General features: G+C 68.4%; 50 protein-coding genes and 1 pseudogene (2 of these 51 running past the window's edge). 20 read left to right on the top strand and 31 right to left on the bottom strand.

From position 1 onward, the window contains the following. From OHB49_RS35995 to OHB49_RS36010, 4 genes are all read right to left on the bottom strand, one after another. Window positions 1–439, bottom strand: partial view of a LacI family DNA-binding transcriptional regulator gene (locus OHB49_RS35995; protein WP_329166750.1) — the 5' portion only. It extends 611 nt beyond the left edge of the window; the window shows 439 of its 1,050 coding nt (coding positions 1–439); it begins with the start codon at window positions 437–439; its stop codon lies beyond the left edge, outside the window. A gap of 81 nt (window positions 440–520) precedes the next feature. Next, a complete protein-coding gene (locus OHB49_RS36000; protein ID WP_329165065.1) occupies window positions 521–2,167 on the bottom strand; it encodes an extracellular solute-binding protein in 1,647 nt (548 codons plus the stop codon). Between the two features lie 56 nt (window positions 2,168–2,223). Next, a complete protein-coding gene (locus OHB49_RS36005) occupies window positions 2,224–3,141 on the bottom strand; it encodes a carbohydrate ABC transporter permease (protein ID WP_329165066.1) in 918 nt (305 codons plus the stop codon). Then, complete coding sequence (locus tag OHB49_RS36010) at window positions 3,138–3,992, bottom strand: ABC transporter permease (protein WP_329165067.1); 855 nt, start codon at window positions 3,990–3,992, stop codon at window positions 3,138–3,140. Before OHB49_RS36010 ends, OHB49_RS36005 begins: the two co-directional genes overlap by 4 nt. Window positions 3,993–4,321: 329 nt before the next feature. Here OHB49_RS36010 and OHB49_RS36015 point away from each other — a divergent pair, with 329 nt between their 5' ends. Both OHB49_RS36015 and OHB49_RS36020 read left to right on the top strand, forming a co-directional pair. Next, the gene (locus tag OHB49_RS36015) at window positions 4,322–5,293 is read left to right on the top strand and encodes a hydroxyacid dehydrogenase (RefSeq protein WP_443079685.1); all 972 of its coding nucleotides are present in this window, start codon (window positions 4,322–4,324) and stop codon (window positions 5,291–5,293) included. A gap of 624 nt (window positions 5,294–5,917) precedes the next feature. Continuing rightward, complete coding sequence (locus OHB49_RS36020; RefSeq protein WP_329165070.1) at window positions 5,918–8,152, top strand: penicillin acylase family protein; 2,235 nt, start codon at window positions 5,918–5,920, stop codon at window positions 8,150–8,152. Window positions 8,153–8,396: 244 nt separating this feature from the next. Here OHB49_RS36020 and OHB49_RS36025 read toward each other — a convergent pair whose 3' ends face one another. The 3 genes from OHB49_RS36025 to OHB49_RS36035 all read right to left on the bottom strand — a co-directional run bounded on the left by OHB49_RS36025 (window position 8,397) and on the right by OHB49_RS36035 (window position 13,649). Further along, a complete protein-coding gene (locus OHB49_RS36025; RefSeq protein ID WP_329165071.1) occupies window positions 8,397–9,359 on the bottom strand; it encodes an alpha/beta fold hydrolase in 963 nt (320 codons plus the stop codon). A 276-nt stretch (window positions 9,360–9,635) separates the two neighbouring features. Further along, the gene (locus tag OHB49_RS36030) at window positions 9,636–11,999 is read right to left on the bottom strand and encodes a GH92 family glycosyl hydrolase (RefSeq protein ID WP_329165072.1); all 2,364 of its coding nucleotides are present in this window, start codon (window positions 11,997–11,999) and stop codon (window positions 9,636–9,638) included. Window positions 12,000–12,428: 429 nt separating this feature from the next. Continuing rightward, window positions 12,429–13,649 (bottom strand): saccharopine dehydrogenase family protein, encoded by a 1,221-nt coding sequence (locus tag OHB49_RS36035; RefSeq protein ID WP_329165074.1) that lies wholly within the window; start codon window positions 13,647–13,649, stop codon window positions 12,429–12,431. 137 nt (window positions 13,650–13,786) lie between these two features. Between OHB49_RS36035 and OHB49_RS36040 the strand changes: the two genes are divergently transcribed. Then, window positions 13,787–14,500, top strand: a complete 714-nt coding sequence (locus OHB49_RS36040) for a TetR/AcrR family transcriptional regulator (protein ID WP_030979718.1) — start codon at window positions 13,787–13,789, stop codon at window positions 14,498–14,500. Window positions 14,501–14,666: 166 nt separating this feature from the next. On the opposite strand, the gene OHB49_RS36045 is transcribed toward OHB49_RS36040, so the two are convergent. After that, window positions 14,667–17,135, bottom strand: coding sequence for a SpoIIE family protein phosphatase (locus OHB49_RS36045; RefSeq protein ID WP_329165075.1), 2,469 nt, complete (start codon window positions 17,133–17,135; stop codon window positions 14,667–14,669). 645 nt (window positions 17,136–17,780) lie between these two features. On the opposite strand from OHB49_RS36045, the gene OHB49_RS36050 reads away from it, so the two are divergent. Next, window positions 17,781–18,503 carry a DUF4232 domain-containing protein gene (locus OHB49_RS36050; RefSeq protein ID WP_329165076.1) on the top strand — a complete coding sequence of 241 codons (723 nt, stop codon included), beginning with the start codon at window positions 17,781–17,783 and terminating at the stop codon, window positions 18,501–18,503. Window positions 18,504–18,541: 38 nt separating this feature from the next. Here the strand turns inward: OHB49_RS36050 and OHB49_RS45925 are convergent, their stop codons facing one another. Next, window positions 18,542–18,697, bottom strand: coding sequence for a hypothetical protein (locus tag OHB49_RS45925; protein WP_443079596.1), 156 nt, complete (start codon window positions 18,695–18,697; stop codon window positions 18,542–18,544). On the opposite strand from OHB49_RS45925, the gene OHB49_RS36055 reads away from it, so the two are divergent. The 3 genes from OHB49_RS36055 (at window position 18,696) to OHB49_RS36065 (ending at window position 20,564) form a co-directional block, all read left to right on the top strand. After that, on the top strand, window positions 18,696–19,160 hold the full coding sequence (locus tag OHB49_RS36055; protein ID WP_078853063.1) for a class F sortase: 465 nt from the start codon (window positions 18,696–18,698) through the stop codon (window positions 19,158–19,160). The two genes, OHB49_RS45925 and OHB49_RS36055, sit on opposite strands and share 2 nt — an antisense overlap. A 68-nt stretch (window positions 19,161–19,228) precedes the next feature. Next, window positions 19,229–19,714: an RNA polymerase sigma factor gene (locus OHB49_RS36060; protein ID WP_329166751.1), complete on the top strand. Its 486-nt coding sequence runs from the start codon at window positions 19,229–19,231 to the stop codon at window positions 19,712–19,714. Beyond that, the gene (locus tag OHB49_RS36065; protein WP_329165078.1) at window positions 19,698–20,564 is read left to right on the top strand and encodes a DUF4232 domain-containing protein; all 867 of its coding nucleotides are present in this window, start codon (window positions 19,698–19,700) and stop codon (window positions 20,562–20,564) included. The genes OHB49_RS36060 and OHB49_RS36065 overlap by 17 nt, the downstream gene beginning before the upstream one ends. A 225-nt stretch (window positions 20,565–20,789) precedes the next feature. On the opposite strand, the gene OHB49_RS36070 is transcribed toward OHB49_RS36065, so the two are convergent. Both OHB49_RS36070 and OHB49_RS36075 read right to left on the bottom strand, forming a co-directional pair. After that, entirely contained in the window at window positions 20,790–22,634 is a 1,845-nt protein-coding gene (locus OHB49_RS36070; RefSeq protein ID WP_329165079.1) for a serine/threonine-protein kinase, read from the bottom strand. A gap of 258 nt (window positions 22,635–22,892) precedes the next feature. Next, on the bottom strand, window positions 22,893–23,633 hold the full coding sequence (locus tag OHB49_RS36075; RefSeq protein ID WP_329165080.1) for a class I SAM-dependent DNA methyltransferase: 741 nt from the start codon (window positions 23,631–23,633) through the stop codon (window positions 22,893–22,895). Window positions 23,634–24,100: 467 nt separating this feature from the next. On the opposite strand from OHB49_RS36075, the gene OHB49_RS36080 reads away from it, so the two are divergent. Both OHB49_RS36080 and qcrB read left to right on the top strand, forming a co-directional pair. Then, window positions 24,101–24,376 (top strand): hypothetical protein, encoded by a 276-nt coding sequence (locus tag OHB49_RS36080; protein WP_030979706.1) that lies wholly within the window; start codon window positions 24,101–24,103, stop codon window positions 24,374–24,376. 264 nt (window positions 24,377–24,640) lie between these two features. Next, window positions 24,641–26,281 (top strand): cytochrome bc1 complex cytochrome b subunit, encoded by a 1,641-nt coding sequence (gene qcrB / locus OHB49_RS36085; RefSeq protein ID WP_329165082.1) that lies wholly within the window; start codon window positions 24,641–24,643, stop codon window positions 26,279–26,281. Window positions 26,282–26,290: 9 nt separating this feature from the next. On the opposite strand, the gene OHB49_RS36090 is transcribed toward qcrB, so the two are convergent. The 8 genes from OHB49_RS36090 to OHB49_RS36125 form a co-directional block, all read right to left on the bottom strand. Beyond that, window positions 26,291–26,680: a cytochrome c oxidase subunit 4 gene (locus OHB49_RS36090; protein WP_329165084.1), complete on the bottom strand. Its 390-nt coding sequence runs from the start codon at window positions 26,678–26,680 to the stop codon at window positions 26,291–26,293. Next, window positions 26,677–28,386 (bottom strand): aa3-type cytochrome oxidase subunit I, encoded by a 1,710-nt coding sequence (gene ctaD, locus OHB49_RS36095; protein WP_443079597.1) that lies wholly within the window; start codon window positions 28,384–28,386, stop codon window positions 26,677–26,679. The genes OHB49_RS36090 and ctaD overlap by 4 nt, the downstream gene beginning before the upstream one ends. 227 nt (window positions 28,387–28,613) lie before the next feature. Beyond that, a complete protein-coding gene (locus OHB49_RS36100; RefSeq protein ID WP_329165086.1) occupies window positions 28,614–30,107 on the bottom strand; it encodes a hypothetical protein in 1,494 nt (497 codons plus the stop codon). A 364-nt stretch (window positions 30,108–30,471) separates the two neighbouring features. Continuing rightward, window positions 30,472–31,851: a GH1 family beta-glucosidase gene (locus tag OHB49_RS36105; protein WP_329165087.1), complete on the bottom strand. Its 1,380-nt coding sequence runs from the start codon at window positions 31,849–31,851 to the stop codon at window positions 30,472–30,474. 8 nt (window positions 31,852–31,859) lie between these two features. Beyond that, complete coding sequence (locus OHB49_RS36110; protein ID WP_052190136.1) at window positions 31,860–32,717, bottom strand: carbohydrate ABC transporter permease; 858 nt, start codon at window positions 32,715–32,717, stop codon at window positions 31,860–31,862. 5 nt (window positions 32,718–32,722) lie between these two features. Beyond that, window positions 32,723–33,670 carry a carbohydrate ABC transporter permease gene (locus OHB49_RS36115; protein WP_030979694.1) on the bottom strand — a complete coding sequence of 316 codons (948 nt, stop codon included), beginning with the start codon at window positions 33,668–33,670 and terminating at the stop codon, window positions 32,723–32,725. A gap of 11 nt (window positions 33,671–33,681) precedes the next feature. Beyond that, window positions 33,682–34,935, bottom strand: a complete 1,254-nt coding sequence (locus tag OHB49_RS36120; RefSeq protein WP_329165088.1) for a sugar ABC transporter substrate-binding protein — start codon at window positions 34,933–34,935, stop codon at window positions 33,682–33,684. A gap of 149 nt (window positions 34,936–35,084) precedes the next feature. After that, window positions 35,085–35,243 carry a hypothetical protein gene (locus OHB49_RS36125; protein WP_329166837.1) on the bottom strand — a complete coding sequence of 53 codons (159 nt, stop codon included), beginning with the start codon at window positions 35,241–35,243 and terminating at the stop codon, window positions 35,085–35,087. Between the two features lie 269 nt (window positions 35,244–35,512). Here OHB49_RS36125 and OHB49_RS36130 point away from each other — a divergent pair, with 269 nt between their 5' ends. Together OHB49_RS36130 and yicI are read left to right on the top strand one after the other, a co-directional pair. After that, complete coding sequence (locus OHB49_RS36130; protein ID WP_329165090.1) at window positions 35,513–35,698, top strand: hypothetical protein; 186 nt, start codon at window positions 35,513–35,515, stop codon at window positions 35,696–35,698. 18 nt (window positions 35,699–35,716) lie between these two features. After that, window positions 35,717–37,972, top strand: coding sequence for an alpha-xylosidase (yicI, locus tag OHB49_RS36135; protein ID WP_329165092.1), 2,256 nt, complete (start codon window positions 35,717–35,719; stop codon window positions 37,970–37,972). 114 nt (window positions 37,973–38,086) lie between these two features. Here yicI and OHB49_RS36140 read toward each other — a convergent pair whose 3' ends face one another. Further along, window positions 38,087–38,878, bottom strand: a complete 792-nt coding sequence (locus tag OHB49_RS36140) for a hypothetical protein (protein WP_329165093.1) — start codon at window positions 38,876–38,878, stop codon at window positions 38,087–38,089. A gap of 235 nt (window positions 38,879–39,113) precedes the next feature. Here OHB49_RS36140 and OHB49_RS36145 point away from each other — a divergent pair, with 235 nt between their 5' ends. Both OHB49_RS36145 and OHB49_RS36150 read left to right on the top strand, forming a co-directional pair. After that, window positions 39,114–39,551, top strand: a complete 438-nt coding sequence (locus OHB49_RS36145; RefSeq protein WP_329165094.1) for a cytidine deaminase — start codon at window positions 39,114–39,116, stop codon at window positions 39,549–39,551. Between the two features lie 52 nt (window positions 39,552–39,603). After that, window positions 39,604–39,951 (top strand): MazG-like family protein, encoded by a 348-nt coding sequence (locus OHB49_RS36150; protein ID WP_030979686.1) that lies wholly within the window; start codon window positions 39,604–39,606, stop codon window positions 39,949–39,951. 126 nt (window positions 39,952–40,077) lie between these two features. On the opposite strand, the gene OHB49_RS36155 is transcribed toward OHB49_RS36150, so the two are convergent. Next, window positions 40,078–41,046, bottom strand: a complete 969-nt coding sequence (locus OHB49_RS36155; RefSeq protein WP_030979685.1) for an alpha/beta hydrolase — start codon at window positions 41,044–41,046, stop codon at window positions 40,078–40,080. A gap of 404 nt (window positions 41,047–41,450) precedes the next feature. Between OHB49_RS36155 and OHB49_RS36160 the strand changes: the two genes are divergently transcribed. Together OHB49_RS36160 and OHB49_RS36165 are read left to right on the top strand one after the other, a co-directional pair. Continuing rightward, window positions 41,451–41,924 (top strand): VOC family protein, encoded by a 474-nt coding sequence (locus OHB49_RS36160; protein WP_030979684.1) that lies wholly within the window; start codon window positions 41,451–41,453, stop codon window positions 41,922–41,924. A 179-nt stretch (window positions 41,925–42,103) separates the two neighbouring features. Further along, window positions 42,104–42,865: an SDR family oxidoreductase gene (locus OHB49_RS36165; protein WP_329165097.1), complete on the top strand. Its 762-nt coding sequence runs from the start codon at window positions 42,104–42,106 to the stop codon at window positions 42,863–42,865. Between the two features lie 37 nt (window positions 42,866–42,902). On the opposite strand, the gene OHB49_RS36170 is transcribed toward OHB49_RS36165, so the two are convergent. Together OHB49_RS36170 and OHB49_RS36175 are read right to left on the bottom strand one after the other, a co-directional pair. Beyond that, the gene (locus OHB49_RS36170; RefSeq protein WP_329165098.1) at window positions 42,903–43,622 is read right to left on the bottom strand and encodes an SDR family oxidoreductase; all 720 of its coding nucleotides are present in this window, start codon (window positions 43,620–43,622) and stop codon (window positions 42,903–42,905) included. Window positions 43,623–43,952: 330 nt separating this feature from the next. Further along, entirely contained in the window at window positions 43,953–44,861 is a 909-nt protein-coding gene (locus OHB49_RS36175) for an aminoglycoside phosphotransferase family protein (protein ID WP_329165099.1), read from the bottom strand. Window positions 44,862–45,245: 384 nt separating this feature from the next. On the opposite strand from OHB49_RS36175, the gene OHB49_RS36180 reads away from it, so the two are divergent. From OHB49_RS36180 to OHB49_RS36200, 5 genes and pseudogenes are all read left to right on the top strand, one after another. Beyond that, the gene (locus tag OHB49_RS36180; RefSeq protein WP_329165101.1) at window positions 45,246–45,638 is read left to right on the top strand and encodes a hypothetical protein; all 393 of its coding nucleotides are present in this window, start codon (window positions 45,246–45,248) and stop codon (window positions 45,636–45,638) included. Between the two features lie 283 nt (window positions 45,639–45,921). Further along, entirely contained in the window at window positions 45,922–46,356 is a 435-nt protein-coding gene (locus OHB49_RS36185) for an SsgA family sporulation/cell division regulator (protein WP_329165102.1), read from the top strand. A gap of 145 nt (window positions 46,357–46,501) precedes the next feature. Next, window positions 46,502–46,831, top strand: a complete 330-nt coding sequence (locus tag OHB49_RS36190; RefSeq protein ID WP_329165105.1) for an NIPSNAP family protein — start codon at window positions 46,502–46,504, stop codon at window positions 46,829–46,831. Window positions 46,832–47,334: 503 nt separating this feature from the next. Further along, on the top strand, window positions 47,335–47,925 hold the full coding sequence (locus OHB49_RS36195) for a TetR/AcrR family transcriptional regulator (RefSeq protein WP_329165106.1): 591 nt from the start codon (window positions 47,335–47,337) through the stop codon (window positions 47,923–47,925). Between the two features lie 70 nt (window positions 47,926–47,995). Then, window positions 47,996–48,290 (top strand): annotated as a pseudogene (locus tag OHB49_RS36200) (MMPL family transporter); the annotation flags it as partial. 162 nt (window positions 48,291–48,452) lie between these two features. On the opposite strand, the gene OHB49_RS36205 reads toward OHB49_RS36200, so the two are convergent. The 8 genes from OHB49_RS36205 to OHB49_RS36240 all read right to left on the bottom strand — a co-directional run. Beyond that, window positions 48,453–49,028, bottom strand: coding sequence for a TetR/AcrR family transcriptional regulator (locus tag OHB49_RS36205; protein ID WP_329165107.1), 576 nt, complete (start codon window positions 49,026–49,028; stop codon window positions 48,453–48,455). A gap of 308 nt (window positions 49,029–49,336) precedes the next feature. Then, a complete protein-coding gene (locus tag OHB49_RS36210; protein ID WP_329165108.1) occupies window positions 49,337–50,044 on the bottom strand; it encodes a hypothetical protein in 708 nt (235 codons plus the stop codon). Window positions 50,045–50,179: 135 nt separating this feature from the next. Continuing rightward, the gene (locus tag OHB49_RS36215; RefSeq protein ID WP_329165109.1) at window positions 50,180–50,602 is read right to left on the bottom strand and encodes an SsgA family sporulation/cell division regulator; all 423 of its coding nucleotides are present in this window, start codon (window positions 50,600–50,602) and stop codon (window positions 50,180–50,182) included. A gap of 518 nt (window positions 50,603–51,120) precedes the next feature. Then, window positions 51,121–51,402, bottom strand: a complete 282-nt coding sequence (locus tag OHB49_RS36220) for a hypothetical protein (RefSeq protein WP_329165110.1) — start codon at window positions 51,400–51,402, stop codon at window positions 51,121–51,123. Between the two features lie 422 nt (window positions 51,403–51,824). Next, entirely contained in the window at window positions 51,825–52,448 is a 624-nt protein-coding gene (locus OHB49_RS36225) for a malonic semialdehyde reductase (RefSeq protein ID WP_329165112.1), read from the bottom strand. Between the two features lie 148 nt (window positions 52,449–52,596). Further along, entirely contained in the window at window positions 52,597–54,615 is a 2,019-nt protein-coding gene (locus OHB49_RS36230; RefSeq protein ID WP_329165114.1) for an acetoacetate--CoA ligase, read from the bottom strand. After that, entirely contained in the window at window positions 54,612–56,246 is a 1,635-nt protein-coding gene (gene mhpA / locus OHB49_RS36235; protein ID WP_329165115.1) for a bifunctional 3-(3-hydroxy-phenyl)propionate/3-hydroxycinnamic acid hydroxylase MhpA, read from the bottom strand. Before mhpA ends, OHB49_RS36230 begins: the two co-directional genes overlap by 4 nt. Then, window positions 56,243–57,072 carry the 3' portion of a fumarylacetoacetate hydrolase family protein gene (locus tag OHB49_RS36240; protein WP_329165117.1) on the bottom strand. The gene runs 109 nt beyond the window's last position, so 830 of the gene's 939 nt are visible here — the last part of the coding sequence; the start codon falls outside the window, past its right edge; its stop codon occupies window positions 56,243–56,245. The genes mhpA and OHB49_RS36240 overlap by 4 nt, the downstream gene beginning before the upstream one ends.

Below are 57,072 nucleotides of genomic sequence, written 5' to 3' on the forward strand. Positions count from 1 at the left end.
CGGCGAGCGCCTGGGCGTACTGCGCCATCCGCGCCCGGTACTCCTCGTCCTCCGCGACCCCGCCGACCAGCACCACGGCCTCCGCCGCCTGCTCGCGCATCATCTGTACGACGGCGAGTTCGCGGGCCGGGTCGCCCCCGGTCGTGCACACCAGACAGAGGCGGTCGCGCTTGGCGCTCTCCTCCTCCACGCCCTGGGCGACCTTCGCATAGAACGGGCTGGTGACCTGGGAGATGAGGACGGCGACGGTCTTGCGACCGGTGCCGGCCAGAGCGCGGGCGTGCGGGTTGATCACGTAGTCGAGGTCCTTGACCGCACGCAGCACCTTCGTCCGGGCACCGGCCGAGGTCGCATGGGTGCCGGACAGGACCCGGGAGGCGGTCGCCACCGAGACCCCGGCACGCGCCGCCACATCACGGATGGTGACCCGTTCCCCCACCACTGCCCCCTCTTGTTGTTCGCCGCCCCGGGTGGCAGCACTCGCGGCTGCCACCCGGGACCATCTTGCCCTACCTGCTGGTCAGTGGGTCGACTCGAACTCCTTCACCAGTTCGTCGGATGCCTTGGCGCCGCCCTGGTTGCGCCACTTCTTGTAAATGGAGTCCCAGTCGGAGAGCTTGCTGCGGCCGGAGATGATGGCGGTGGTCCCGTCCTTGAGGAGCTGGTTGAGGGTCGCGTTGTGCTTGCTGAGGGTCTCCGAGACCAGGCCCGCACTGTCGTTGGGCTTCATCATCGGCATCACCTTCTGCTCCCAGGCGTGCACCCGCTTGGTGAGTTCGGCGTCGCCGGGCACGAACAGCACGGTGGGGGCGTCGCAGAGGTAGGCGAACGGCACATTGATCTTGTTCTCGACCAGGCCGAGCGAGGTCAGGATGGGACTGCCCGTCGCGTCGCGGGTGAAGTGGGTGCCCTCGACGCCGAAGTGCATCAGCTGGTACTCCTCGGAGCCGAATGGCGAGGCCAGCCAGTCCAGGACCCGCAGCAGCAGTTTGATGCGGTCCTTCGACGCCTTCTTGAGGTAGGTGCCACCGAAATAGCCGGTGTTCTGCTGGTAGTGGGTGGTCGCGCCGCTGACGGTGTACGGGGTGAGGACATCGAGTTCGTATGCGCCCTTGATGCCCTGCTGGGCCGGGAGCAGGGAGCCGGCGAAACCGTCCGCCATGGAGAGCAGGGTGCCGTTGTAGAAGAGGGTCTTGATGTCGACGGTGGAGGTGGAGGAGGCGTCCGGGTAGAACACCTTGTCGTTGTTCCTGGCGACCAGGTACTCCAGGGTCGCCTTGAACTCCTCGGTACCCCACATGTCGACGGCTTTGCCGTCCTTGATCTCCCAGTCGTTGGGGGCGCCGTGCCACATGGCGTGCGTCTTGTGCCCGTAGATGGTGGACATGGACGAGCCGAGCGCGAACTTCTTCGACGTCGAGGCCTCCTTCACCACGGCCGCGAAGTCCTCGGCGGACATCCCCGGCTTGTAGCCGGCCGCGTCGAAGGCGGTGCGGTTGATGAAGATGGCTTCGTTCGGCTTCGGGCGTTCGATGGGTACGCCGTAGAGCCGGCCCGCGATCCGGCCCAGGCCCTGCCAGGAGTAGGTGGGGATGTTGGCGAGGTTGGGGTACTCCTTGATCGCGTCGCCCGACAGGAAGTCGGTGAGATCGGCGCAGCGCGCCCGTACGAACTGTTCCTTGCTGGGCAGTACATGGCCGCCACCGACGTTGATGATGTCGGGCAGGTCGCCACCCGCGATGACGGTCGCCATCTTGGCGTCGAAGTCCGCGTCGGGCACGACGGTGAACTCGATCTCCACGCCGAGGGCTTCGTTCATCGCGGCCCAGTACTTGTTCTGCGAGGCGGGCTTGGGCGGAGTGCCGTAGGTGATCGTGATGACCTTGATCTTCTCGCCCTTGCCGGGCTTGTCGGCCACCGCCTTGACCAGCTTGTCGGGGTAGCGGGTGTACCCGGCCTGTACGCCGCTGGAGGACGGTGCGAGTTCGGGCGCGGGTACGGGGGCGGCGACGTAGGCGGGCCAGGGCGCCAGCTTCGTACCGGCGTTGCTGACCTGACGGTCCTTGGAGCTGGTGGAGCACGCGGTGAGTCCGGCGGGGGCGGCGATCGCGGCGCCACCGACGGCTATGGAGCGCAGCAGGGTGCGGCGCGAGAAGGAGGAGGACATGACGAGGTGGACCCTTCGAGTCGGCTCTGGGGCTGGGGTGTTGGAGAGGTGGGGGGTCAGCTCTTGATGGCGCCGGTGAGCACGCCTTTGGTGAAGTACTTCTGCAGGAAGGGGTAGACGATCAGGATGGGTACGGTCGCGATCACGAGCACTGCCATCTGCGTCGTCTGCGGCGCGGAGATCAGGCCCGCCTCGCTGGCCCCGGTGTCTGCGATCTGTGCGCCGCCGATGACATAGGTGCGCAGGACCTGCTGGAGCGGCCAGTGGTCGGAGTTCATGTAGATCGAGGCATGGAACCAGGCGTTCCAGTAGCTCACCGCATAGAAGAGGCCGACCACCGCGAGCGCGGCCTTGGACAGCGGCAGCACGATTCGCCACAGGGTCTGCCAGTCGCCCGCGCCGTCCAGGCGGGCGGCTTCGTACAGCTCTTCGGGGATCCCCTGGAAGAAGCCGCGCAGGACCACCAAATTGAAGACGTTGATGAGCACGGGGGCGATCAGTGCGGCGTAGTTGTCAAGCAGACCCATCCCCTTGACCAGGAGGAAGGCCGGGATCATGCCGGGCGGAAAGAGGAAGGTGAAGAGGATGAGTATCAGTGCCGGCTTGGCGCCGAAGACCTTGGGGCGGCTCAGTGCGTACGCGAGGAACGTCGTGCAGGCGAGCGAGAGGAGCGTCCCGAAAAGGGTGACGCCGACGCTCACCCCGAGCGCCTTGGTGACGATGCCGCCGTCGAGGATCTGCCGGTAGGCGCGGGTGGTCGGGTGCGAGGGCCAGAGTACCCAGCCTCCGTTGTCCACCACCTCCTGGTTGGAGGCGAGGCTGGTGGAGACGATCACCAGGAAGGGCATCAGGACCAGGACGAGCAGGACGGCGATGGCGACGGCCTTGCCCGCCTGGGTGACGGGCCCGGGCTTCTCCGCCCAGGCGGGACGGATGTGCCGGGCCGGGCGTGCGTGATGTGCTGCGGTGGTCACTTGTAGATCCCCTGCTCTCCGAGCCGGTGTGCGACCTTGTTGGCCGCGAAGACGAGGGCCGCGCCGACGACTCCCTTGAAGAGGCCTGCCGCGGCCGCGTAGCCGGTGTCGCCGCCGACCAGGCCCTGCCAGAAGACGAAGGTGTCGAGGATCTCCCCCGCGCCGGGTCCCACCGTGGACCGTTGCAGCAGCATCTGCTCGAAACCGACGGACAGTACGTCGCCGAGCCGCATGATCAGCAGCAGCACGATGACGGGCCTGATGGACGGCAGGGTGACGTGCCAGAAGCGGCGCCAGGGGCCGGCGCCGTCGATGGCGGCCGCTTCGTAACTCTGCTCGTCGACCTGCATCAGTGCGGCGAGGAAGATGATCGTGCCCCAGCCGGCGTCCTTCCAGACGACCTGGGCGACGACGAGCGGTTTGTATGCGTCGGGGTTGCCGATGATGTCGACCGCGTGCAGCCCGGCATCGCCCAGAACACTGTTCAACAGGCCCGTCGAACCGAGAACTTGCTGGAAGAGGGCGACGACGATGACCCAGGACAGGAAGTGCGGCAGGTAGACCACGGACTGCACGAAGCGGCGCAGCAGGTCCGAGGTGAGGCCGTGCAGCAGCAGGGCGATGGCCAGAGGTACGGGGAAGAAGAAGATCAGTTGGAGCAGGGCGATCGCCAGGGTGTTCCAGGTGGCGTGCCAGAAGTCCGGGTCACCGAACATCCGGTTGAAGTTCTCGACGCCGACCCAGGGGCTGGCCCACAGTCCGTCGAACGGCACGTACTCCTTGAACGCCACCGCGTTGCCGATGAAGGCGCCGTAGTGGAAGAGCAGGAAGTACGCCAGCCCAGGGAGCATCAGCAGCACGAGGGTCCGACTCGACTGGAAACGCTTCCACCACTGAATCTCTGAAGGTATGGGTGAGTTGGTGGGATACGCCCGCTCGATGGGTGGCTCAACCGCTCCGCCGCCGGTCCGATTCTCTGTCACCGTGGGCACGGCAACCCCTCCGTCGTGGGAACAAGGTGCGAGGAATCTAAAGCGGTTACATGAGGTGGTCAACCCATCGCGTCCTTAATCCTCTTGACCTCTTGCGAGAAATCGCTCTAACCTCCTGCACTGTTGTGGAACCGGTTACAGGAAGAGAGTGGGCATCCGTGGCCGACCGACCAACCACCGCGCTGGCCATGGGCCTTGATGTAGCCCGGGCGGTGTTCCCACCTGGGCTGCGTGAACGGCTTCGGCGCTGCGTCGATTTGGCGGACGAACCGCTGACCGGATCGCTCACCGGAACGGAGGCGGGCGCCGTCCTCGCCGATACCCAGCTCCTGATCACCGGCTGGGGCTGCCCGCCGCTCGCCGCGGACGTACTGGCCCTGGCGCCACGGCTGCAGGCGATCGTCCACTCAGCGGGATCCGTCAAGAGCCTGGTCACGGAGGCGGTGTGGGAGCGCGGTCTACTCGTCTCCTCGGCGGCGGACGCCAACGCGGGCCCCGTCGTGGACTACACCGTCGCCGTCATCACGCTCGCCTCGAAACGTGCCCTGTCCACCGCCGCGCGCTACGGCGAGGGTTGGCCTGCGTTCTCGGAGCGGGAGGGCGCGGACGGCCGGACGGTCGGCATCATCGGCGCCTCCCGTATCGGCCGTGGCGTGCTCGCCCGGCTCTCCGCTTCGGACAGCGACTACCAACTTCTGCTCACCGACCCGTACGTCACCGGGCGGGAGGCCGCATCCCTGGGAGCTGAGCTGGTCCCGCTCGACGAACTCTGCCGCCGTAGCTCGGTGGTGAGCATCCATGCCCCCCAACTCCCCGAAACACGCCATCTGATGGACGCGGCGATGCTGGCGCTCGTCCCGGACGGCGCTACTGTCGTCAACACGGCCCGCGGTAGCCTGCTCGACACCGACGCCCTGACCCGCGAGTGCGCCTCGGGCCGTCTGGACGCCTTCCTCGACGTCACCGACCCCGAGCCGCTCCCCGCCGGCCATCCTCTCCTCACGCTCCCCAACGTCCTGACCACCCCGCATCTTGCGGGTGCCCAGGGCAGCGAGGTGCGCCGCCTCGGCGTCTACGCCGTCGAGGAGGCGGAGCGCTTCGCCCGCGGGCAGCCCCTGCGCGGCGGCCTCGAGCGAGCCGACCTGACACGGCTCGCCTGAGGCCGCTCACCGGCGACGTGGAATGCGAGAGCGTTGGAGCGGAGGGGAGCGGAAGCGTGGGCCGCTGCGCCGGGGCGCCCGGAGTGCATGGGCGGCGTGGTCGCTACGTCCGCCGGTTCGGTCGATCGGACGAATCGGGATGATTCCAACCGTCAGGTGCGGCTGAGCTTCCCGGGCTGATCAAGATCGCTCACGGACCTCCTGCCGCCGATCACGCGACCCTCTTCGCCACGGACAGACCCACTCGCAACCGAGCTGACAAGTCGCAGCAGGCGAGGCTTCCGTGAGGACCACTCAGGAAGCCACCACAGTTCGAGGGAATCGACGCACCCTTGCTCCGCGATGGATGAAGGGATTCCGCTTGCGAAGGGGTGAGGCCTTGTCAGGGCTCCTCTCCCTGGGTAGGACTGTCCGCGTGGGTGATCACCGGAGCTCGCGTGTGGAGGGAGTTGGTCCGAGCGGCGTTGCAGCGGGAGGTCGCCGACACGCGATTCCGGGACCGGCTTGATGTGCCTGTCGATGCCGTGCCGGCCGGGCGGAGCGCCGCGGGTCCAGCGAGCGGACCCCCACCCACAAGATCACGTGAAGCTGCACGATCCCCCTTGAAGGAAGAAGGAGCCACTGATGAGCCATGCGCAGAACTCCGGGCTGAGCCGACGCCGCGTCCTGGGCGGAGCAGCCGGGCTGGCCGTTGCCGCGGCAGGGCTGCCGACCGGCACCGCGTTCGCGGCATCGGCGCCGACTCCGGCCGATGAGGCCCGCTGGCGCAGGCACGCTGCCCGGGTGACGATCACGCGGGACGACTGGGGCGTTCCGCACATCGTGGGCGAGACCGATGCCGACGCGGTGTTCGGGATGATGTACGCCCAGGCGGAGGACGACTTCAACCGGATCGAGCAGAACTACCTCGTCGCCCTGGGCCGTCTCGCCGAGGCCGAGGGCGAGAGCGCGATCTGGCAGGACCTGCGTCAGCGGCTGTTCCTCGACCCCGAGGCGCTGAAGAAGGAGTATGCGAAGTGCCCGGCATGGCTGCGCACGTTGATGCAGGCCTGGGCGGGCGGACTCAACTACTACCTCGCGACACATCCCGAGGTGCGTCCACGCGTGCTCGACCGGTTCGAGCCGTGGATGCCGTTGAGCTTCTCGGAGGGCAGCATCGGCGGCGACATCGAGTCGGTGCTGCTCACTCAGCTCGAAGCCTTCTACGGCGAGCGGGACGTCCCGATGACCGACGAGGAGCGCGGGCTGGTTCTGCGCGAACCCACGGGGTCGAACGGCATAGCCATCGCGCCGAGCCACACGCGGGACGGCCACGCACTGCTGCTGATCAACCCGCACACCAGCTTCTTCTTCCGTGCCGAGCAGCATGTGACGAGCGGTGAGGGGCTCAATGTCTACGGCGCTGCCACCTGGGGGCAGTTCTTCATCTACCAGGGCTTCAACGCGCACACCGGCTGGATGCACACGACGAGCGGCGTCGACAACATCGACGAGTTCGCCGAGGCGATCGTGACGAAAGCCGACGGATCCCGCTGCTACCGCTACGGCCGCGAACTGCGCCCCGTCACCACCAAGAAGATCACCTTGTCCTTCCGTACCGCGACGGGCGGGCAGCAGGAGCGCAGCTTCACCACGTTCGCCACACACCACGGCCCGATCGTGCGCGAGGCGGACGGCAGGTGGATCGCGTGCGCACTGATGAACAAGCCCGTCGAGGCGCTCAAGCAGAGCTTCCTGCGCACCACGACGCGGGACTACACGCAGTACCTGAAGGTCGCAGGACTGAAGGCGAACAGCTCGAACAACACACTCTTCGCGGACTCGAAGGGAGATGTCGCCTTCCTGATGCCGCAGTTCATGCCGGTGAGAGACGACCGGTTCGACCATCTCAAGCCCGTCGACGGCAGTGATCCGGCGACCGACTGGCGTGGACTGCACAGCCTGGACAGCATGCCGCAGGCTGTGAACCCGAAGAACGGCTGGGCGTTCAACACCAACAACTGGCCCTGGACCGCCGCCGGCGCGGACAGCCCCGACGCGGCCGACTATCCACGCTACTTCGACCGGGTCGGCGAGAACCCGCGCGGGCCGCAGGCGGTCCGGGTGCTGACCGCGCGCGACGACTTCACCCCGCAGGCACTGATCGAGGCCGCCTTCGATCCGTACCTCACCGCCTTCGCGCGGCTGGTGCCGGGGCTCGTCGCCGCCTGGGACCAACTGCCTGAACACAACGGGCAGAAGGCGAAGCTGACCGATCCGATCGGCCTGCTTCGCGACTGGGACCACCGGTGGGCCGCAGAGTCGACCGCGACGTCGGTGGCCGTGTTCTGGGGTGAGGACCTGTGGGCGCTCACGTCCCAGGCGGCGGCGGAAGCCGGGATGTCGGTATGGGACTACATGGCCGACCGCGCCACGGACGCGCAGCGGCTCGGGGCGCTCGAGACAGCGACACAGCGGCTGCGGCGGGACTTCGGCAACTGGAAGGTGCCGTGGGGGGAGATCAACCGCTACCAGCGCAACGACGGTGCGATCGTCCAGGAGTTCAGCGACGCCAAGCCGAGCATCCCCGTGCCCTTCACCTCGTCGCGATGGGGCTCCCTCGCCTCGTTCGGGGCCAAGGCCTATCCGGGAACGAAGCGTTACTACGGCACCAGCGGCAACAGTTTTGTGGCGGTGGTGGAGTTCGGGCCGCGACTGCGTGCCTGGGCGGTGACGGCGGGCGGGGTGAGCGGGCATCCCGACTCGCCGCACTTCGACGACCAGGCCGAACGCTACGCGAGCGGCGGCCTGCGGCCCGTCTACTTCTATCCCGGTGACCTCAAAGGCCATGTCGAGCGGAGGTACCGGCCCGGTAGGTGACCGGTCGCCCGGGAACGGGCGTGGTTGGGTGTGCGGTGGGCTCTGCGCAATCGGGGCTGCCTGGCATCACGGCGTTTCCCTGCACGGAGCCGTGCGGTTGTCCGCCTCAGGGGCCGTCTTCGGATGGCCCCTGAGGCGTGCAGACCGTGCTTGTAGCGGACCCCCGTCGTCAGTCCGGCAGCGGCAAAGACCCCGCCGCAGTTCTGGGCACGGCTGGCAGTTTGAGTGATCGGACAGGCCGGGCTCAGGAACTGGCCGTGAGGAACTCGATGAGCGCCGCGTTCACCTCGGCCGGGCGTTCCTGCTGTGTCCAGTGTCCGCAGCCCGCCAGCTTGAGTGGCTTGCGTCGCAGGCTGGGCATCAGGTCGGGGAGGCGCTCGATGAGTTCGGGCGTGCCGGGGAAGGCGGGAACAGGGTCGCGGTCGCCGTAGATGTACAGGGCGGGACGGGTGACGACCGAGCCTTGCCATGGAGCGGTCAGTTCCCAGTTGCGGTCGAGGTTGCGATACCAGTTGAGAGCCCCGGTGAAGCCCTTGGAGAAGCTCTCGGTGAGCGCGTCGAGATCGTCCTCGGTGAACCACTCCGGCAGTGCCTCGGGGTCCGGCATGTCCGCGAGCCAGCCCCGCTCGGGGTCGACCAGCGGCTGCTTGCCCGTGTCGGCGCCGGGAGCGTCACCGGAGGCCGAATAGAAGAATTTCCGCAACGCGGTGCGCGTGTCCTTCGCGAACTCGGCGTCGGCGACACCGGGACGGTTGAAGTAGTTCCAGTAGAAGCGGCCGCCGAACTTCTTGTCCATGGTGACCAGCGGAGGTTCCGTACCCCGGAAGGGGGGTGGCACGCTCAGGCCGGCCACCCCGAGGACCATGTCCGGTCGCAGCAGGGCGGTGTGCCAGGCGACCGGCGCGCCCCAGGCGTGCCCGACGACGTACGCCTTCTCCTCGCCCAGTGCCTGGATCAGACCGACGACGTCGCCGACCAGGTGGAGGATGCTGTACGCATCGACGGCGTCGGGACAGTCACTACGCCCGTATCCACGCTGGTCAGGAGCGACCACTCGGAAGCCGGCGTCGGCCAGGGGACCGAACTGGTGGTGCCAGGAGTGCCATGACTCCGGGAAGCCGTGCAGGAGCACCACCAGGGGGCCTGCGCCTTCCTCGGCGATGTGCAGTCGAACCCCGTTTGCGTCGACCATTCGATGCTCAACCATGTACATGAGCGTATACGTCATGACCTTTTGACAGCGTCTCCAGTGCTCGGCGGCGCCGGTCCTTGTTCTGCTCGGAGCTCGCCCCGCTCGTCTCGCCGTGAGCCGGCGCGGTGCCGTCGGGAGAGCGCATCATGGGCCATGCGGCAACCGTCAGGGCTGACGCGATGGAACACGTCGTCCTGGTCGGATGCGATGTTGGTGAAGAGGTGGAAAGCGCCATCCAAGGATTCCACCGGGGTGCGGCCCTCCTCGCGGGAGGGACCGCACCCCAAAACATCAGTCCTGGGCGGCCATGGCGGGCGGGGCGGCGTTGACACCCCAGCTCGTCGGCTTGTCGGAGAGCTTGATCCTGATCGTGCCGGAGCGGAGCAGGTCCTTGTGAGAGAGCCAGCTCTGGCGCAGCATGCCCTTGTTCGTGCCCACGGAGGACACGTACTGGAGCTTCGACGCGTTGGCGCCCGGGGCCTCGACGCTGATCTTGCGTCCGTGCTCAGGCCGGATCTCGACCTTCTCGAACATGGGCGCGGTCACTACGTAGTTGGCGGAGCCCGGCTGAGCCTCGAAGATGCCGGTCATGGCGAAGACGAGCAGCGACGAGGTGGCGCCGAGGTCGTCGTTGCCGGGCATGCCGTACACGTTGTCGGTGAAGAGCGTCCGCATCGCGCGCAGCACGGCTGAGGTCTTCCACGGTGCGCCGGTCCACGTGTACATCCACGGCGTGTGGAAGTCGGGTTCGTTGTTGGGGTTGAAGGCGAAGTTGTTGTGGTAGTCGTACGCGCCGGTCACCCATGACTCCGAAGCGGCCTTCGCAGGGTCGGTGAGCACGGTCGGCATGTCGAAGAACTTGTCGAGCCGCTGCTCGGCCTTCGCCCGGCCACCCATGAGCCCGAAGAGGGTCTGCGGGTCCTGCTGGGCGAGCCATTCGTACTGCCACGCGGTGCCCTCGTGGAACGCGCCGGCCTGGGCCGGGTCGGGGTCGCCCGCGACGGTGCCGTCCGCGTTCCTCGCGACCGGGAACCCTGAGAAGCCCTGCGACGTGACGTCGGGGTCCCAGAGCTTGGTGAAGTTGTCGCAGCGCGAGGCGAGCGTCGCGGCCTTGTCCTTGTAGCCGAGGCCGCCGGCCATCGTGGACAGAGCGCAGTCGGCGAGCGAGTACTCGAGCGTCGCCGAGCCTGCCTGGCGACTGTCGCCGTACTTGTAACCGGGCAGGTTCTGGTAGCCGACCCAGCCGTTCTCGACGTACGTCGGGTTGCCGTCACGCCCGCGGAAGATCGACTGGTCCGCGGGAACCTCATTGACGTTCTTCCAGAGCGCGTCGAAGAGCTGGCGCGAGGTGCGGTTGTCGAGCAGGCCGCGGTTGTAGATGTCGACGATCCACGGGGTGATGGGGTCACCGCTCATCACGTTGGTCTCGCCGTTGCCGAGTCCCCAGCGCGGCAGCCAGCCACCGTCCTGGTAGATGTGCAGCACGGACTTGGCCATGTCCGCCGCCTTGTCCGGGTGCAGCAGGGCCACCAGTTGGTTCTGCGAGCGGTAGGTGTCCCAGAGCGAGAACATCTGGTAGTACGTGGAATCCGCGCGGTGCACCTGATCGTCGAAGCCGCGGTAGCGGTTGTCGACATCGGACCCGATCGACGGGTGCAGCAGCGAGTGGTAGAGCGCGCTGTAGTACGTGCGCTGGTCGGCGGTGCTGCCGCCCGCCACGCGCATGCGGCTCAGCTCGTCCTGCCAGGCGTCGTGCGCGCCGGTGCGGGCCTTGTCGAACGACTTCGGCTGCTCGGCCTTGCGGTTGAGCCGCGCGCCGTCGACCGAGGTGTAGGAGAGGCCCACCGAGGTACCGACCTGGTCACCCTTTGCCGGGTCGAACGTCACCCAGGCGCCGGCGCGCTTGGCGCCGCGCGATGCTTCGCGGCGGTCCGGGGTGAGGGTGCCGTCGGTCCAGGTTCCGAAGTTCGAGAACTTCCGGTCGAACTTGGCGCTGAAGAATATTCGGTAGCGCTCCTTGCCGGTCTCCCCGCAGAAGTTGCCCCCCTGGACCCAGCCTTCCACGGTGTCGTTGCCGACCACCTCGACGTCGCCGGCGTAGGTGCTGCCGTTGCTCTCGCCGGCCTCGATGAGGACGTTCTGGGGGCCCGATCCGGCGGGGTAGGTGTAGCGGTGCTGGCCGGTCCGCTGCGTTGCGGTGAGCTCGGCCTGGATGCCGTTGTCGAACTTCACGCCGTAGTAGCCCGGCGCGCGGGTTTCGTTGTCATGACTGAACTTCGCACCGGACTGCGCCGGGTCGGACGACGTGACCGCACCGGTGGTCGGCATGAACCGGAAGTTGCCCATCGTCTGGCAGCCGACACCCGAGAGGTGCGTGTGGCTGAAGCCGAGGATGGTGTCCTGCTGGTAGTCGTAGGAAGCGTACTTGTTCAACTGCGTGTCAGGGCTCAGCTGCACCATGCCGAACGGGGCGGCGGCGCCCGGGAAGGTGGTCCCGTCACCGTTGTTGCCGATCGACGTGTCGACCAGTGTGGTGGGGTCATCGGCGAACTTCGGCCCCTGCTCCTTGGCGTTTGCGACGCCGGAGGTGGCGGAAGCCGTGGCCACAGTGGTGGCTATCAACAAGGCGGTGAACACGCGTTTCAACGCTCTCATCGCGATCCTCTCGTACGACAACGTTGTCAATCTCGAGCGTGACGATCTTTGCCCTTCCGGCACTGTTACGTCAATCCACTGTTGTCCACGGCTGGTTGGGCGTTCCGCCCGGGCCACGGCGCTCCAGCGGGCGCATTCCCCCTGGTACGAGCCGGTAGTCGTGGCATCCGCGACGGCGATTTTCACTGCTGCGGTCGTCGCGCTGACGCGGGTGAGGAGGCTGAGGGCCCGGCAGGCCCGTTGGGCTCGGCACCGTCGGAGGATGCCAGTCCCACGAGCCGTCGAAGCGCACCCTTGCAGGCGAGGAACTGCGGGTGCTCCTGGCCGACGCCGGCAGCTGGGAGCACCCCGGGAGCGGCGAGGGGATCGGCGGTCCGCCGCTCCCTCTCACCGGGAAGGAGGCCGGATCCCCCGGTGAGCCCGGCACGGTCACTGCTCCCGCATGCCCCACGGAGAGCCATACGCGCTGAGCAGGTCCAGGAAGGGGCGGGCGGGGAAGGCCTCCGGGCCGAGTACTCCCGAGCCGGTCCACGCGCCCGTGGCCAGGAGTTCGAGGGCGACGACCGGGTTGACGGCGGTCTGCCACACCACCGCCTGGGAGCCGTACTCGGCCATCGACCACTGGTTGTCGACCACGTGGTAGAGGTAGACCTCGCGCGGCGCACCGTCCTTGGTACCGCGCACCCAGGTGCCCGCGCAGGTCTTGCCGTGCATGCGCTCGCCCAGCGTCGCCGGGTCCGGCAGGCAGGCGGCCACGACATCCCGGGGTGACACACCCACCGGGCCCGCAGCACTCGGCACGGTCACCGGGTCGGTGCGGTCCAGACCCAGGAGGTGCAGCGTCCTGAGGGTCTGGATGAACTCCTCGCCCAGGCCGTACTTGAAGGTCACGCGCCGTGCGTCGATCCAACGGGGGACGAGCAGCACCTCCTCGTGCTCCACGTTCACACACTCGACCGGGCCGATGCCCTCGGGGAAGTCGAACACCTCCGGCTCGCTGAAAGGCGCGGTGGTGAACCAGCCGCGGTCCGCCTCGTAGACGACCGGCGGATTGAGGCACTCCTCGATGGTGGTCCAGATGCTGAAGGATGGCGCGAATTCGTAGCCGTCGACGGTGAGGTTCGCGCCGTCGCGGATGCCGATCTCGTCGATCTCGTCGAAGAGTTCGTCGGCTGCGTACCGCGCGAAGACATCGGACAGCCCCGGCTCCACACCCATGCCGACGAGGGCCAGCGCGCCCGCCTTCTCCCAGTCGGCGGCCTGCGCGAACTGCGTGTCGCCGAGCATGACCCCGCACTCCTCGTACGGCCGGTCGGAGTGCGGGCGCGACAGAGACATCGCCATGTCGAGGTAGGTCGCGCCGGCCGCGAGCGCCGCCTGGAAGAGCGGCATCACGAACCGCGGGTCGGTGGCATTGAGCAGGACGTCGCACCCGTGCCGCGTCAGCAGCGCCGTCACCGCCGCCTGATCGGACGCGTCGACGTGCTCGGCACGGAAGCGGCCCGCGGCACCCGCGAGGGCGGCGACCGCCGCCTCGGCCCGGCTCAGGTCGTAGTCGGCCACGACCATCTCGTCGAAGAACGTGCGCCGGGCCGCGATCCGGGTGATCGCAGTTCCCACACCGCCGGCTCCCACAAGCAGAACACGCATGACACGGACTTCCTCCCTGAAGGCGGGGCGTGACCGCGCGCACCGGAGGTGCGGGCGCCCCTGCCGGGAGATCCAACGCCGGGTGCTCGGATAAGGTCAATGGTGTTGGCATAAGGATCGGGGGCGAGGAGGCGGCGATGGCGAAAGCTGTGGTGCCCGAGGAGAAACGGCGGCGCCGCCGTCCCACCAGGAGCGGCACCGTGCTGTCCGAGCAGCTGATTCTGGAGACCGCCCTGCGGATGCTGCGTGAGCACGGCAGTGCGGGACTCACCGCCCGCCGTCTAGGCCTGGCCCTGGACGCCGACCCCAGCACCCTCTACCGGTACTTCCGCGGAATGGACGATCTGACCCTTGCCATCGGCGACGCCCTCATCGGGCAGGCCCTGCAGGGCTGGCGGCCCACGGGGGAGTGGCGGTCGGATCTGCGCGGCCTCGGGTTGCGCATCCACGCCGTGTACGTCGGGCATCCGCAGGCGGCACTCCTGACAGCGAACAGGGTCACCGGCCGGGCCCACGAGCTGGCAGCCGACGAGGCCATCCTCGACGTACTTCGCACGGCGGGGTTCCCCTTGCCGGACACGGTACGGATCTACCAGGCCTTCATCGACCAGACCCTGGCCTTCGCCGCGCTCGACGCCGCCTCGCTGGCTCTGCCACGCGAAAGTCTCAGAGCCGACGAGGACATGTGGCGCTCGACGTACGCCCGCCTGCCGCGCACCACACACCCCCGGATCGCCGAGGCGGCGCCCCTCCTGGCGACCCGCATGGTCGACAGCGCTTATCCCACCGCCCTCGAGATGCTGCTGGACGGCGCCGCAGCGCAGTGGGAGGCACTGCGCGCCCGGCGATAGAGGATCGTCCGGGGCCGTTGCGGGGCGGACCCGCCGGTGCGGCCGATCCCGAGGGCTTCCTGGCACGCTCAGGCCGCCGGCCGCGCGGCCCAACCGCTGCGCCGGAGCTTCGGGTTGAATGACGTGACGGGCCTGGTCCGCGGGTGGTCCGGATCTGGGTGGCGGATCACATCGCGTGGGGCAGGGCGAGTTCGGTCCAGATGGTCTTGCCGTTCGTGGTGTAACGGGTGCCCCAGCGTTGGGTGAGCTGGGCGACGAGGAACAGGCCGCGGCCGCCCTCGTCGTCCGCTCCGGCGCGACGCAGATGAGGAGAAGTGCTGCTGCTGTCGGAGACCTCGCAGATGAGGTTGGAGTTGCGGATCAGCCGAAGCCCGATCGGCGGGAGGCCGTAGCGGATGGCGTTGGTGACCAGTTCGCTGACGACCAGTTCGGCGATGAACGAGATCTCTTCCAGACCCCACTCGGTCAGCTTCCGCGCGGCCAGGGACCGGGCATCCATGACGACCGCCGGGTCGGCGGCCAGGTCCCAGGAGGCGACGCGGTCCGCGCCCAGGGCGTGGGTGCGGGCGAGCAGGAGCGCGACGTCGTCCGGTGGCCGCAGGGGGAGCAGGGTGGCGGCCACCTGGTCGCAGATCTGCTCGAGCGGGCGGTCGGGGTGGGACAGGCTGCGCCGCAGTGCCTGAAGTCCGACGTCGATGTCGGGGTCCCGTCCCAGGAGGAGTCCGTTGGTATAGAGGGCGAGCACGGTTCCGTCCGCGAGATCCAGCTCGGCGGTCTCGAAGGGCAGGCCGCCCAGGCCCAGCGGCGGGCCCGCGGGCAGGCGCGGGAACTCGACGGTGCCGTCGGGGTGCACCACCGCGGGCGGGTAGTGGCCGGCGGAGGCCAGCGTGCAGCGTCGCTCGACCGGGTCGTAGACCGCGTACAGGCAGGTGGTCCCGGTGACGGTACCGCCGGTCGGCGGGGAGCCGGAGGAACCGTCCTCCTCGGCGAGCCGGACCGCCAGGTCGTCGAGGTGCGTGAGCAGCTCGTCCGGGGGTACGTCGAGGTCGGCGAGGGTGTTCACGGCGGTACGCAGCCGCCCCATGGTGGCGGAGGCGTGTATGCCGTGTCCGGGGACGTCGCCGACGACCAGGGCGACTCGGGCGCCGGAGAGCGGGATGACATCGAACCAGTCGCCTCCCACGTCGCTCTCCGCGCCGGCGGGTCGGTAGTGTGCGGCGACCTCGACGGCGTGGAGCTCGGGCAGCTCGCTGGGGAGCAGTCTGCGTTGCAGGGCCAGGGAGGCGGCGCTTTCGCGGGTGTAGCGGCGGGCGTTGTCGATGCACACGGCGGCGCGGGAGGCCAGCTCCGCGGAGAGGGTGAGGTCCTCGTCGTCGAACGGGTCCGGTTGCTGCCACCGGTAGAAGCTGGCCACGCCCATCAGGACGTTCCGGGCGGCCAGCGGTACCACCATCAGGGAGTGCGCGCCGGCGGCTCGGATTCCCACGATTCGCCGGGCATCGTCCCGCAACCAGTCGGCGGTGAAGTCAAGTCTGGCGACGAGGCGGGCTTCGAGGTCGGCCATGCAACGGGCCTGCGGCGAAGAAGAGGCGAACCGGCTCAGCTCGCCGACCGCGTACGCCGCCCGGGAATGCCCGCGCCAAGTGGACCGAAATGCCGCGCGGCGCAGCGTGACGCTGTCTTCGACCGGACCCGGCCGGGGCGCCTCGCCCTGCACGACGGCGTCCAGCAGATCGACGGTGACGGTGTCGGCCAAACGGGGGACGGCCACCGCGGCCAGTTCCTGCGCGGTCCGCATGACGTCCAGGGTGGTGCCGATGCGCAGACTGGCCTCGTTGAGCAGAGCCCTCCGTTCCTGGGCCCGGTAACTGGCGGTGACGTCGATGACCGCGTGGCACAGCCCGAGGACGGCTCCGGCCGGGTCCTGGAGCCGGAAGGTACTGGTGGACCACACATGCTCGTGTTCCGGGTCGGCCACGGTGCGCCCACGGTGCACGAAATCCATGGTCGGGACGCCGGTGTCCAGGACCTGCTGCATCTGCGCCTCGATGGCCTCGGCGCTCAGCCCCGGCAGTGCCACCCCGATCCGCTTGCCCAGCCGTTCCTCCGTCGGTGTGCCGGTCATGCGCTCCAGGGCCACATTGCGCCGTACGCAGCGCAGTCCGGTATCGGTGACCAGCAGGCCGACGGGCGACTGGGAGAAGAGTCCCTCCATGACCGCCCGGTCGCCTTCCCAGCGGCGCATCTGGGCTGCCTCGACGGCCAGGACCACCCAGTGCGGCGCGGTCCCGGGGCTTTCGGGGCCGGTCGAGGGGTACGCCCACAGGACCAGCTCCAGCAGTCGGCCGTCCCCGCAGCGCACGGTCACGACGGCGGACCGTACCTCCGGTGCCCCTCGCAGTGCGCGCTGTGCCGCGGCGGCTGCGGCCGGCTCGGGCCGGGCGAGCAGTTCGGTGGCGGGACGGCCCAGGACCTGGGCCGTCGGACGGCCCAGCAGCTGTTCGGCGGCCGGGCTCCATCGGACGACGACACCTCGGGAATCCAGCACAGCGGTCGCCGCGACCTCGGCGCCGACGACCACGTCGGCGCCGACGACCGCATCACTCCCCAGGCCGTCACCGGTGTCCCGTGCCATCCGCGCCGTCCCACAGCTTCCGATCATGGCCGCAGCCCTCGTCGGCAGCGTATTCCCGATCCGATGGAAGCGCTCCGTACGGGCTGTGCCCGGAGTACACAGCCGGGGCACGCGCGGCTGCGCATCGACAGCGCTCGGCGCACCGGTCCAGCGCCGAATGATCACTGGTGGTCATGCCGCCCCCAGAGGTCGTCGGGGGTTGACCCGGCATGGGGCCGGCGGGTCGTCGGTCACCGAAACCGCCCGCCAGCCCACTGAGCGGACGGTGCACAACCCACCTCGCCGCGGAGTGCCCCACGTGCGAGCGCAGACCTCGGTCTCGGTGAGCGCGCGGCGACGTGCCTCTGCCGTGGTACGCCTGCCCTGCTGCCCTGCTGCCCTGCTGCCCTGCTGCCCTGCTGCCCTGCTGCCCTGCTGCCCTGCTGCCCTGCTGCCCTGCTGCCCTGCTGCCCTGCTGCCCTGCTGCCCTGCTGCGAGCCGCGCCGCACCCTCGCACCCTGCCCAAGTCCCGCTGCGGCGCTCAGGCTTTGACGTTTCTTTACAACCCGGTGCGGTGCCACGTCGTCTCTGTTCGCGAATCCCGGATCGGCCGGCCCGGTGTCCGCCCATGAGGCCGGCGGCCGACGTGAGGAGAGGGAGCAGGACATGCGCAAGGGACCACTCGCCGCCGGTGCGGCGGTCGCAGTCGTCGCCGTGTTCACCGTCGTCCCCGCGACGGCGGCCATGCCCGTACAAGAGGCATCCAGCACTCCGATGTGCGCGACCTCGCAGTTGACGGGTTCGCTCGGCGCCGGCGACGCCGGCGCGGGGAACCTCTACCGCTACCTGGTGCTGACCAACCACAGTTCGACAACCTGCCACCTCACCGGCTTCCCCGGTGTGTCGCTGTTGGACGCCTCCGGGCGGCAGATCGGTCCGGCCGCGACCCGCGAGCACACGTCGTACGAGCCGGTGGTACTGAAGCCTGGCGGCTCGGCCAGCGACACCATCCACACCGTCAACCACCAGGGCACCTGCCTTCCCACCTCCACCCAGGTGCGGGTCTACCCACCCGGCAACACCGCGTCGCTGGTCCTTGCCGGCGAGATCGCCAACTGCCACAGCGTGCTGAGCATCACGCCGCTCGCCGCGGGCACCGGCGGCAACCCGGCGGGTTCCTTGCCGAGCAGCGGCGGCACCGGCGGATCAGGGTCCGGCGGGCAGGTCACCGCCGTGCCCAGCGGTGCACCGGACACCGGGATGGCCGCCACCTCCCCCGACGGGGCCCATCCGGGCCGGGCCCTCGGTGCAGCAGCGGGCGGAGTGCTGGCACTCGGTGGTGCCGGGTTCGCGGTCGCGCTGCGGCGCCGGACGTGGGTCCGGGGCTGAGCTTTGATCGCCTTCGCCCCGCCCTCGCGTCGGCTCCGTCACCGTACGGCGACCGTGCTCACTGCCGCCGCTCTCACACTCGTCTGCGGCTGTACGCCGACTGCACCCGCCCCCGAGGCATCCTCCAGCAGTGCCGCGTTCTCCGCGCCGCCCGGCACCACCCCCGCGGCGCCGTCGGCAGCGGTCCGCGCCATGGCGCGCTCACTCCCCGAGCGGCTTCGCATCCCGTTGATCGGCGTCGACACCGCCGTGATGCCCCTGGGCCTGCTCGCCGACGGTGAGGTGGCCGTACCGCCGATCGCCGCACACGCACCCGCGGGCTGGTACGACGGCTCGCCGACGCCCGGCCAGACGGGGCCGTCGGTGATCCTCGGTCACGTCACCGTCGGCAGGTACGGGGACGGGGTCTTCAAGCAACTGCCCCGGTTACGTGCGGGCGACCGGGTGTCGGTCACCCGCATGGACGGCTCGGTGGCGACGTTTTCCGTGGACTCGGTGCAGACGGTGGCCAAAACAAGATTCCCGACGCAGCGTGTGTACGGGAACGTCGACCACCCGGCGCTGCGTCTCATCACCTGCGGCGGCACCCGGGTCGGCGCAGCCGGCGGCTACTCGGACAACGTCATCGTCTACGCCTCGCTGGTCGCCGCGTCGTGAGCGGGGAGCAGGCAGCCGCCTTGCCGGGCGGCACGACGGGTGTCACGACAGGAAGGAGGCGAGCGGCCATCCGGTCCCAGGAGCGCGCGGCCTCCGAACTGTTCGCGGCCGTCTACCCGCGGCTGGCCGGCTGGGTGCGCCGGCTGGTGGAGGACGACGAGACCGCGCACGAGATCGCCGCGGAGGCGTTCACCCGCCTGTGGGCGCGCTGGGCCAGGGTCGAGGAGCCCAGCGGTTTCCTCTACGTGACCGCGGCGAATCTGGTCCGCGACCACTGGCGCAAACTGGAGCGTGAACGCGGGGCCATGCGCCGTGTCTCCGCCCAGGAACAGCAAAAGCAGCACCACGAGACCGATCCTTCCGTACGCATGCTGGTGCAGTCGCTGCCCGCGCGGCTGCGCAACCCGGCTCTGCTGTACTACTACGCCGATCTGCCGGTACGCGAGGTGGCCAGGCTGCTGGGCCGCAGGGAGGGAACCATCAAGGCCGATCTGCACGCGGCCCGCGAACTGCTCCGCGCCGAGCTCGGGGGACACCATGACCGGATCGCCTGACGACCGTGAGGACGGCGACCTGACCGGACGGCTGGATGCCGACCGGCCCGACCCGCTGGAGCCGCTGCTGCGCCCGCCGGCCACCTACCTGGTCACTCCGCCCGGCGCCTTCCACCGCATCCGCCGCCGGGCCGCACGCCGCAGGCGGGCCCGGGCGGTGATGGTTGCCGCGGCCGCCGCCGCGGTGCTCGGCGGGGCCCCGTACCTGGTCGGGGCGATCTCCACGAACGGTGGCGACGAGCTGGTCGTACCCACCGCCACCGGTACGCGGACCGGCCCGGGACCGCACTCGCACTCGCCCAGCCCCGCCACCCCACCGTCCAGTACTTCGCCCCCGACCGTCCCGACGCCCACCCACCGCCCGCCGGGCGACCCGTCCGCCGGCACAACCGGCCCGTCCGGCCGCACAGTCGGCCCGTCCGCTCGCACGCCGGGGACCTCACCGATGTGCACCGCTTCGCAGCTCACCGTCTCGCTCGGCGGCGGCGACGCGGGTGCGGGCAATCTCTACCGGTACCTCGTGCTCACGAACCGCACGTCCGGTGCGTGCCAGGTCTCCGGCTACCCGGGGCTGTCCCTGCTGGACGCGGGCGGAGAGCAGATCGGCGCGCCGGCGACCCGCGACCGCAAAACGTACGCACCGGTGGTCCTGGAGCCCGGCGGCTCCGCGAGCGTCACGATCCACACCATCAACCGGCAGGGGGAGTGCCTGCCCACGTCGGCGCAGTTGCGGATCTATCCCCCGGGCGACACCGCCTCGCTGGTGATCCCGGGAGAGATCACCAATTGCGACGACCGATTCAGCGTCACGCCGTTCGCCGCCGGCACGTCAGGGAACCCGTCGGCCTGACGAAGCGGCACCCGATCGGGCATCCAGGCTTCGCACCCCGACTGCGGTACTGTGCTGCCCGCCCAAGTGGTTGAGGATGCAACTGATGCTGGTGCGGCGGGGCAGCAGCGACGAGAGGGCGACGGGCTGTTCAGGCGACGGGCTGTTCAGCTGCCGGCTCATCGGCGAGCCGTTCGTGGCAGCGCCGCGCCGCGCGCCGATCGACCAGGGATTACGGGACAGCACTCAGGCCGCGTTGCGCCACACCGTCACGTCCAGGGTGGCGGACGTCGTCCCCGACGAGCCCCGATACGTCACGAGCCCCACGTGCCCCGTACCGCTGATGACGCACATCTGCTGGCCCAGGGCCAGGTCCTTGACCCAGATGTAGCTCTTGTAGCCGGTCGCCGCCCTGCACGCCTCCAGGCTCCCCTGCCGCCCCGCGGGCAGCAGGGCAAGGGAGCTTCCGGAGGTGGTGCCGGGGGCGAGCACCGCGCCCGAGGAGTAGACGGCGTACGTGAGATCCTCGTCAGCGCTCCCGGCGTCCGCCTTGGACCGCACTGGGGTGTCCGTCAGATACAGGTCATGGCTCGCCGTCATCCGGATCCCGGTGTACGTCACCGAGGCAGGGGCTTTCGGGGCCGCGGGCTTGCTGGGCGCGGCGGTCGCGGGAGCCGGGCCAGCGGCCCGCGTGGGGGTTGCGGGCCCCGAAGGGCTGGGCTGCGGAGCGGGCTTGGTGGGCTTGGGCGTCTTCGAGGCTTCGGCGGAAGGGGAGCCGGACGTCGACGGCGGCGCCTCGGCGACAGGAGCCGACTGCGACACGGCCGCGTCCTGCGCCCGGTGGTCACTCTTGTCGCCGTCGGCCGGGACGAGCAGCAGCGCGGCGGTCGCCCCGCAGGCGACGAGTACGACGGCGGCCGCCGACAGCATCCAGACGCGGGCCCTGCGGCCCGTGCGGTTCGCGGCCACCGACGCGGTCGCGGCACCGGCCGGATCCTGTGGCTGCGGCCCGCGCGGCGGAGCGTACGCACCCGGCACGGCCTGAGACCCCATCACGAACGGCCCCGGCAGGACGGCATGGGACGGCTCGGTGGGGGTGTAGCTCCGCGCGGGCCCGAAACCGCCGGGGCCGTGCGTGCGTGGGTCCGCCCCCGCCCGGGCTTGATCGGCCCCTTCGGTCCGAGCCGCGATCCCCGCCGCCAACTCACCCGGCAGCCACGCTCCGGACGTGAACCGCACATCGTCACCGCGAGTCGCCCGGATCGTCTGAACCGAGCGTATGACCGCCTCGACGGAAGGCCTCTCGGCGGCGGGCTTGCGCAGACACCGCGCCACCAATTCCCGTATCTCCCCCGGCACATGGCTGAGGTCGGGCTCCTCGTGCACCACCCGGTAGAGCACCGCGTGCGGTTCCCCGTCCCCGAAGGCGGCACCGCCCGTCGCGGCGAACACGGCGGTCTGTCCCAGCGCGAACACATCGGCCGAGGCGGCGGCCTCCCCGCCGAGCACCTGCTCCGGCGCCATATAGGCGACCGTGCCGAGGGCCGTACCGCTCTGCGTCACCGACGTGGTATCCGCAGCCCTCGCGACACCGAAGTCGATGACACGCGGCCCGTCCGAAGCGAGCAGGACGTTCGACGGTTTGAGGTCCCGGTGCACGATGCCCTCGCGGTGCACCGCCTGCAGGGCCTCCGCGACACCGGCGATCAGCCGCAGCACGGTGTCGACGGGCAGTGGCCCGTGGTCACGCACCGCATCGGCGAGGGACGGCCCCGGCACATAGGCGGTCGCACACCACGGCATGGACCCCTCGGTGTCGCTGTCCACGACCGGAGCCGTATAGAGCCCGTGGACCCGGCTCGCCGCCGCCACCTCGGCCCGGAACCGCTTGCGGAACTCGGCGCTCTCGGCCAGCTCCGGACGGATGACCTTGACCGCGACGGCCCGCCCGCCCGGCGTGTGCGAGAGATAGACCCGCCCCATGCCGCCGGACCCGAGCCGCGCCATCAGCCGGTAGCCGCCCACGATCCGAGGATCGCCGTCCTCCAGCGACTGGAAATTCGCCGTGTCCGGCCCACCGTTGCTCAACACGCGCCACTCCACCCCCGTGATCCGCTCTGTGGCTCCCATTGCATCACGCGGCCCTCGCGTCCCGTCCCAGGGTCCGTCGAGTACCCGTCAGGAGAACGCCGCCGGCCACGGGCCGCGGCGAACGAGGTGCGGGGCACCACGCCACCTGATGTCACGGGAGGCGACCGTACCGCCTGGTACGACAGCCAAGGCGCCGGTGCGGCGTTCGGATCCCCATCGTTCACGGCCCGGCCGGCGGACGGGGCGCAGGGGATCGACTCAGGCCGGCTTGCGCCACACGGAGATGTGCTTCGCGGAGTCCTGGGCGAACGGCGCCCTGTCCCAGTCCGCGACGCGCAGTTCCAGCTCCAGCCCCGCGATCCGTGCCATGAGGTCGAGTTCCGCCGGCCACGCGTACCGGTGCCGGGAGCTGCCGCGGCGGTAGCGGCCGTCGTCGCCGTCGCGGGTGAGGTGGTGCGAGACGAGGATCTGTTCGACCAGGTCGAAGGTGTCGAAGCCGAGATGCCGCTCGGAGACGTCGAACGGTACCGCGACCTGTCCAGGCGGCAGGAACCGCAGTGGCGGCACGCCCAACTCGATGACGAACCGGCCGCCGGGCGTCAGGTGCCGTGCGGCGTTTCGGAAGCACTCGACCTGCTCGTCCTGCGTGAGCAGGTTCGTGATGGTGTTGTAGACGAGATAGACCAGGGCGAACTTGCCGGGGACGGTGGTCGTGGCCATGTCCCCGAGTGCGACCGGGAGGGCGTCCTCGTCGATCTTGCCTCGCAGAACCGCTGCCATGTGTTCGGACAGTTCGATGCCCACTACCGGCACGCCGCGTTCCCGGAGGGGGACGCCCACTCGTCCGGTTCCGATGGCGAATTCCAGTGCCCGGCCGTCTCCGGCGAGTTTGGCGAGGAAGTCGAGAGTCGGACCGAGAACAGCGCCCGAGGACATCTCGTGTTCCTCTGCGTCGTAGCGGTCGGCGGTCGCACGGGTCCACAGCTCACTGCTCGTCACGAGCGGTCACTTTGCCGGGCGCGACGGGGCGCTGTCGACGTATTTACCTTCCACCGGCTCCGGGTGCGATCCGGAGACACGCTCCCCGGCAGCTACCGCCACGGCGAGCTGCTCGGTGCGTGCCTGACGTACGGCTTGTTCGCAGCGGGAAGGCAATCGGACGGCCACCGAGGACGCCGCGCGCGCCTCCGGAACTGTCCGCGTTTGACCCATCGGAGTGAAGTTGACCGGCACTCCCGAGTACGCCAGAACTCCCTGGATGAAGGGGAGATGAGAGAAATTCACCCGCCGTGCCGACTTGTGGTCCCCATCGGGCGAACTCTTCTCAGAGGATCCTCATCCTGGGCGCCCGGATGCAGTACCGACGGGGCGGCGCGCCGCGATCCCTGGCAGAACCGGTCTGAACGAGGGCCCGGGACATGGTGATTCCGCGCCGGAACGTCCGGCGCGGAAGGGACGAACGAACAATGAATCTCACCATCAAGCGCGCCGTCGTCACCGCGGTCGCCGCGATCTCGGTACTCGCGGGATCGGCGACGGTCGCGAGCGCCGCCTCCCCGCACGGCGGCCCGAAGCATCACTGCAAGCACGAGAAGTTCACCCAGCACGAGAAGTTCACCCAGCACGGGAAGTCCACCAAGTTCCGCCACGGCGGCCGGCAGCACCACACGCTGCACCTGAGGGGCCACCGACTGCCCGTCAAGTTCCTCGTGAAGAAGGGGTTCGCGCTCAGGTCGCATTGATTCCGGCACTCTTCACGGCGCCCCTGTGCGAGCTACGCACGGGGGCGCCGCCGTGTCCCGAGATGGCAGGGGGCGACAGCTCTGAACGGCGTCTGCCATGCGCTCGCCAGTGCCATGCTGGCGGACGCGAGAGAGCCAGGTCGGCCGATCAGGTGCCGATACCGCGATTCTGCGTAATCCCTTCGAGTAATGCGTTACTCGTAAAGGGCGAACCGGGACAATAAGGGACGGGTGGTGGAAAGGAGACCGACGGGAGAGTGGTGCATGCCCCTGCGGAAACGTAAGGCGCAGCTGAAGACCCGGGCCGGGAAGGCGGCGGTCAGTGGATACGGTGCGATGGATGCGCGCCTGCCCGTCAGCGAGCTGGCCAGGCAGTTGCTGCGCAAGGCCTTTCCCGACCACTGGTCCTTCCTCCTCGGCGAGATCGCCCTCTACTCGTTCGTGGTGCTGCTCCTCACAGGTGTGTACCTCACCCTGTTCTTCGACCCGAGCATGATGGAGAGCGTCTACACCGGTTCCTATGCGCCCCTGCAGGGCGTGAGGATGACGCAGGCCTACACCACCACCCTCGCCATCAGCTTCGACGTGCGCGGAGGGCTGCTGATCCGTCAGATCCACCACTGGGCGGCACTGGTGTTCGTCGCCGCGATCGCCGTCCATTTGCTGCGGATCTTCTTCACCGGCGCCTTCCGTAAGCCGCGGGAGGCGAACTGGGTCGTGGGCGTGACACTGTTCGTACTCGCGCTCCTCGAAGGATTCGCGGGCTACTCGCTGCCCGACGATCTGCTTTCCGGTACGGGCCTGAGGACGGCGGCCACCATTGTGGGGTCGATCCCGGTCGTCGGAACGTACGTGGAGCTGTTCGTCTTCGGAGGGCAGTTCCCGGGCGACGACGTGATCCCTCGTCTGTACGCCGTGCACATCCTGCTCGTGCCCGGCCTGATCGTGGCGCTGATCACCGTTCATCTCATGCTGGTGGTCTACCTCAAACACACCCACTGGGCGGGGCAGGGAAAGACCAACAAGAACGCTGTCGGCCCACCGGCGTTCCCGCACTTCACCGCGAAGACCACAGGTTTCCTCCTCATGGTGTTCGGCGTACTGGCCCTGCTGGGCGGGCTCGCCCAGATCAACCCTGTTTGGAACTACGGTCCTTACCGTGCCGACCAGGTTTCCGGTAACGCACAGCCGGACTGGTATGTCGGGTTCCTGGAGGGCGCGCTCCGGCTGATGCCGCCGTGGGAGACCAACATCGCGGGTCACACCGTCATGTGGAATGTGTTCATTCCGACGCTCGTGCTGCCGGGCGTGGTCTTCACACTGCTGTTCCTCTATCCCTTCTTCGAGCAGTGGGTGACGGGCGACCGCAGGGAACACCATTTGTGCGACCGGCCGCGCAACCGGCCGACCCGCACCGGGCTCGGCGTGGCGGCCATCGTCTTCTACGCCGTTCTCCTGGTCGCCGGCGGCAACGACGTCGTCGCCTTCTCGTTCAGGGTTTCGATCGAGGTCATGACCTGGATTCTCAGGATCGCGCTGATCGTCGCCCCGGTCCTGGCGTTCGCGCTGACAAAACGCCTCTGCCTCGCCCTTCAGATGAGGGACCGCCGTCGGCTGACCGAGGGCGAGGAGACCGGCCAGGTGACCCAATCGGTGAACGGCGACCTCTCGGAGAGCCACCGCGCCTTGAGCCCGACAGCCCGCTACCGCATCTTGATGCGTGATGTCCCGACGCCCCTGGAGCTCCCTGCGGAGGGCCCGGTCTCGCGTCGGCGACGGCTTCGGACCGTACTGAGCGGGTGGTACTACAGAGACCTCGTGGAGCTGCCCGCCACGGATGAGCAACGGTCCCGGATCGCCGAGCGGACCGCGCCGCCGGAGCCGGTTCGCGAGCCCGAGGACTGAGAGTCGCCCTCAGTCCTGCACGCGCGCGTACTGGAAGACCATTCCGAACACTCCCGCCAGGGCCAGGCCAAGCCCGATCAGGAAGAGCCACAGACCGAACACCACACCGAGAGCGAGCACGGCCATCCCCATGGCTGTCAGCGGCGGCCAGATGCTGTGCGGCGAGAAGAAGTTCACCGGGCCGGACCGCTCATGGATCTTCCCGTCTCCGCGGTCCTCGGGTCGCGGTCCCTTCCTCCGGTAGTTGGTGGCGAAGAAGAACGCGACCAGCAGCGCCATGAGGAACGAGATGGTGAGCGCCGCCGTTCCTGTCGGATCCCGGGACCACACGGCGTAGAGAACGTCGGTCACGAGAAAGAACCCCGCGACTCCGGCGAAGAGAATGGCCTCGGTCTTCATTCGCCCGCCTCCTCCTCAGCGCCCGAGATGGAGCGGGACCCACCTCGGCCGAGGCCCGGCTTGTCCTTCAGGGGGTGGTGCAGGTCGAAGGCCGGCGAGTCGGAACGTACGCGGGGCAAGGCCCGGAAATTGTGCCTCGGGGGTGGACAGGAGGTCGCCCACTCCAGGGAACGGCCGAACCCCCACGGGTCGTCCACTTCGACCTTCGGTGCGTAACGGCTGGTGTGCCACACGTTGTACAGGAACGGCAGTGTCGACAGACCCAGCACAAAGGAGCCGATGGACGAGATCGTATTGAGCAAGGTGAACCCGTCCACTGCGAGATAGTCGGCGTAACGGCGGGGCATTCCGGCTTCCCCCAGCCAGTGCTGGACCAGGAAGGTCAGTTGAAAGCCGACGAACAAGGTCCAGAAGTGGATGCGCCCGATGCGTTCATCCAGCATGCGTCCGGTGAACTTGGGCCACCAGAAGTAGAAGCCGCCGAACATCGCGAAGACCACTGTGCCGAAGAGCACGTAGTGGAGGTGGGCGACGATGAAGTACGAATCGGTGAGGTGGAAGTCCAGCGGGGGCGAGGCGATCAGCACCCCGCTGAGTCCGCCGAGGAGAAATGTCACGAGGAAGCCGATCGCCCAGAGCATGGGTGTCTCGAACGTGATACTGCCGTGCCACATGGTGCCGATCCAGTTGAAGAACTTGACACCGGTGGGCACGGCGATGATGAACGACATGGCGGAGAAGAACGGCAGGAGCACGGCTCCCGTGGCGAACATGTGATGGGCCCAGACAACCGCCGAGAGCATGGTGATGCTGATCGTGGCCATCACCATTCCGAAGTACCCGAACATCGGTTTCCGGCTGAACGCGGGAATGATCTCGCTCACCACTCCGAAGAAGGGCAACGCGACGATGTAGACCTCGGGATGGCCGAAGAACCAGAACAGGTGCTGCCACAGCAGTGCCCCGCCGTTGGCGGAGTCGAAGACGTGCGCCCCGAACTTCCTGTCGGCTTCGAGGGCGAGCAGCGTGGCAGCGAGCACCGGAAACGCGAGCAGCGCGAGGATCGAGGTGAACAGAACGTTCCAGGTGAAGATCGGCATCCGGAACATGGTCATACCGGGGGCGCGCAGGCAGACGATCGTAGTGATGAAATTGACCGATGCCAGGGTCGTGCTGATCCCGGACAGCACCAGGCCCATGGTCCAGAGGTCTCCGCCGGCGCCGGGCGAGAAGACGGCACTGTTCAGCGGGGCGTAGGCGAACCAGCCGAAGTGTGCCGCGCCGCCGGGCACCACGAATCCGGACACCACGATGATTCCGCCGAACAGGAAGAGCCAGTAGGTGAGCGCGTTCAGACGAGGGAAGGCGACGTCGGGTGCGCCGATCTGCAGCGGCATGATGGCGTTCGCGAAGCCGCCGAACATCGGCGTGGCGAACAGCAGCATCATGATGGTGCCGTGGATCGTGAACAGCTGGTTGTACTGTTCCGCGCTGACGATCTGAAGTCCTGGCCGCGCCAGCTCCGCTCGCATGAGCATGGCCAACACTCCGCCCAGCAGGAAGAACCCGAACGCGGTGACCATGTAGAGATTGCCGATGACCTTGTGGTCCGTGGTCGTCAGCCACCCCATGACTCTCACACCGGCACTGATGCGCTTGTTGGCCACCGGCTCGGCCGGTGGGGCTTCCTGCAGGTCCTGCGCCATCGGTTCTCCGTCCCTACCGGTTGACTCGATGGTGGCGCCTGCCGGCAGGGACGGCCGCACGACTGGCGGTGTCACCCTCGAATTTCACCGGATCACCGGTGCTCCGAGCGGGTGCCCGGAGTTCCGCCCGGTGCCCTCAGCGGATCTCGTGCACCGGGCGAAGACCGATGTGGGCCACGGAACTGATCGGTGGCGGCCCCATTCCGCTCAGCCGGCACCGCGGGGACTCATCGTCGGGGGGACGCCACGTAGACGGCGAGGTCCGTGCCCCCGCGCAGCGGTGGCACGTTTTCGGGCCGCCAGGCGCGGGCGTAGGCGGGTGGCTTGTGCCCGGGAGCCACGATCACCGCGACAGGCGTGTGACGGGCTACCGCCCGCAGACCGTCGGTGGTGATGCTCCCGTCGTGGCCGCCGATCTGTCGTGACGCGCAGCCGGCGTAGTAGCCGATCGGTACCGCGTCGAAACCGGTGACCACGCAGGGTGGGCGTACCCCCAGAAGGTGCAGCCGGTCGGCGATCGCCGTGTACTCCTGCCGCGCCACCCGGCTGCGGGCGACGACATGGCCGAGTACCCAGTACTGGACGGCGAGGTGACCGGCCAGGGCGTACGCGAGCAACACGGCGACCGACGGCCGCCACCCGGGGCGGGCGGAGGTCAACAGCCCGCGCAGGCACTCGGCGACGGGGAGCGCCAGCAGAGCGTAGGTGGGAAGCAGGAACCGGGGGGCAGCGTAGTCGATCATGAACAGGTAGGGCGTCGCCATGGACGCCGCGACCAGGGTCGCGAGGACGGCGGCGGAGCGGCGCCGGCCGGCGGCGATGATGCCGCCCGCCGTGAACAGCGGCAGCGCGAACCACCACGCCGCGGTGACCGGGTGCTTCCAGGGCACCTCGCACGGGCGGCACAGGGTCCGCCCGTCCAAGGCTCGAATCTGATCGTCGACGGCGAGATGTCGGCCCAGGCCGCCCTGAATCTCGCTGGCTCGGTGCAACCGGGCGGTCACGCCGCCGTAGTGCAGTTGGGCCTCGATGATCCACGGTGCCGAGCCGAGGAGAAGGGCGGCCACGAGCACGGCGGGTACGGCCGCGCGCCGCCAGCCCGGGACCGCCACGGCCGCCACGGCCAGAGGCAGGACCAGGTAACAGGCGTCCGAGGGTCGCATGAGGGCGACCAGAACCACACCCGTACCGAGGCCGGCGAGCGCCTTGCCGTCGGTCCTTTCCCTGACGGCTCGCAGGAAGCAGCCCACGGCGGCCAGCGACCCCAGGGCGCACCACAGGTTGGGCATCGCCATCGGGCCGTAGTACAGGGTGATCCACAGCCCGGCGAACATCGCGCCCGCCCCGGCGAGAACCGCGGGTGGCAGAAGGCGACGCCAGACCCACAGGGCGACGAAGAGCCCGAATGCGGAGCACAGCGCCAGATACACGTGCAGCGCAGCCGTGGAGGAGGTCAGCGCGGCCACGGGCGCGACCAGATACGAAATTCCCCGAGCCCGGGGAGCGCTGAAGAACGCGGCGGGAACATCCCGGCTGACCTGACTGACGTAGACGGTCTCGTCCCAGCCGAGTCCCGAGCCGGGCACCACCAGCACCAACTGGACCAAGGCGAAAGCGGCGGCGACGGACGCCAGCCAGGGAAACGGGCGGCCGTACGCGTTGTCGGCACCGGAAAGCCGCATCTGCGCCACTCGCGGGCTGACGGCGAGTCGGTCGGGCATGGATCAGTCCTCCACGGCAACGGACAGCGGGCCGGGCTCTGTGCGTCACTCTGTGAGCGCAAGGCGCAACCGGCCAACGTTGATCGGCCATGTGGAGCACACGCCGTGCCGGGCGTGCGGTGGAGGAGTGGCTGACAGCAGGCGGCCCACCCAGCGATCACGGGGTCAGCCGTCGGGCGGCGAGATGGGTCTCTCGCTCTCCGGCGCGGTGAACCTGTTCGACCCGGAGGCGGTCGTCCTGGGCGGGATGTTCCGAGGGCTGATGCCGTGGCGCGGTGGGCCCGGTTCACCGCCCCGGTGGTGCACGAGGACTCGATCGCCGGACAGGCCTGCATCAGGCCTGTCCGGCGATCGAGGACATCGTCTAGGACCGGTGCGCGGCGATCAGCCGCTGATACCAGCGGTAGCTGTCCTTCGGAGTCCTCTCCTGGGTGTCGTAGTCGACCCGGATGATCCCGAACCGCTTCGCATAGCCCAGCGCCCACTCGAAGTTGTCCAGCAGAGACCAGACGTAGTAGCCGCGCACGTCCACACCGGCGTCCATCGCCGCCTTCAGAGCCGTCAGGTGACTCTCCAGGTAGCCCACCCGGTCGGCGTCATGGACGGCTCCGTCCGGGCCGACGGTGTCGAACTCCGCGGAGCCGTTCTCGGTGATGTGCACCGGCGGCAGGGCGTCACCGTACGTCCGCTTCAGCGCGGTCAGCAGATCGGTGAAGGACTCGGGGACGACCGGCCAGCCCATCGCTGTGCGCCGGACGCCCGGGTACTCCGTCTCGGTGTACCGGTTGTCCGTGGCGACCCGCAGCGCCGGGTCGGCCTCTCGGTAGGGGGCGGCGGCGACCACGATGGGCCGGTAGTAGTTGATGCCCAGGAAGTCCAGCGGCTGGGAGATCAGCTCCAGGTCGCCCTCACGGCGGAAGTCCTGCGCGGTGATCAGCTCGCCCCAGGTCTCCTCACCGGTCGCCGGGTAGCGGCCCGCGAGGATCGGCTCGGTCCACACCAGGTTGTGCTGGGTGTCGGCGCGGACGACGGCGGCGAGGTCGGCGTCCGATTCGGTGGCCGGCACGTTGCGGTCCAGGTTGAGCGTGATCCCCGCCTCGCGGACACCCGCGGCACGCAGCGCCTTCATCGCCAGGCCGTGACCGACGAGCAGATGATGCGCGGCGGCCAGCGCCCCGGTGCCCTCCTTGGCACCTGGTGCGTGCCGGCCCACGGAGTAGCCGAGGAAGGCGCTGCACCACGGCTCGTTGAGCGTGATCCAGCGCGGCACCCGGTCGCCGAGGTGCTCGGCGACGATCGACGCGTACTCGCCGAACCGCTCCGCGGTCTCCCGTACCCGCCAGCCGCCTCGGTCCTCCAGCGCCTGGGGAAGGTCCCAGTGGTAGAGGGTGGCGGCCGGCTCGATGCCCGCTTCGAGCAGCGAGTCGACGAGCCGGGAGTAGAAGTCCAGGCCCTTCTGGTTGGCCGGCCCGCTGCCGTCGGGCTGGATCCGCGGCCAGGCGATGGAGAAGCGGTACGACTCCACTCCCAGGTCGCGAAGGAGCGCGACGTCCTCGGGGTAGCGGTGGTAGTGGTCGCAGGCCACGTCACCTGTGTCGCCGCCGTCCGTCCTGCCGGGCGTGTGACTGTAGGTGTCCCAGATGGAAGGGCCGCGGCCGTCCTCCTGCGCGGCGCCCTCGATCTGGTACGAGGCCGTTGCCGCGCCGAAGACGAATCCGGGCGGGAATGCGGGGAACTCACTCATCACGGACCTTACTTGACGGAGCCACCGGAGATACCGGCAGCGATGTACTTCTGGGCGAGGACGAGCAGGATCGCCGCGGGGATCGCGGACAGCACGGCCGCGGCCATGACCGAACCCCAGTCACCGACGTGCGCGCCTATGTACTGGTAGATGCCCAGAGTGATCGGCTTAACGTCGTCGGTGGTGTTCAGCGTGAGGGCGAACATGAAGTCGCTCCACGCGTACAGGAACGAGAACAGACCGGCGGTGATCAGCGAGTTGCGGCTCATCGGCAGCACGACCTGGACGAAGGTACGGAAGCGCCCCGCACCGTCGACCTCGGCGGCTTCGATGACCTCGCGCGGGATGGCCACCATGAACGAGCGCATCAGCACGATCGCGAACGGGATGCCCAGCGAGGAGTCCGCCAGCATGAGGCCGAAGTACGAGTTGACCAGCCCGAGGTCCACGTACGCGCTGTAGAGGGCGTTGGCGATGACGATGCCCGGGACCATCTGGGTGATGAGCGTGCCGAAGACGATCATCTTGGTGCCCGGCAGCTTGAACTGGGCGAGCGCGTAGGCGGCGGGCGCGGAGATGGCCAGACAGATGACGACGGCGCCGAGTGCGACGGCCAGCGAGGTCAGCAGGTTCGTGCCCTGCTCGCCGATGGCCGAGCTGAAGCCGGACAGGTCCAGACTGTGCGGGATCGCGTCCACTTCCAGCAGCCCGGACTCGGGTTGCAGCGCGGTGTTGATCATCCAGTAGAGCGGGAAGAGCATCACGCAGAGGATGACGAGGCCCGCGATCATGGAGCCCCAGCGGCGCTTCGGCCTGTTCCGGTCGGCCTGCGACGGGACAGCGGGGGTGTGGGTGATGGTCGCCATTCCGGTCACTTCCCCTCGTTGCGGTTGGCCCGCAGGTAGAACACCGCGAAGACGGCGGATATCAGGATCAGGATGTTGCCGACCACGGCACCGGCTCCGAAGTCCAGGGAGACGAAGGAGTTCTGGTACGTCAGGGTGCCCAGGGTCTGCGTGGAGTCGGCGGGTCCGCCGTCGGTGAGGGCCAGGATCAGGTCGAGGATCTTGACGGTCGACATGAAGCCGAGCACCAGGACCACGGTGATGACGGGCTTGAGCAGCGGCAGGGTGATCGACCGGAAGGTCCGCCACGCGGAGGCGCCGTCGAGCGCGGCGGCCTCGTACAGCTCCTTGGGGACCTCTTGGAGCCCGCCGTAGAGGATCACCATGTTGAACGGGATGCCGATCCAGATGTTGACCAGGACGACGGAGACCAGGGCCATGCTCGTGCTGGTCAGCCACGGGGTGTCACCGAGGCCGAAGATGCCGAGGAAGGAGTTGAGGACACCGGTGTCCTGGTCGAGGATGCGCCGCCAGACGATGCCGGAGACGACCATCGGGACCAGCCACGGCAGCAGGATCAGCGAGCGCAGCACGCCGTTGAGCGGGAACCGTTTGGTGAAGAACACCGCCAGCGCCAGGCCGATGCAGAACTGGCCGATCAGCGAACCGATGGTGAAGAGGATGGTCTGCAGGAGAGCCTTGCCGAACAGGTCGTTCTGGAAGACGTTCTTCCAGTTGTCGAACCCGTTGAACGGGGCCTTACCGGTGAAGAAGGTGGACGGCGAGTAGTCCTGGAAGCTCATCACGACGTTGCGGACGAGCGGGTAGCCGAAGAACAGCAGCATGAACACGACCGCGGGGGCGAGGAAGCCCCACTGGGCGAGTTTCCTGCGGCGCTTGGCCCTCAGCGGGTCAGGAGTCCTGGTGCTCGTGGCGATCGGCGCGACGGGCGCGGGAGCAGTGGTGGTCGACATGTTCAGTTGCCTCAGTTCCCGCTCTCGACACGCTGCTGTGCGTGCTTGAGGACGTTCTCGCTGGACTGGCCGGTGAGAGCGGCCTGGAAGGCGCTCTGCAGAGCGAGCGACACCGAGGACCAGCCCGCGCCGAGCTTGGCGGTGCGCGACCGGGCGGTGGCCACCTGATCGGCCAGCGAGCTCAGCTCGGGAACCTTCTTGCGCCAGGTGTCGGCGGCCTTCTGGTTGGCCGGGATCATCCAGCTGTTCAGCGCGTAGGTGATCTCTTCCTGCTCGCTGGTCATGCAGTTGATGATGCGGGCGGAGGTCTTCTCCCGGGCGGTGTCACCGATGTCGGGGATGGTCAGCATGCCGCCGCCCAGCGGACCGACCGAGTCGTCGCCGGCCTCGGGGACGGGGATCTGCGCGATGCCCCAGTTGAGCCCCTTCTTGGTGTTGAGGGTCTCGACCTGCCAGGGACCGTTGATCATCATGGCGGCGTTGCCGGCCATGAACTGGTCGTTGACGTCCGCCTGGGTCCAGTTGACCGTGGACTTGGACAGCGAGCCGTCCTTGAGCAGCGCCTTCCAGTAGTCCAGCGCCTCGACGACCTGCTTGCTGCCGAGATCGGTCTCGCTTCCGCCGTTGGACCACATGAACGGCGTGAACTGGTAGACGCCGTCCTCCGCGCCGCCCGCGCTGAGAGCGATGCCGTACCGGCTGCCCTGGGTGAGCTTCTTGGCGCTCTCCTGCATCTCGGCCCAGGTGGTGGGCACTTCCAGGCCGGCCTTGTTCAGGATGTCCTTGTTGTAGAACAGCGCGAGAGTGTTCACCGTGCGCGCCGCGCCGTAGTAGGTGCCCTTGTACGAGCCGTAGTCGAAGATGCCCCGGGGTATGTCGTCGGTGGAGACGCCCAGCTTCTTGAGGTCCTTCAGTCCGCCGGTCTCGGCGAACGTCGGCATCTCGGAGCCGTCGAACTGGATGATGTCCGGGAGCGACTTGGAGGAGGCCATGCGCAGCGACTTCGTCATGACCTGAGCGGCCGGAACGCTCTGCTGCTCGATGGTGATGCCGAGCGCCTTGCTGCACCGCGACAGGGTGGCGGCATCCCAGCTGTGGTACGAGTCGTCGGTCGAGGAGTTCAGGACGGTGTACACATTGTCGTCCCGCTGCTGGCCACAACCCGAGAGAGCCGTGCCGGCGACGATCGCGGAGACGACGGTGAGCGGGACGATGACCCGCCTGTTGCGACGACGGCGCAGGCCGTCCGGTGAAGATGCTGTCACGTGCGTGCCCTTGCATGAGAGGGGTGCCGGCCCGGCGGGACCTCGCTGTCCCGGCCAGGAGATGCATGCGCCTCGGTACGGGTCGGCAGGTCCGTAGCGGGCGGGACGGGGTGTCCGGCGGCAGTACGTCGCCGCACACCCCTGCGGGCTCAGCGGACGACGAGCAGGTGTTCCCTGGAGAGCTGGTCGGCAGTGGGCTGCGCGAGCTCGTCGAGGCGGGAGGCGGCCAGTGCCACCTGGACGGCCGGGTCGGCGCGGAAGGCCAAGGTGAACTTGTCCGCGTAGGTGGGAGTGAAGCGCTTCGACATCTTCTGCCTCTTGTCGACAAGGGCTCGGACGGCTGCGCCGCCGTCCGATCGATTTGTTGGCTGGCAGTACTAATACGGCATCTTGACGTCTGTTTCTAGAGCATCCATGTGACACACACGTCACATACAGACAACCTGACCGCCCTCCATGAGGAGTCTGTGCTGGATCGGGGCGGGTTCGGAGGGTGTCTGCGGGCTGTCGAAGCGCTTCGACAAAATTTTTGTTTTGTGTACGATCAAAATCGGGCTTCATAGGAACGAGGTACGTCATGCCGCCGCGACCAGCCACGAAAGCGGCCACCGCACCGGTATCGGCCGCCCTCGGAGTGGACAGCTCCGCCCAGTCCACGAAGGCCGCGATCGTCGACGTCCCTGGCCGCTACGGCGCCCGCGAGAGCTCCCGTGACCCGGTTGCCCGCGCCACCACCCCGTCACTTCTGAACACGCACTCCTGACCGGCTAAGGAAGACCCCATGAAGTTCACCGACGGCTTCTGGCAGATGCGAGACGGTGTGCACGCCTCGTACGCCACCGAAATCCGCGCCCTCCAGCTCGGCGCCGACCGCCTCACCGCCTACGCTGCCGTCAAGCGCGTCGAACGGCGGGGTGACACCCTCAACGCGCCCCTGATCACGGTGGAGGCGTACGCGGCCGCCGAAGGCGTCATCGGGGTGCGCGTCACCCACCTCGCGGGCAAGCGGCACCCCGGGCCCGACTTCGCCCTGCCGGGCGCGACCGAGACGGCTGCCGCCACCACCCGTACCGTGGGCCGGGCCGCCGAACTGACCAGCGGCCCCCTCACCCTGCGGCTGCCCACGGAGGGCGCCTTCGGCCTGGAGTTCCTGGATGCGGACGGCCACCTGCTGACCTCCGCCGGACACAAGGGCACCGCCTTCGCCACCGTCCAGGACGGCGGCCACCACATGTTCGCCCAGCTCGCCCTCGGAGTCGGCGAAACGATCCACGGCCTGGGCGAGCGCTTCACCCCGTACGTCAAGAACGGCCAGGTCGTCGACATGTGGCAGGCGGACGGAGGGACCAGCAGCGAGCAGGCGTACAAGAACATTCCGTTCTATCTCTCCTCGCGCGGCTACGGCGTCTTCGTCAACCACCCCGGCAAGGTCTCCTTCGAGGTCGGCTCCGAGGCCGTCGGCCAGGTGCAGTTCAGCGTCGAGGACCAGACGCTGGAGTACTTCGTCGTCGCAGGTCCCAGCCCCAAGGAGGTCCTCACCCGCTACACCGCACTCACCGGACGTCCGGCCCTGCCCCCGGCCTGGTCGTTCGGCCTCTGGCTGACCACCTCGTTCACCACCTCCTACGACGAGGCGACCGTCACCTCCTTCGTGGACGGCATGGCCGAGCGCGGCATCCCGCTGTCGGTGTTCCACTTCGACTGCTTCTGGATGCGCGAGTACCAGTGGTGCGACTTCGAATGGGACCCGAAGACCTTCCCCGACCCGGTCGGCATGCTCGCCCGGCTCAAGGAGAAGGGCCTGAAGATCTGCGTGTGGATCAACCCCTACATCGCGCAGAAGAGCCCCCTGTACGCGGAGGGCGCAGCGAAGGGCTACTTCGTGCACACGCCCGGGGGCGACATCTGGCAGTGGGACCGCTGGCAGGCCGGCATGGCGCTGGTGGACTTCACCAACCCCGAGGCGACCGCCTGGTTCCAGAACAAGCTGAAGGTCCTCCTCGATCAGGGTGTCGACGGGTTCAAGACCGACTTCGGCGAGCGCATCCCGACCGACGTCGTCTGGCACGACAACGCCGACCCGGAGCGGATGCACAACTACTACACGCACCTCTACAACAAGGCCGTCTTCGAACTCCTGGAGAAGGAACGCGGCCAGGGTGACGCGGTCCTCTTCGCCCGCTCGGCCACCGCCGGCGGCCAGCAGTTCCCCGTCCACTGGGGCGGCGACTGCTGGTCCTCCTTCGGCGCGATGGCCGAGTCCCTGCGCGGCGGACTGTCACTTTCCCTGTCCGGCTTCGGCTTCTGGAGCCACGACATCGGCGGCTTCGAAGGCACCCCCGACCCGGCCGTCTTCAAGCGCTGGCTCGCCTTCGGCCTGCTCTCCTCGCACAGCCGACTGCACGGATCCTCGTCCTACCGGGTGCCGTGGGAGTTCGGCGACGAGGCGGTCGACGTAGCCAAGCAGTTCACCGAACTGAAGCACCGCCTCATGCCGTACCTGTACGGGGCAGCCGTCGAGGCCCATCGCACCGGTGTTCCGACGATGCGCCCCATGCTCCTGGAATTCCCCGACGACCCGGCCACCCGTACCGTGGACCGCCAGTATCTGCTGGGCCCGGACCTCCTGGTGGCCCCGGTCTTCAGCGAGGGCGGCCAGGTCGACTACTACGTCCCGGAAGGCACCTGGACCCACCTGTTCTCCGGTGAGACGGTCACCGGCCCGGCCTGGCGCCACGAGGTCCACGGCTTCGACAGCCTCCCGCTGCTGGTCCGCCCGGGCGCGGTCCTGGCCCTGGGCGCGGACACCTCCCGGCCCGACGGCGACTGGCCGGACAACCTGGAGTTGCGGGTCCACGCCCCCGAGGGGATCGGCGACTTCACCCGCACGGTGACGGTCCCCGACCTCACGGGCGCGCCTGCCGCGACGTACGAGGTGGTCCGCGAGGGCAACACGGTCCGTGTCACGGCGGACACGGACCGGCCCTACAAGGTGACGGTCGTGGGTGAGAGCGGCCTGAACGTCGTGAAGGCCTGACGCCGCCGACCGACGTGCCGGTCCGGCCCTCAACCGTGCGTAAAGCCGGATCGACCCCGGCGCACGTGGCGAGGGCCGGGGCCGGGTGCGCCCGCTCGAGGAGCATGCGAGCCGTCATCTCGCCCGCCTCCACCACCTTCTGGGGGCAGTTGCCGGAGTGCCGGATGCCGTGGACGACGACGGGTCGGGCAACTCCCTCACGGCGGAGCGGATCCCGTCGAATGTCGCGAGCGGATGCCGTGAGCCGACCGCGGGCAGGACGACACCGAGGCAGACCAGCTTGAACCGCTGCTCGCCGAGCGGAACCCCGACGAAGGCAGGCGCCCCGACGCACCCCACGGGAACCGTGTCGTTCCACCACAGCCGCCCGTCGTCCGCGCCCCGCACGACGTTCCCGACGACGACGGCCTGCGGCCGGTCCGTCCGGTCCGGCCCGACGTCGTGCCCCAGGACATACGCGGGCACCGGCTCCGCCCCGACGGCGGCGACGTCCTCCGCCCTCGCCGCCAGCCCGTCGGTGATCTCGTCGGTCGCCCACTCCCACCGCTTGCGGCGGGCGAGCGCGTGCAGCCCGCCGGTGGGCATCACCGCGACACCGGAGTCACCGAGAGGCGTCCACTCCTGATCGAACTTGATCATCGCGATGGCGTTGGCGCTCATGGCCGACTCGGACAGCTCGGGTCGCAGCCGCACCTCGGCGATGTCGTACTGCGTCATCGCCCCGGCGGTCACCAGGTACTGCCGGACCGTCTGTGTGTCGCCCTGCTTGTCGACGAGATCGTTGAACCAGAACGCCGTACCGAAGTCTTCCCCACGATGGGCCTGTTGGTACGGGAGCGTGGAGCGGCGTGAGTTGCCGAGTATGGACTCGATGATCGCGTCGTGAAAGACGGGGGCTTCGGACATGAGGCCGGACCCTAGCCGAACGCCCTGGTCCGGTCACCTCATATCCGGAGCCTCGGTGGGCGTAGCGCGCAGGGGCGCCTCACCGATATGCCGACGGGTACGGGGGACCGGCGGTGAAGCGGCACGCGGCGGTGCCCGTCGATTTCACGTCGGAGGACATCAGCGTGCCGATGCCCGCCTCCGTACCATCGACACCCGGGCCGACGTCGCCCGACACCACCTGAAGGCAGAGAAGATGACCACACGGACAGACTGCGTCGACCACGAACTGATCCGGGCTGCGGCTCACGTCGCCGGCACACGCTGCCGCGGCGACAACCACACGATGGCGGCTGCGGCCCGCGCCGGAGACGGCCGGATCGTCACCGCAGTGAACGCCTACCACTTCACCGGAGGCCCGTGCGCGGAGCTGGTCCTCATCGGCACGGCTGCCACCCAGGGCGTCTACGACCTGGACACCATCGTCGCCGTGGGCGACCGCGACCGAGGCGTCGTGCCCCCGTGCGGCCGCTGCCGCCAGGTCCTTGTCGACTACTTCCCCGCCCTCAAGGTCATCGTCGGCACAAGCACCAGCCTCAGAACCATCTCCATCACCGACCTGCTTCCCGAAAGCTACATCTGGGCGGACCACCAGCTCGACACCGAGGAAGGCGCATCCCTCGGCACGAGCTGACACCCCAGACGGTTGCAGGGTGAACATGTACGGACGATCCGAGGGGAACCCGATGCAGGACGAAGCATGGAATCGCGTGGAGCGGCTGCGGACCTGGCTGGACGAGAACGCCGTTCAGGTGTCGGACAGCGATGTGCGGCTGCTGCGCGTACTCAAGATCGGCGAGGAGTTCGGTGAGGTCGCCGAGGCGTTGCACGGCGTGATGGGCGCCAACCCTCGCAAGGGGGCGTCCCATACGTGGGACGACGTCAACAAGGAGCTGTGCGATGTCATCGTGACAGGCATGGTCGCGCTCGCGTCGTGCACGCCTGACGCGCGCAAGCTCCTGGACGAGCGGCTGCGACACCTGGTGGATCGTGTGCTGCCTCCGAGTGGTGGAACTGGATCCGACGTGGCGTGAGAGGACATGCGTGACCCAGGCCGACTGATCACCGGATCCGTATCCGGAGCATCGACCGGTCGGTGACGTACAGGTAGATGAGGGCCCGGCTCTTTTCCGAGCCCTCTTCACGCACATCTGCCGACGTCAGGCGGCGACGCTCGTGCGCAGGGCGTCGATGGCGAGGTGGCGCGCGACGTTGGTGGCGTTGCAGTCGCGGAGGCTGTCGAGCATGAGGAAGTCGTGCAGCATGCCCTCGACGCGCACTGCGGTGACGTCCACGCCGGCTTCTCGCAGCTTCGAGGCATAGGCCTCACCCTCATCGCGCAAGGGGTCCGCCTCATCGGTGATGACCAGGGTGGGCGGCAGGCCCTTCAACTGATCCAGGCTTGCCCGCAGGGGTGCGGCATAGGGCTCCTTTCGCTGGCTGGGGTCCGCGTACTGGTCCCAGAACCACATCATGCCGTCGCGCGTGAGGTAGAAGCCGTCGGCGAACTGCAGATAGGAAGCCGTGTTGAAGTCGGCGTCCGTGACGGGGTACAGAAGCACCTGGCCCTTGACGTCGATCTCTCCGCGGTCCTTGGCCATCAGGGCGAACACGGCAGCCATGTCTCCGCCGACCGAGTCGCCGCTGACCGTCAGCCGCGAGGCGTCCAGGCCGTGCTCGGCGCCGTGCTGGACGATCCAGGAGCCGACCGCGTAGTTCTGCTCGATCTGGGTCGGATACTTCGCTTCCGGTGCCCGGTCGTAGACCGGGAACACGCAGGCCATATCCGCGCCTGTCGCCAACTCACGGACCAAGCGGTCGTGCGTGTTCTCGTCTCCGAGCACCCAGCCTGCGCCGTGGATGTACAGCATGACAGGCAGAGGTTCGGTCGCCCCGGTCGGCTTGATGATGCGCGTACGCACCTGCCCGTACCGGCCGGCGTCGATGGTCACCCACTCTTCGTCGATGTCGGGCTTCTCGACGCCTTCTCCGGTCTGCAGGCCGGCAAGGATGTCACGTCCCTGCTCGGGCGGGACCTCGTAGATGCGCGGGTGGGGGCTGGTCGCGTCGGCCAGTTCCTGGGCAGCCGACTCGAGACGGGGAGGGGGAGGATCAGGCAGGTCAACCATGGAAGTGCCTCCAGGTCGGACTCGCCGGAGCGAATCCATTCGCTCGTTGCCTACTCATCCGTGTTCTCACGGAAGGGACCGGTGTGCAAAGGGATCTTCCGTGAGAACACATAAGGACAGCAGGCGCCACGGCCAGTAGTTGATTCGCGGGCGAGACGAGCCGAACCCGCATGAAGATCGCGTGCGCAGACGGCTCCCGCGATGAACAGGGGCGTGCAGTCCGTCACCGGCCTGGGCACAGCGGTGACCGGTACCCACGTCGGTGGGCGTGGTACGTCGACGTGGTGGTCAGGTCGGCGGGTCGGGACGGCCACCGACGCTGCCTCATGTGAGGATCGCCGCACGTCGAACCGGCGACGCACAGGGTGCGGGATTCACCGACGTCAAGAGAGAAAGACATCCGCATGGATCTGAAACTCGAAGTCATCGTGCTGCCCGTCTCCGACGTCGATCGGGCCAGGAGTTTCTACGAGGCGGCGGGCTTCCGGATGGACATCGACCACGTCGCCGGCGAGGACTACCGGGTGGTGCAGTTCACGCCGCCCGGCTCCGAGTGCTCGATCATCCTGGGCAAGGGGGTCACTTCCGCCGCGCCCGGCTCCGCCCAGGGCCTGTACCTCATCGTCTTCGACATCGAGGAGGCCCGCGCGGAGCTCATCGGTCGGGGCGTCGAAGTGGGCGACGTGTTCCACGATGCCGGAGGGCTCTTCCACCACGGTCACGAGGCCGGAGAGGTCTCCTACGGCGCCGGGGACGAGGGACGCGTGGGTGGCCCGCACCCCGATCGTGCCGACTACGGCTCCTACGCCACCTTCAGCGACCCGGACGGCAACGGCTGGGTGCTTCAGGAAGTGAAGAAGCGGGCCCCTGGCCGCTGACACCACGTCAGTGACCCAGGGTGCGAAGGGGCATGGAGTGCAGGCAGTCGGGTTGGCAGGCCGGCGATCTGCGGCCTGGAGCGCGACTACAGAACCAGAGACTGATACCCGGAGGTACGGATGACGGGGAGCAGACCCCATGGCTGTGGCATGACCGTTCTCGGCAGCGGTGGTTCGTCATGACTGCCGCACCCAGCGATCCCGGCACCCGGCGTCGGCCCGACCTCGCCGACCAGACCGTCGTGGTGATCGGCGCCAGCGCGGGTATCGGACTGGAAACCGCCCGCCAGGTACGCGCACGCGGCGGCCAGGTCGTCCTGGTCGGCCGCAACCCCGAACACCTGCAGCAGGCTGCGCTCGAGCTCCACCCTCTTGGCACTGCAGCGTTCGACGCCACCGACACCGACCGTCTCAAGCAGTTCTTCCAGGATCTGCCCGGCCCGGTCGACCACGTGATGGTCACAGCCGGCGGCCCCTTCTACATGCCCTTGGAAAACATGGACCTCGCTGCCGCCCGCCGCGCCTTCGAGGAGCGCCTCGCCATGACACTCGCGGTCGCCCTCTACAGCCGTGACAAGGTCCGGGCCGGAGGCACACTGCTGTTCATCGGCAGCACCGGCGGTCGGCGCCCCGGTATCGGCATGGCCGTCATGTCCGCTGTCACCGCGGCTCTGCCCGCCCTCACCGCGAACCTGGCGCTCGAACTGGCGCCGATCCGGGTCAATCTCATCGCTGCCGGATTCGTCGACACGCCCCTGTCGGCCTCGCTCCTGGGTGATCAGCTCGATGCCCGGCGCGAGGAGCTGCGCGCCACGCTTCCCATCCGACGGGTCGTCGTCCCGGCTGACGTGGCCGCTCTGGCCGTACACATCATGTGCAACGACGCGCTCACCGGCGGAACGTACGACGTCGACGGCGGCCAGCAGCTCATCTCCCACTGACCACCAGGGAGGAGCGTCTCCGGGGACGGCAAGGAGATCAGATCAGCGCCGGGCGGCCGACGAGTTGTGGATACAGTGCCTCCGGGCCCCTGGGAAGCACTGTCTGGACCTGCTTGCTGACGTCGTCGGCGAGCACCTCGTACAGTCCGGCCTCGACACCGTCGAGGGTCGCGCGGGCCACCATGACGGGATCGGCCTTCGGACCGGTCAGATGCGCGACCATGTCCGTCGCCATGTAGCTGACGTGCAGGGCGGTGACCTGCGTGCCCTGCTCCGCAAGAGCCACCCGCAAGGCGTTGGTCACCGACCATTCGGCGGCCTTGGCCGCGGCATATCCGGCGCTGGCCGGGATCGATATCCAGGACAGCACGGACAGGACATTGACCAGCGCGCCGCCGCCGTTGCCTCCGAGAACGGGGGCGAAGGCCCTGCTCATGGCGAGGGTGCCGACGACGTGCGTCTCGAATTCTTTCCGGAACGAGTCCAGGTCGGACTCGAGCACGTCCGCCCGGGTCGTCGAACCGGCGTTGTTGATGAGGAGCGTCACGTCCTGGGCCTGGGCGGCTGCCGCGCGCACGGATTCGTGGTCGGTGATGTCGACTGCGACCGGGATCGCCCCGGGCACGGTGACCTTTCCGGGGTCGCGGGCTCCCGCGTAGACCTTGGCCGCTCCGGCATCGAAGAGCGCCCGCACGAATTGCTCACCGAGTCCGCGGTTCGCTCCGGTGACGAAAGCGACAGAGCCTTGAACCTTCATGGGAGAACCTCCCCGGCGATGGGTTGCAGGGCCGAAGACCGGCCGTCGCGACGCGCGCCACGGCGCAGCGCGACCCGCTCCGAACGTATATCGCTCGGGTGTCCGTCACCACCCGAACCGCAGGCGGCCCGGTGGTCCGGGCGGTGCTCCACAGGATGATCGTCAATGGCCGCAGATGCCGATCGAACACTCGGAGGGACCGGCCGGGCTCCGGCTGAGGTGGGTCGACGGAGCCCTGGTCGGCCGGCTCCGAGGCGCCCGGTGCGGTGTTCTGCCGCGTGTCATTGAACCTGCGCCGTATTGCCCTTCCTCCTGGGCCGGGGAGGCCACTCAACGCGCAGCGGCGTCGGCGAGGATTGCCTGAAGACGTGCTCGGCATTCGGCGACGAAGGCGGGGAAGGTGTCCCAGTAGTAGGAGATCCCACTGACGCCCACTGCGACCGCCCAGGCGCGGGCGCGGGTCCAGGTCAACTCATCGAGGTTCAAGGTGTCCCAGTAGGCCTGTCGGGCTTGTGGCGGCAAATCCCAGACTGTGGAGTGCTCGGCGTCGGGAAAGCCGACCGAGAGTCCACCGAAGTCGATAACTGCGTGGAGCTTGCCTTCCCGGACCAAGAGGTTGGTCGGCTTGAGGTCGCCGTGGAGCCACACATGAGGCCCGGAGAGCTCGGGCAGTGCGAGCGCGGCTCGCCACAATTGTTCCAGAGTGTCAACGTCGAGCTCAGAACCCACCGTGGTGCGGCAGTCGTTGAGACACCTAGTGATCCACTGGTCGCACGGCTCCAGGCTGCCTCCGCGGTACCAGTTGAGGCCGTCCGTGCGGGTCGCTCCCATGAGGTCGATGCGATGGAGGCCCCTCACGATCGCCGCCAGGTCCGCTCCGAAGGCGGCCCAGTCCCGGACGGTGTCCGGGCTGGCTTCGTCACCGTCAATCCAGCGGTAGACCGACCAGACCATTGGGAAGGCATCGGTGGGCGTCCCGGCATGGACGGGCTCGGGAATCGGGCAGGCAAGGTGGCAGGCCAGGCGAGGAAGCCATTCCTGTTCCTTCCGCACGGACTGCCCGTTGTCGGCGGTTCGTGGAAGTCGCACGAGCAGGTCATGGCCCAGCCGATACATGGTGTTGTCCGTGCCCGCGCCTGCGGGCGACAACGTTAGGCCAGCCCACTCTGGGCGCTGTGCCTTCAGTAGTGCTCGGACTAGCGTCTCGTCGACTGGGATCTCATTCTCGTGAAGCGTCACGTCGGAAGTCTCCTCGCCAGATGGAACGGGAAGCCAATGACTTTTCGTCCCGAACGAGGCAGGTTCACTGAGACGTAGGCGCGCCCGACTGGGAGGCCGAGCAGGCCACAGAGCGGATTCAGTGGCAAGGTGACGCGATCAATCGCCTGCCGACTGTCATTGAGCTATTGCCCCACTTGCCTACCCAGGCCCGGCAGACGCCGCCAGAGGAGGCCGAAAGTGCGGGCCACTCAGCGCCCTCGACACTTCCATACACCGTATGGTACTAATGAAGGGCAGTTCCGTACGGCGTATGGAAAGGCACTCTTCGAGGACGCCGGGCGCATCACATCGCCTGCGCAAGCAACTGATGGTGCAGATTGCACCAATCCGGAAGGAATGACCATGAAGCTCAAGAAGCGCCTCTCTCTCACTGCTACCTCCGTAGTGGTGGCAGGTGTTGCCGTTCTCGGTGCCGGGGGCACCGCTTCGGCCGCGACTCCTGACTTCGCACACGTTCAGCGTCCGGCCGTCAGCGTCAAGGCCACCGACTACCGCTGGGACCACGGTGTCAGCTACCTGATCGAGCAGGGCTACTGCTGGGACGGAGTCCGCGGCCGGCATCACGACGACCGCGTCAACGACTCGACCCGATACAGCCGCGATGGTCACTGCTACCGCTGGGATGACACTGAATGCGGCTGGAAGTTCGACAGGTCGTACCGGCACCACTGGAACCGCTATGAACACGACGCCCGCGACTGGAACCACCACAACCGCAACCACAACGACCACTGAGACACACACCACCTTGCGCCCACAGGCCCAAACCGTTCGCATCGCCGTGATGCCTGCCGGAGGCAGGGGCGTGATCGCTGGTCCGGAGGGCCAGCGGTTTTGACCGTCGCCCAGGCGCCTGGCTGTGTGAGGGCCTGCCTCTCACACAGCCGGCGGACACCAACCCTGCGTAGCGGGCTCGCTCGCCCAGCGACGCCGACGTCACGAATCTTGGGGTCCGCCGACACCGTCCGGCACCCGGGCCCGCCGCCCGACGGCGGGGCGCAGCCAAGGCAGAGGCGCCGTGGAGTGGAAGCCGATGAAATCTTTGAGGACCGTGGTGCAGGAGGTGGCCGCGCAGCTTGTCGTCACGCGCGACTACTCGCTACCGCTGTGCATGCGCTTGCGGTACGAGCCCAGTGATCCCTATGTCGTCCGTGCCACCTTTTTTACCCACAGTGACGATCCGGGTGAATGGGTCCTGGGGCGTGATCTTCTGGCTGATGGCCTGAGCGGTTCCGCAGGCGATGGGGACATCCGGATCTGGTCGGCCACTGGCCATGGTGGCCAAGGGATGTACATCACCCTCGGGTCTTCCGCGGGCACCGCCTTGCTCGAAGTTCCCGTGCAGGACGTCAAAACCTTCCTGGAGAACACCGAGGCTTTGGTGCCACGGGGCGCCGAGTCCGGACACATCGACTGGGACATCGAACTGGCGAACCTGCGTGCAGAAAGCTGAGAGAAGCCTCCCAACTAGCCTGCCGAATCGATCCGTTGCGCGCCCCTTCGTCCGCTGTCGCCGGACGGAGGATCCGGACACAGCCTCCACTGCGTCACGCCCCCACCACTGACAACCATGCTCAATAGAAAAGGAACGAGTGTTCATGTCCCAGTACCAGCTTCGTGTCTACACACTGTGCAGCCCTGAGGCGCTCGTCGCCTACGAGGCCATCTGGTCCAAGCACATTCCCGGTATGGCCAAGCACCGGATCACCACACACGGCATCTGGACGGTGCCCACGGCTCTCGAGAGTGAGGCGCCCCAGCTGTACGCCCTCGTTTCCTACAGGGACGCCGACGACGTGCAGGAGCGACTGGGGGCGTACCTGTCCAGCCCAGAATTCCGCGCGGACATGGAGGGCTTCGACATCAGCCAGATCGTTGGGGTCGCCGAATCCGTACTGACGCCCACCGCTGCCTCACCCTTGCGGTGACAGGTACCGAGCCGCTCGAAGTGACCCACACGGTCGAAGATCGACCTTCGTGCCCCGGTCAGTGATCAAGTGGCCCGTTGTTGCATCACCTGACGCACACGTTCCCCCGGCTTGGACGGCGATGCCCTGAACGAGTCGGTCGCCGCCGACGGTCGGGCCTGGCATCTGGCGGCAGGATGACGATTCCGGCGACCTTTGAGTCCGTGTCAGAACGCGGCTCAAGCCATCATGTCGCCGGCCTTGTAGTGCAGTGGAATGTCGACGGATGTGTGGTCGCCGATGGGCCGGTGGAATGGCTCGGACTCGCCGAAGCCCCGAATGCGGCTGGAGGCCGGTCACCGGCCAGACCGTTGCCGCGCCGGCGCGTTCTGCGGCGCGGCCGTTCCGACGGACTTCTGGACGGTGATTCGGCGGGCGGATGCGACATAGCCCACGTACGAGACGATTTCGTTTCGATAGTGCTGCTGTACAAGACGGTTTCGTTCGGAACGGAGTGGGTGAGCATGGCTGATGCCGCAACGGTGCGCTGCAGCCGGATCACGCCCGCGCGCGAGGCCGAGCTCTACGCGGCCGTGCTCGATCTGCTCCGGGAGGTCGGCTACGACGCCCTGACCATGGACGCCGTGGCCGTCCGCGCCAGGGCCAGCAAGGCCACCCTCTACCGCCAGTGGGGAAGCAAGCCGGAGTTGGTCGTTAAGGCGCTCAGGCACCAGAAGCCGGTGAGCATAGGCGAGATCGACACCGGGAGCCTGCGGGGCGACTTCCACGAAATGGTCATGCATGCGGACGACTGCCGGATGGAGCAGGACACCTCGCTGATGCGGGGCCTGGCCATGGCGGTGCGCGAGAACGCCGACCTTCTGCGCGCCCTGCGTGAGCTGTTGTTCGAGCCGGAGACGACCGGCCTCGACCGGATGCTGCGGCGGGCCGTGGAGCGGGGCGAGATCCGCGCGGACAACCCCACGCTGGAGTACGTACCGCAAATGCTGGTCGGCGCCCTTGTCGTCCGGGGGCTGATCGACAACCAGCCGCCCACGCAGGCATTCCTCACCTCGTACATCGACGCTGTGGTCCTCCCCGCCCTCGGCGCCTGACATCCCGGGGGCCCCGCACCCCTCTCGCGGTATCCGACTCGGCCGCTCACGTCGTCGGCTGATGACACCCGTCGTGCTGGTGATCACCCTCGGTTTGCGGATAGCGGCGGGACTGTTGCTCACCGCACTGATCGGCGTCGGCGTCGGCATCTCCACGATCACCGCGCTGGCGAACACGCTCGCGCTGGGCTTCATCCTCGCCCTGATCTCGCCGTCGGCATCGACTACCCGTCTCCCGCTACCGCGCCGAGGGCCGTGAGCGCGAGGCGGCGGCGGGCTGGGCCGCCGGCGCAGTCGTCATTGCGGTCCTCATCGCGCTCACCCTCATCCCGGCGCTCCTCGGATACGCGGGCAGGAAGGTGCTGCCCGCGGCGTGAGGAGCAAGCCGCTCGGCGGCGGCCGCAAGAAGGCCAAGGGCGACCGGGCAAGCGGCGATCTGCCCTCCGGCCGCGGCGCGGTCGCGCATGGGGGCAGGTGACTGACCAGGGATGGTGCGTCAGCGGAGCCCACGGCAGCCGCTTGCTCCGTCACGGCTCCCTGCGGGCGAGATGGCTTTCCAAGCCAGCGATGGTGGCGTCCAGCGCATAGCTGAACGTCGCGTCGACCACGTCCGTCGCGGGTGCGGGCGCGTCTTCCCCGTCGGTGCTGGCTGGTGCCGGCGGCAGGGTGGCCCAGCGCTGGAGTGCTCCGGTCAGTTCGCTGAGCAGCAGCCCCGTGAAGACCGCGCACAGGGAGGCAGCGACGCGCGGGATTGCCGAGGCCGGCAGTCCCGCGGCGGCCAGTGTCTCGGTGAGTCCCCGCCAAAAGGGGTCTTCCGGCTGGACGTAGTCGGCGCGTGCGAAGGAGTACTCCATCAACCTGGGGTGGCGGTGTGCCAAGGCACGGAAGTCCAGGGCCAGTTGGCGCATGCGGTCCTGCCAGGGAATGTCCTCCCGCTGCCCCTCGCGGAACTGTGATCCGACGCGCGCGGCCACGCCGTGCAGCAGCGCTTCCTTATTCGGCACGTGGTGGTACAGCGACATAGGGTTCGCATCCAGCGCGGTCGCGAGTTTACGCATGGTGAGCGCGTCGACCCCATCCGCGTCGATGAGTTGCAGCGCCATGGCGTAGATGCCGTCCTTGGTAAGCGGGACGTCCCTCTTCCTGGTCCCCCGGGGGGCCTTCCTCACCTTTTCCATACGTCGTATGGTACCACTGAAACGGTTACGTACGACATGTGGAAACTCGGAACGAGAACCGCCGCATTCCCCTGGTGCCGTAGTGAGCTGCTCGATGACCGCCCCTGCCAGCAGGCTGTGAGCTGGGAGGACGAGGAGAACCTGGCCAACGTACACGGGCGCAAAGCCGTCAGGACGTGTCGTACGTGCAGTGCGACACGTCTGTCCTCGCCGAGCTCATGAGCATGTTCCGCCTACAGATCGGTACCGGCGTTGCCGTCGTCGCTCGAGGAGTCTCGCTGCTTGGCCTCACCCTGGCCGGAAGCGTCCTTCTCCTGCTTGTCCAAGAGCTCCAGGAGCGCGACGTCTGCCTTTTGCTGATCCTCCTTCGTCAGTTCAAGAGGTGCGTTGTTGTAGACGGCGTACCGGACGGGATCAATGATGTTGGTGGTCCTCAAGGTGAACGTCACAAGCGGGCGCCACCCCTTTCTGTGGCCAACCCTCACTTGAACTTGGACCTTGTAGTCACGGGCCTCCGGAACGAGCCCAGGAAACGGTGCCTCAAACTCAATGAAGAGTTGTTGAGCTGCTCTGCCGGCCACAACGAATCCGGCTGGCAACTTCGCTTCCTCGTCCGGCCCGGGTTGAAGCCGAGACGGTGAAGACATCCACAGGAGTGGTAGATGAGAGGCGGGCTCATCAGGGAAGGTGAGCCTGAGATCCTGTACAACTATCGGCTTGGCACCGGTGTTGTGAAGGACGAGCGGTAGCCGCAGGCGAACCAGAGAGGAGGTGAAAGTCGCCGCAAAAGAATGAGGCTCCCACGACTTCAAGCGCCCTTGCCTGGAATTGAGCCACCAGAATGAGGCGACGGTGAAGACCAGTGCGCAGACCGACACGACGGCGGCGCCAGAAATCGATGAGAACGCATGCTGATCAGCAGCGGTCATCAGCGGGGACACACATTCAGTGTGCCAGCCTCAGGAGGGGCACGCTAACCGTTGCCCATGGGCCTGCAGTCAGTCAGGGCGGTCTCGGCCTGCAGCGGCACATTTGCTGCAATCGCGGCTAAATCCCGGCGCCCGAGCAGGGAAACCTCAGCCCTTGGCGAGGAGGTGCCTCAGCAGCGCGTCCGAGTCGATGTGCTCGGACTCGGACCCTGTAGGCACGTGCGCCTCCGTTTCCTGCAGGAACTTCTTGAGGTCCTGCTCCGGAGCTTCGAGCAGCGCCACACCATCTGGTGGCTTGAGGACGATGTACACGGACCCGCGGTCGCGCTCGCCGGCTGGCCAGAGCCGAACATCACCCTCGCCGACGGGGCCCTTCAGACCCTCGATCAGTAGATCGCGTCCGATGATCCATTCCACCGCTTCATCGCTATCGTCCAGGGTGAACGCGGCACGAACGGCATAAGGATCACTAGGCTCGTACCGCAGCCTCATGTACATGGACAGGGAAATTTCGTGCGAGACGACAAGCTGTACGGGTAGACCGGGTATCACGGTTCTCATTGACTTCATGGGTTCGCTCCTGGTGCCTCGAGCCATAGGGGGATGGCTGCAGCGGGACCGGCGACGGAAGGCACGACAGCGCTCGCAGTAGCTACATCTTGTGCCGTCGCCAGGGTGTCGGGCCGGTCGGCAGGAGCAGAGGCAGAGGAAGCCACTGCTGACGGCTGGGGCATTAGAGAGATGCAGGCAACCTCGGTTGCCGGGCAAGAGTCTGTTCGTGCAAGGGGTCACTGCCCTGCCGGTCGCTGTAGCGGCTTCGGAGTGTTGAGTTCCATCGCGCTAGGGATGTGTACCGGGGTCCCAGGTACGAGACGGCCTCGCCGCGCGAGGGCCCACAGCCTGGCGGTATCTCTGCAGCAGTCGAGGCGCGCGTGTCGTCTTTGGGGCCCGCTCGTGGAGGCCGCGATGAGTACCTGTCCCCGAACCGGATCGGTAAGCCAGGCTGGTGAGGTCGGGTAGCCGGGTCCCGGCTACCCGACCTCAACTGGATCGCCGTCGCCGTGCCGCTGGCCTCTGAAAGGCCTCACTCAACCGAGAGCGAGCACGAGGATGCAGACAAGGGCGATGACCGAGCCGGCGATTACCCAAACGAGCCCGAGGAACCGGGTGAGCTGCGCTTCGCGACGGTGTGTCCATGTCGACCAACCAGGGGCCGGCGCGAGTCGGCGCGCACGCTGCTTCTCGGCCTGGCTGCGGGCCCAGGCTGAGCCCCACGGGGAGAGATGGAAGGCGCCGAGGAAGAGGAACACCAGACTGACGACCAGCATGAATCCGAATATGAAGGGCGGCGGACCAGCCAGTGCGATCATGGACTGATGGTGGAGTGCGGCATCCCCACGGTCAAGCGTTCCGCCACGGCGAAAGGCGCGGGTTGGCGGTCGCGGTGGTGACCGCGGTCATCAGTCTCGTGTGTGCTCACGGGAGGCCGGCTGGCTTGCGCGGCGGGACTGTCGGCGGGTGATGCGCCCGGTGATCAGGGTGATCGCGGCCCAGTCAGTCGCCGCATGGCACGCGGCACCCTTTAATGACCCTGGCTGTAGCCACTCGTTGAGGGCCGCTATGAGGGCGGTCGCTTCCAGGAAGTCCATCAGAGCTACTTCGGGCAGGGGAGAAAAGTGGGCGCCGGCACTCAGGAGAGCACCGGCGCCCACGGCATGGCACGTCTTACCGCCGACCACTCTCGGGCTGCTCGGCCTTCCGTTCCGGCGCGCCCAGGCGGCGGCAGGGGCCGTCAGACCCAGGCGACGGCGTCCTCGACGGGCACGCGGGGCAGCCGCGGGAACCACGGGTCTGCACCGGGGTGACCGATGTTGACCACCAGATGCGAACGCCAGCTGGTACCGGTGAAGAACTCCCCATCCACGCCGGCCCTGTCGAAGCCCGCCATGGGACCCGCCGCGAGCCCCGCCGCGCGCACCGCGAGCAGGAAGACCCCGGTCTGCAGTGCCGAGTTGTAGGCCGCGATGCTCTCGCGCTTCTCGACCTGGTCGGCGAAGGCCGCTCGCAGCATGTCGCCCCGAGCCGGGAAGACCGTCGGCATCTGCTCGTGGAAGTCGACGTCGTACGCCAGGATCGCCACGGCCGGCGCACTGAGCGTCTTGGCCCTGTTGCCCTCGTCGAGATGCCGGCCCAGGCGCTCCTTGCCCTCGCGCGTGCGCACGAAGAGCACGCGCAGAGGCTGACCGTTGGCGGCGCTCGGCGACCAGCGGGCGAGTTCCCAGATCTTGGCGAGTTCGTCGTCGGCAACATCCGTTGCGGCAAAGGTATTCGCGGTGCGGGCCTCGGTGAACAGCACCTTTCGCCCGGCATCGTCAAGGACGTCGAGGGCCTGCGGTTCGTAGTCGGTCATGTTCATGGTTTCTCTCTTACTTGGTTATGCGAATGGTGTGGTGCCGGGGCGGGTTGACCGCCCCGGCACCACGCGGTGGGGACGGGGTTTGCGGAGCCGGGCGGGGCACAAGGACTCCGTGCTGTCACGTGGGCCCGTGGCCCCCTGGCCGATGTCATGTGAGGCGTGTTGACCGCTTGTTCCGCTCCGCGCCCAGGCGGGCGAAGTAGGCGATCAGGTCGGGGTCGTCGACCGCCGCGGGGTTCAGGACCTGCTCGGCGGGGACGCCCTGGAGCAGGCGCTTGACGGGAACCTCGAGCTTCTTGCCGGTCTTCGTGTGCGGGAGGGCCGGTACGGCGATGATCTCGTCGGGGACATGGCGGGGTGTGGCGCCGGCGCGGATCGCGTCGCTGATCCGGTCGCGCAGGGAGTCGTCCAGGCCGACCCCGTCGGCGAGGACCACGAAGAGCGGCATCCAGTAGCCGCCGTCGGGTTCCTCCGCGCCGATGACGAGGGCCTCGGTGATCTCCGGGAGGCGTTCGACGGCGTCGTGGATGTCGGCGCTGCCCATGCGCACGCCGTTACGGTTGAGGGTGGCGTCGGAGCGGCCGTGGACGATCACCGAGCCGTGTGAGGTGAGGGTGATCCAGTCGCCGTGGCTCCACACACCGGGGTAGGCGCCGAAGTAGGCGTTGCGGTACCGGCTGCCGTCGGGGTCGTTCCAGAAGTACAGCGGCATGGACGGCATGGGCCGGGTGACGACCAGTTCGCCGACCTGGTCGAGGACAGAGGTGCCCGCGGCATCGTAGGCGGCCAGCGCCACGCCCAGATTGGGGGCAGACAGCTCCCCTACCCAGACGGGGGTCGTGGGGGCGCTGCCGGCGAAGGCGGAGACGACGTCCGTACCGCCGCTGGTGGACGCCAGCTGGATGCCTGCGCCCACGTGGTCGCGGACCCAGGGGTAGGCGGATGCGGGCAGGGCGGAGCCGGTGGAGCCGATGACGCGGATGGCCGACACGTCGTGCACGGAGGGTTCGATGCCCAGCTTGGCCATGGCCAACAGGTACTGGGGACTGGTGCCGAAGACGGTGACCTTGTGGCGGTCCGCCAGCTCCCACAGGATGTCCGGTCGCGCCTGCGGTGCCGGGCTGCCGTCGTAGGTGCAGGTGGTGGCACCGGTCAGCAGGGCGGAAACGACCAGGTTCCACATCATCCAGTGGGTCGTGGTGTACCACAGCAGGCGGTCCCCGACGCCCAGATCGGTGTGCAGGCCGAGGATCTTGAAGTGCTCGAGCAGGACCCCGCCGTGGCCATGGACGATGCCCTTGGGCAGTCCGGTGGTGCCGGAGGAGAACACCACCCAAAGAGGGTGATCGAACGGCACCTGGGCAAAAGAGAGGTCCTCGGTGCGGGTGGCCGCGTCCTCCCAGGGCACCGTCAGCCCCGGGTGCCCGGCCTTGGGCCAGGCAAGGCCCACGTGCTCCACGCGCACCGTGGCCTTCAGCGTGGGCAAGGCGCGGGCCAGTTCGAGCGAGGCGGTCCGGCGGTCGTGTGCGGTGCCGTTGAAGCGGTAGCCGTCCGCGGTGATCAGCACCGTGGGTTCGAGCTGAGCGAAGCGGTCGGCGGCGGCCTTGGGCGCATAGTCCTGGCCGCACACCGACCACACCGCGCCGAGACTGGCGGTGGCGAGGAAGGCGATGACGGCATGGGGGGTGTTGGGCAGGTAACCCACCACCCGGTCGCCCTGTCCGACGCCCAGGTCGCGCAGGGTGGCGGCGACGGAGGCGACCCTGGCGCGCAGCTCACGGCCCGTGATCTCGTAGCCGGCTCCGGTCTCGTCCAGCGCGGTGATCGCGGGAGCGTCCGGCTGCAAATTGCGCAGCGCGTGGTGAGCGTAATTGAGCGTAGCGCCGGGGAACCAGCGGGCGCCGGGCATGGTCTCCTCGTCCAGCACCCGCTCGTACCCGGTCGCCGCGTCGATGTCGAAGTACTCCCACACCGTCTCCCAGAACCCTTCCAGGTCGGTGACGGACCAGTCGTACAGGGCTTGGTAATCGGTGGGGTCCTGGATCCCTTCGGTGCCCTGGTGGCGGGCCGCCCATCGGGCGAAGTCCGCGATACGGCTGCGGGCGGCCGTCTTCGGGGCGGGGGTGAAGAAAGGTTCCGGGTGCGGCGTGGGGTGCGGGGTGGTCATGGTGTGGGGCTCCTCGGCGGAGGGACGGGCCGGGCATCGGCGATATGGCGGGCCGTGTGGAGCAGGGGGGCCCAGACGGCGGTGTCCGTGAAATCGCCGGTGCCGATGGGGACGGTGTCCATCACGGCGCGGTCGGGGCGCAGCAGGACGGCGTCGGCTCGGCCGCGTGCCAGCCAGGTGGCCAGGGTGCCGTCGTCGCCCAGGTCGTCGATGTGAATCGTGGATGCGCCCAGTGCCGTGGCCACAGCCGTCACCTGCGGGGTGGGTGGCACGGCGGTCAGGACGGCGAAGGAGTCCCCGAGGACGTCATCGAGGCGCACTCGCCTGCCGTCGCGCTGAACCCAGGGCTGCGGGCAGAAGGTGCCGGCCAGCACGCGGCCGGTCAGCCGGGGACGGCGGCGTACCAGCGGACCGGCGGCCAGGGCGGGGCTGAGGTCGCGGCTCACCGCCGCGGTCACGCCGGGGATGCGGCACGCTGCGCCCACGACGGCCCGGCGGAGCGCTGCGGCGCGGTCCTGGCCGCCGGTCATGGCCCAGCCGACGGCGACCGCGACGCGGATCACGTGGCGGGCGTGCGGCTTGCGCTCGTGCTCGTAGGTGTCCAGCAGTCCTTCGTCTGCGCCTTGTTGGAGGACCCGGGCGAGTTTCCAGGTGAGGTTGTGGGCGTCGCGCAGGCCCGTGCACAGCCCCTGCCCGATGAAGGGCGGGGTGAGGTGGGCGGCGTCGCCCAGCAGGAAGACGCGTCCCCGGCGCCACCGGTCGGCGAGGCGGGCGCGGAAGGTGTACTGCGCCTGCCGAATCACCTCGAAGTCGTCGCCCGGGGAGGCATCGGACGGCAGGTCCACCCAGGGGGCGACCAGCTCGCGCAGGCGCTCCAGCCCGTCCGGACCGTCCAGGGGCTGATCGTCGGGCAGCCGGAACTCCCAGCGGTAGCGGTCTTCGCCGACGCGCATGAAAGTGGCCGGCTGGGTGGGGCAGCAGATCTGCTCGGCGCCTTCCCAGCTGCGCACCCGGAGGCTGGTGCGCACGTCGATGACTCGCCAGCTCTCCTCGAAGTGCAGGTCCTCCCATGTGGCGCCGATGGCGTCGCGGGTGACGCTGCCCGAGCCATCGCAGCCGAGGACGGCATCGGCCCAAAGGTGCTCGTCCTCGTCGCTGCCGTCGCGGCGGAAGGTGACCCGGACCGGACCAGTCGAACCCTTTGCTCCATCTGCGTTCTGGCTGACGGAAACGACCTCCACCCCGCCCCGCAGCTCACACTCGGGGCGGTTCGCCAGGGCGTCGCGCAGCAGGTGTTCCAGTTCGGGCTGGTCGAACATGCTGGTCTGCGGAAAGCCGTGATGTCCCTGCGGGGACCGCGCGATTTCGGCGATCACGCGGTGCCTGGCGTCCAGCAGCCGGAGCCCGCGTGCCGGGCGGGCGAGGGCGGCGAATTCCTCGTGGACGCCGACACTCTGCAGGATCCGGCGGACCTCGTCGTCCACGACAACGGCGCGCGGCAAGGGGTAGACGTCCCGGTGGCGCTCCAGGACGACGCTGTGTACTCCGCGTCGGGCGAGCAGGAGAGCGGCCGTGACCCCCACGGGTCCCGCACCGATGATCACCACTGGTGTCCGGGATGCGGCGCTCATGGGGTACCCGTTACAGAGGTCCGCTGCTCGCCGAGGTCGATCCGCCCGTCCGGGGTGGCGATCGTGGCGGTGATGAGGTCACCATTACGCAGGTAACGGGGGTTTTTGGCCTGGCTGTTGAAGAACGCCTTCCACTTCAGCGCGGGCGGCAGCAGTGCTGCGATCTTCTCGACAGGCTTGGGCGGGGCTTTCAGGGCCGTGCCGCCGGGCGTGCCGGTCAGCAGCAGGTCGCCCCGGTCGAGGGTCTGGAAGCGGGCGAGCAGGGTGAGGGCCTGCGCGGGTCGTACGATCATGTCGGCGAGTGTGCGGTCCTGGCGCGGCTCGCCGTTGACCGACAACCGCAGCCGCAGGTTGAGCAGGTGGGCGAAGTCCTCGGGTTCCAGCAGGGCCAGGTACGGACCCGTCGGTGTGAAAGTTGGATAGGACTTGCTCTCGTAGAACTGGGTCTTGGTCAACTGGACGTCGCGGGCGCTGACGTCGTTGGTCAGGACGAGACCGGCGACGTAGCGCGGCAGGTCACTCTCTTCCACGACGGTGCCCACGGGCAGAGGTGCGCCCATGACGAGGGCGAGTTCCACCTCGTAATCGAGGAACTTCACGTGTGAGGGGCGGACGATCTCCTCGTGCGGGCCGCTGACGGAGCCGGACGCCTTGCGGAAGAAGGTGGGCGGGATGTCGCCGGTGAAGCCCGAATCCTTGGCGTGGCTGTGGTAGTTGACCATTTGGGCGACCACCCGGCAGGGGGTCGTGACCGGAGGCAGGGCCACCAGGTCGGCGACGGGCGTGCCGCTTTCGGCGGAGGTGGCGGCCTCGCGGACCGCGTCCC

Origin of the sequence: Streptomyces sp. NBC_01717, assembly GCF_036248255.1 — a bacterium.
In the GTDB taxonomy this organism is placed as follows: domain Bacteria; phylum Actinomycetota; class Actinomycetes; order Streptomycetales; family Streptomycetaceae; genus Streptomyces.

Coding starts and splice junctions, on each gene's coding strand:
- OHB49_RS36000 (WP_329165065.1), bottom strand. CDS start 2,167: ATGTCCTCCTCCTTCTCGCGCCGCACCCTGCTGCGCTCCATAGCCGTC.
- OHB49_RS36010 (WP_329165067.1), bottom strand. CDS start 3,992: ATGCTCCCTGGGCTGGCGTACTTCCTGCTCTTCCACTACGGCGCCTTC.
- OHB49_RS36015 (WP_443079685.1), top strand. CDS start 4,322: ATGGGCCTTGATGTAGCCCGGGCGGTGTTCCCACCTGGGCTGCGTGAA.
- OHB49_RS36020 (WP_329165070.1), top strand. CDS start 5,918: ATGAGCCATGCGCAGAACTCCGGGCTGAGCCGACGCCGCGTCCTGGGC.
- OHB49_RS36025 (WP_329165071.1), bottom strand. CDS start 9,359: ATGGTTGAGCATCGAATGGTCGACGCAAACGGGGTTCGACTGCACATC.
- OHB49_RS36030 (WP_329165072.1), bottom strand. CDS start 11,999: ATGAGAGCGTTGAAACGCGTGTTCACCGCCTTGTTGATAGCCACCACT.
- OHB49_RS36035 (WP_329165074.1), bottom strand. CDS start 13,649: ATGCGTGTTCTGCTTGTGGGAGCCGGCGGTGTGGGAACTGCGATCACC.
- OHB49_RS36040 (WP_030979718.1), top strand. CDS start 13,787: ATGGCGAAAGCTGTGGTGCCCGAGGAGAAACGGCGGCGCCGCCGTCCC.
- OHB49_RS36045 (WP_329165075.1), bottom strand. CDS start 17,135: ATGGCACGGGACACCGGTGACGGCCTGGGGAGTGATGCGGTCGTCGGC.
- OHB49_RS36050 (WP_329165076.1), top strand. CDS start 17,781: ATGCGCAAGGGACCACTCGCCGCCGGTGCGGCGGTCGCAGTCGTCGCC.
- OHB49_RS36055 (WP_078853063.1), top strand. CDS start 18,696: ATGGCGCGCTCACTCCCCGAGCGGCTTCGCATCCCGTTGATCGGCGTC.
- OHB49_RS45925 (WP_443079596.1), bottom strand. CDS start 18,697: ATGGCGCGGACCGCTGCCGACGGCGCCGCGGGGGTGGTGCCGGGCGGC.
- OHB49_RS36065 (WP_329165078.1), top strand. CDS start 19,698: ATGACCGGATCGCCTGACGACCGTGAGGACGGCGACCTGACCGGACGG.
- OHB49_RS36080 (WP_030979706.1), top strand. CDS start 24,101: ATGAATCTCACCATCAAGCGCGCCGTCGTCACCGCGGTCGCCGCGATC.
- qcrB (WP_329165082.1), top strand. CDS start 24,641: ATGCCCCTGCGGAAACGTAAGGCGCAGCTGAAGACCCGGGCCGGGAAG.
- OHB49_RS36090 (WP_329165084.1), bottom strand. CDS start 26,680: ATGAAGACCGAGGCCATTCTCTTCGCCGGAGTCGCGGGGTTCTTTCTC.
- ctaD (WP_443079597.1), bottom strand. CDS start 28,386: ATGGCGCAGGACCTGCAGGAAGCCCCACCGGCCGAGCCGGTGGCCAAC.
- OHB49_RS36100 (WP_329165086.1), bottom strand. CDS start 30,107: ATGCCCGACCGACTCGCCGTCAGCCCGCGAGTGGCGCAGATGCGGCTT.
- OHB49_RS36105 (WP_329165087.1), bottom strand. CDS start 31,851: ATGAGTGAGTTCCCCGCATTCCCGCCCGGATTCGTCTTCGGCGCGGCA.
- OHB49_RS36110 (WP_052190136.1), bottom strand. CDS start 32,717: ATGGCGACCATCACCCACACCCCCGCTGTCCCGTCGCAGGCCGACCGG.
- OHB49_RS36115 (WP_030979694.1), bottom strand. CDS start 33,670: ATGTCGACCACCACTGCTCCCGCGCCCGTCGCGCCGATCGCCACGAGC.
- OHB49_RS36125 (WP_329166837.1), bottom strand. CDS start 35,243: ATGTCGAAGCGCTTCACTCCCACCTACGCGGACAAGTTCACCTTGGCC.
- OHB49_RS36130 (WP_329165090.1), top strand. CDS start 35,513: ATGCCGCCGCGACCAGCCACGAAAGCGGCCACCGCACCGGTATCGGCC.
- yicI (WP_329165092.1), top strand. CDS start 35,717: ATGAAGTTCACCGACGGCTTCTGGCAGATGCGAGACGGTGTGCACGCC.
- OHB49_RS36140 (WP_329165093.1), bottom strand. CDS start 38,878: ATGTCCGAAGCCCCCGTCTTTCACGACGCGATCATCGAGTCCATACTC.
- OHB49_RS36145 (WP_329165094.1), top strand. CDS start 39,114: ATGACCACACGGACAGACTGCGTCGACCACGAACTGATCCGGGCTGCG.
- OHB49_RS36150 (WP_030979686.1), top strand. CDS start 39,604: ATGCAGGACGAAGCATGGAATCGCGTGGAGCGGCTGCGGACCTGGCTG.
- OHB49_RS36155 (WP_030979685.1), bottom strand. CDS start 41,046: ATGGTTGACCTGCCTGATCCTCCCCCTCCCCGTCTCGAGTCGGCTGCC.
- OHB49_RS36160 (WP_030979684.1), top strand. CDS start 41,451: ATGGATCTGAAACTCGAAGTCATCGTGCTGCCCGTCTCCGACGTCGAT.
- OHB49_RS36165 (WP_329165097.1), top strand. CDS start 42,104: ATGACTGCCGCACCCAGCGATCCCGGCACCCGGCGTCGGCCCGACCTC.
- OHB49_RS36170 (WP_329165098.1), bottom strand. CDS start 43,622: ATGAAGGTTCAAGGCTCTGTCGCTTTCGTCACCGGAGCGAACCGCGGA.
- OHB49_RS36180 (WP_329165101.1), top strand. CDS start 45,246: ATGAAGCTCAAGAAGCGCCTCTCTCTCACTGCTACCTCCGTAGTGGTG.
- OHB49_RS36190 (WP_329165105.1), top strand. CDS start 46,502: ATGTCCCAGTACCAGCTTCGTGTCTACACACTGTGCAGCCCTGAGGCG.
- OHB49_RS36195 (WP_329165106.1), top strand. CDS start 47,335: ATGGCTGATGCCGCAACGGTGCGCTGCAGCCGGATCACGCCCGCGCGC.
- OHB49_RS36205 (WP_329165107.1), bottom strand. CDS start 49,028: ATGGCGCTGCAACTCATCGACGCGGATGGGGTCGACGCGCTCACCATG.
- OHB49_RS36215 (WP_329165109.1), bottom strand. CDS start 50,602: ATGAAGTCAATGAGAACCGTGATACCCGGTCTACCCGTACAGCTTGTC.
- OHB49_RS36220 (WP_329165110.1), bottom strand. CDS start 51,402: ATGATCGCACTGGCTGGTCCGCCGCCCTTCATATTCGGATTCATGCTG.
- OHB49_RS36225 (WP_329165112.1), bottom strand. CDS start 52,448: ATGAACATGACCGACTACGAACCGCAGGCCCTCGACGTCCTTGACGAT.
- OHB49_RS36230 (WP_329165114.1), bottom strand. CDS start 54,615: ATGACCACCCCGCACCCCACGCCGCACCCGGAACCTTTCTTCACCCCC.
- mhpA (WP_329165115.1), bottom strand. CDS start 56,246: ATGAGCGCCGCATCCCGGACACCAGTGGTGATCATCGGTGCGGGACCC.